Source organism: Variovorax atrisoli, from assembly GCF_014195185.1.
GTDB classification, from domain to species: Bacteria; Pseudomonadota; Gammaproteobacteria; order Burkholderiales; family Burkholderiaceae_C; genus Variovorax; species Variovorax atrisoli.
In genome coordinates, this window is sequence record NZ_JACIBG010000006.1 from 54428 (window position 1) to 109526 (window position 55099).

Below are 55099 nucleotides of genomic sequence, written 5' to 3' on the forward strand. Positions count from 1 at the left end.
CCGGCCGCGTCGAGGGCGCCGCAGAGAAGCTGCCTGAGCAGCGGCTGGGCCGCGCATTCGGTGTCCAGCGTGGCGGCGAAGCGGTCGTCGTAGTCGTGGCCCGGCAGCATCAGCGTATCGGGCCGCAGCGCCTGCTGCAGCTGCAGCAGCGAGGGGCCGTAGGCCAGCGGCTCGCTCTGTGCGAAGTCGCTGCGGCCGAGCGCGCCGGGCATCACGGTGTCGCCGACGAAGGCCAGGCGCAGGCCGCCGGCGTCGTGCAGCAGGTAGGCGGTGGAGTCGGCGGTGTGGCCGGGCAGCGCCAGCCGCGTGAGCCGCTGGCTGCCGAGCTCGATCTGCTGCGCGCCCTGCGGCCATCCGAGCGCGTCCACGGGGCCGGCCTCGCGTTGCGATGGGGGCACTGCGGCGAGCAGCTCGGGCCGCGACGAGGCATGGTCGCCGTGGCTGTGCGTGTTGAGCACGGCGGCCAGCGTGTAGCGGTGGCAGCCGAGCCATTGCGTGAGCTGGCCGGTGAGTTCGGGCAGCGGATCGACCACCACGCAGCGGCGGCTGGCGGCGTCGGCCAGCAGGTAGCAGCAGGCGCCGTCCACCACGAAGCGGGTCAGCCGGTCGGGCGGCAGCGCGTGGCTCTGCGGCGCGGTGCCCAGGCAGCTCTCGCGCAGCGATTCACCGCATGCCGCGATGCGGGCGCAGGCCTCGTCGATGAAGGCGTCGTCCGCGGCCGGGCCGAAGGAAAGCCGCACCGCCGAGGCGGTGCGCCACGCCGGCAGCCCCATGGCTTCCAGCACGTAGCTCGGCCGGGCCTTCGACGCGCCGCAGGCCGAGCCGCCGCTCATGCGCACGTCGGCGGCATCGAACAGGTCCAGCAGCAGCTTCGAGCTCAGTCCGGGCACCGAGAAGTTCAGGGTGGTCGGCAGGGCCAGCTCGGGCGGTGCGTTGAACACCAGCCCCGGAAACGCGTCCTGCAATGCGGCGGCAAGCCGGTCGCGATAGGAAGCGAGCGTGCAGTGGTCCTGGAAGGTCCGGCCCTCTTCGAGCGCCTCCAGCACGGCGCCCAGCGCCGCGATGCCCGACATGTTCTCGGTGCCCGAGCGCAGCGAGTCTTCCTGGCCGCCGCCGGCCATCAGCGGCGTGAAGGGAGCGCCCTGGCGCACGTACAGCATGCCGATGCCCTTGGGCGCGTAGAGCTTGTGGCCGGAGAAGGGCGCGTAGTCGATGGGCCGTTCGCCCAGCCACAGCGGCAGCTTGCCGAGGGCCTGGACGCTGTCGACCATCCACAGCGCCGGGCTGTTCGCCAGCGCAGCGGCGATGCCGTCGAGGTCGCTCACCACCCCGGTCTCGTTGTTGGCGGCCATCGTGCAGACCATGCCGGCGCGCGGCGCATGAGCGCGCAGCCAGCCCAGGTCGTGGCGGCCGTCGAGGGCCACGGGAATGGCCAGCACCTGCAGGTCCAGGCCCAGCAGCGTGTTCCAGTGCCTGAGCGCCTCGGGCACGGCCTTGTGCTCCGTCGCGCCGTACAGCAGCAGCTCGGCGGCCGCATCGCCGGCCTGGCGTCGGGCGCGCAGCGCGCTCAGGGCCGAGAGCACGGCGGTCTGGATGCCTTCGGTCGCGCCGCTGAGGAACAGCAGCTGCCCCGAGGGCGCGCCGATCGCCCGGCGGGCGCGGGCGCGCACGGCGTCCATCAGCGCCCGGGCCTTCAGGCCGGTGGTGTGGATGCTGCTCGGGTTGCCGAAGTCGCCGGCCATGGCGGCGAGCGCTGCGGCGCGTGCCTGGGGCAGAACGGGGGTGGTGGCGTTGGCGTCCAGATAGATTTCCATGACGACGATTCTGCAAACCATCGGCAGGAAAAGGCTTGCGTTCCAGGCTCCATATCTTCAGTATTTGAGAATCCTGTTCTCAAAAATATGAAGAAGATAAAAATTGATTCCATGGATCGAAAGATCCTCGAACTGCTGCAGCAGAACGCCGAATGGCAGGTCGCAGAACTGGCCGCACGGGTCGGCCTTTCGCAGACGCCATGCTGGCGGCGCATCCAGCGCCTGAAGGAGGCCGGCGTGATCACCCGCAGCGTGACGCTGGTCGACCCGCAGAAGGTGAACGTGGGCGTCACCGTCTTCGTCGCCGTGCGCACCCGCACGCATTCGCAGGCGTGGTTCGACCACTTCAAGGCGGTGGTCGACGTGATTCCCGAGGTGGTCGAGTTCTACCGGATGAGCGGCGACATCGACTACCTGCTGCGCGTGGTCGTGCCCGACATCGCCGCCTACGACAAGGTCTACAAGCGCCTGACCGCCGACACCGACCTGTCGGACGTGAGCTCCAGCTTCGCGATGGAGGAGATCAAGTTCACCACCGCGCTGCCGCTCTCGTACGTCGAGTGAGTGGGTTGCCGGGCCCGCGTGCGAACTTTCAGTCAACTTATCCGGAAGGAGGCTTACAGATACATTTTTGACATTCGTTGACATTTCGTCACCGACATTACCGGGGCCGTCGATGCACATCCTGCTTGTCGCGAGCGCGTTCAACAGCCTGACGCAACGGGTTCTGGCCGAACTGCAGGACCGCGGGCACACCGTCGGCGTGACGCTGGCCCTCGGCAACGACGGCGCACTGCGCGAGGCGGTGCGCGTGCATGCGCCGCAGCTCATCCTGGCGCCGATGCTGACCACCGCCATCCCCGAGGACATCTGGCGCGCCCACACCTGCCTGATCGTGCATCCCGGCCCGCCGGGCGACCGGGGGCCCTCGTCGCTCGACTGGACGCTGCAGGGCGGCGCCGAGAGCTGGGGCGTGACCGTGCTCGAGGCCGTGGCCGAGATGGACGCGGGCGATGTCTGGGCGTGGTCGCCGCTGAGGCTGCCGCCGCTGGCCGGCAAGAGCGATCTCTACCGCGGCGAGGTGGCCGACGCGGCACTCGACGCGGTGCTGCTCGCCGTCGAGCGCTTCGCCTCGGGCAGGCACAAGCCGCAGAGGCAGGAGGCCGAGGCGCTCGCCGCCGGCTGGCGGCCCTTCATGAAGCAGGAGCAGCGGCGCATCGACTGGGCCTGCGACACCACCGAGACGGTACTGCGCAAGCTTCGCGCGGCCGATTCGCAGCCCGGCGTGCTCGACGAACTGCTGGGCGCGCGCTGGTACCTGCACGGCGGCCATCCCGAGGACGAACTGCGCGGCCGGCCCGGCGAGCTGATCGCCACCCGCGCCGGCGCCATCTGCCGCGCGACCGTCGACGGGGCGGTGTGGATCCTGCAGCTGCGGCCCTGGCGCGAGACCGGCTCGCGCCTGCCGAGCTACAAGCTGCCGGCCGTCGAGGCGCTCGGCGATCTGCTGCCCTTCGAGGTGCCCGAGGTGCCGGCGCCGCTGCAGCTGCCGGCGGGGCGCCGCACCTGGGCCGACATCCGCTACGTGGAGCAGGGGGCGGTCGGCGTTCTGAACTTCAGCTTCCCGGGTGGCGCGATGAGCACCGCGCAGTGCCGGCGGCTGCTGGAGGCGTATCGCTTCGCCTGCACCCGGCCGACCTCGGTGCTGGTGCTGGGCGGCATGCGCGACTTCTTTTCCAACGGCATCCACCTCAACGTGATCGAGGCGGCCGAAGATCCGGCGGAGGAGTCGTGGGCCAACATCCATGCGATGAACGATCTCGTCGAGGCGGTGCTCACCACCACCGACCGGCTCACCGTGTCGGCGCTCGGCGGCAACGCCGCTGCCGGCGGCGTGATGCTCGCGCTGGCGGCCGACGAGGTCTGGTGCCGCGACGGCGCCGTGCTCAACCCGCACTACCGGCTGATGGGGCTGCACGGCTCGGAATACTGGACCTACATCCTCCCGCGCCGTGTGGGCGAGAGCGAGGCGCTGCGTCTCACGCAGTCGGCGCTGCCGGTGAGCGCCACGCGCGCCGTCGAGCTCGGCATGGCGGAGCGCGTGCTGCAGGCCGCGCCCGAGGAGCTGGGGGTCGAAGTGGCCCGGCTGGCGGCGGAACTGGCCGCATCGCCGGAGCTGGCCGATCGCATCGCGCGGAAGAAGGCGATGCGCGGGCAGGACGAGTCGATCAAGCCGCTGCAGCGCTACCGCGACGAGGAGCTCGTCCACATGCGCCGCAACTTCTTCGACGCGCGCGAGCCGCATGCAGGGCTCAGGTCGGCGTTCGTGCGAAAGGAGAAGGCGTCGAACACGCCGCCGCACATTGCCCGGCTGGGCCTGGCGGACTGAATCTACCGGGAGCCTTGCCGGCTCACTGGCTGTCGGGAATCACCGCATCGGCCGCGGCGCCGACGGCCTTGCCCGTGATGCGCGCGGTGCCGATCGCTGCATCCGCCGCGAGCCCGACCGCGCCGGCGCCGACGCTCACCGCCGTGCTGGCCACCGTCACCACCGCGCAGCCGCCCAGCAGGGCCGGTAGCGACGCAAGCAGGAGGAGGCGGCGCAGCAGTGGTCGGCGCAGCAGTGCGGTCATGGCGGTTCCTTTTTCCCGAATCCGCTCAGCGGACCCGCATGCCCGGCGTCGCGCCCGGCCAGGGTTCGAGCACGTGGATGCCCGGGTGTGCCTTCTCGTCGCCGTGGCTGGCGGCCAGCACCATGCCTTCGCTCACGCCGAACTTCATCTTGCGCGGCGCGAGGTTGGCGACCAGCACCGTGAGCTTGCCCACCAGCTGCTCGGGCTGGTAGGCCGAGGCGATGCCGCTGAACACGTTGCGGGTCTTGCCTTCACCCGCGTCCAGCGTCAGGCGCAGCAGCTTGGTGGAGCCTTCGACCTTCTCGCAGGCCACGATCTTCGCGATGCGCAGGTCGATCTTCGCGAAGTCGTCGATGGTGATGGTGGGCGCGATGGCCTCGCCGCCCGGCAGCTCCGCGGCCTCTGCCGCGGCAGGGGCTGCTGCGGCGGCGGGCTCGGGCGCGTCGAAGAGCTTGTCCACCAGCTTGGCGTCAGCGCGCTGCATCAGGTGCTTGTACTCGCCGATGGCGTGGCCCACGGGCAGCGGCTGCGCGGCGTCGGCCCACGACAGCGGCTGGATCTTCAGGAAGGCCTCGACGTTCACGGCCAGCGCCGGCAGCACCGGCTTCAGGTACAGCGTGAGCAGGCGGAAGGCCTCGATGCACACGGTGCACACGTCGTGCAGGCGCGCCTCGGCGCCTTCCTTCTTGGCCAGCTCCCAGGGCTTGTTCTGGTCGACGTATTCGTTGACCTTGTCGGCGAGCGCCATCACCTCGCGCAGCGCGCGCGCGTAGTCGCGGCCGTCGTAGAGCGAATGCAGCTGCGCCGCCGCGTCGCGCAGCGTGAACAGCAGCGCATCGCCGTCGGCCGAGACCTCGCCCAGCTTGCCGCCGAAGCGCTTGCCGATGAAGCCCGCGGCGCGGCTGGCGATGTTGATGTACTTGCCCACGAGGTCGCTGTTGACGCGCGCGACGAAGTCCTCGGGGTTGAAGTCGATGTCTTCATTGCGGCCGTTGAGCTTGGCGGCGATGTAGTAGCGCAGCCATTCGGGATCGAGCCCGATCGACAGGTACTTGAGCGGGTCGATGCCGGTGCCGCGGCTCTTGCTCATCTTCTCGCCGCTCACCGTGAGGTGGCCGTGCACGTACACCGCGTCGGGCGCCTTGCGGCCGCTGAAGTGCAGCATCGCGGGCCAGAACAGCGTGTGGAAGGTGATGATGTCCTTGCCGATGAAATGCACCTGCTCCAGGTCGGGGTCGGCCATGTACTCGGTGTACGAGATGCCGTCGCCGCCCAGCTCGATGCAGCGCTTGTCCAGCAGGTTCTTCAGCGAGGCCAGGTAGCCCACGGGGGCGTCGAGCCACACGTAGAAGTACTTGCCCGGCGCATCGGGGATCTCGATGCCGAAGTAGGGCGCGTCGCGGCTGATGTCCCAGTCGCCGAGGCCGCCCTTGCCCTCGTCGTCCTTGTAGAGCCACTCGCGGATCTTGTTCTGCACCTCGGGCTGCACGTGGCCGGGGGCGGCGGTCCATTCCTTCAGGTAGGCCTCGCAGCGCGGGTCCGACAGCTTGAAGAAGAAGTGCTCGGAGCTGCGCAGCTCTGGCTTGGCGCCCGAGAGGGCCGAGTAGGGGTTGATCAGCTCGGTGGGCGCGTACACGGCGCCGCACACCTCGCAGTTGTCGCCGTACTGGTCCTTCGAATGGCAGTTGGGGCACTCGCCCTTGATGAAGCGGTCGGCCAGGAACATGCCCTTTTCAGGGTCGTAGAACTGCTCGACGCTCTTGGTGCTGATGAGGCCGTTGGCGCGCAGGTCGCGGTAGATGTCCTGCGCGAGCTGGTGGTTCTCGGGCGCGTCGGTCGAGTGCCAGTTGTCGAAGGAGATGTAGTAGCCGTCGAGGTAGGGCTTGCGGCCCGCCGCGATCTCCGCCACGAAGGCCTGCGGCGTCACGCCGGCCTTGTCGGCCGCGATGGTGATGGCCGCGCCGTGGGCGTCGTCGGCGCACACGAAGTTGACGTCGGCACCGTTCATTCGCTGGTTCCGCACCCAGATGTCGGCCTGGATGTACTCCATCATGTGGCCGATGTGGAACTTGCCGTTGGCGTACGGCAGGGCGGTGGTGACGAAGAGCTTGCGCGGGGCGGACATCGGGGAGGGCGCTTTCGGGAGTGGCTGACGGGGGGAACCGGGCATTTTAGGTCGCGCGGCTTCCGGGTGCCTTCGGTGGCAGCATCGACCCCATGCCCCACGCCATCGACCTTGCCGACTACATCGCCGGATTCGCCGGCTCGCCCCTGGCGCCATGGCGCGCCTCGCTGCCCTGGGAACTGCCGCCGCGCGCCCCCGAGATCGTGCGGCGGCTGCTGGCCGGGCTGCCCGCCGGCGACTACGCCATCGAGGGCGAGATCGCCATCCACCGCGACGCCCGGGTCGAGCCGGGCGCGGTGCTCAAGGGGCCGCTGATCCTCGGCGCGGGCTGCTTCGTGGCGGCGGGCGCCTACCTGCGCGGCGGCAACTGGATCGACGCCCGCTGCAGCATCGGGCCTGGCGTGGAGCTGAAGTCGTCCTTCGTCTTCGCCGGCACCGCGCTCGCGCACTTCAACTTCGTCGGCGACTCGGTGGTGGGCGCGGGCGTGAACCTGGAAGCCGGCAGCATCGTCTGCAACCACCGCAACGAGCGGGCGGACAAGCAGTTCCTCGCTCGCAGCGGCGAGGGCGGGGCGCTGCAGGGCACGGGCTGCGAGAAGTTCGGTGCGCTGATCGGGGATGGGGCGCGCATCGGGGCCAATGCGGTGATCGCGCCCGGGGCGCTGCTGCGCCCCGCCACCGTGGTCGGTCGCGCTTCGCTGCTCGACCAGGAGGCGCCGGACGCCGCGCGCTGAGCAGACGAACCCGCCCGGCGTGCGTGGCATCATCCGCCCTCCAAAAACAGGGAGGAACCCATGCACAGCAGCAAGTCATTCGTTTTCAAGGCGATCGTGGGCGCGGCATTCGCTGCCGCAGCAAGCGGCAGTGCCTTGGCCGCAGCACCGTCTTTCGCCGATTGCTTCAGGCTCAAGCCCGGCGTGGCCTACACGCTGAGCGACCGCTCGAAGGTCCGGATCGTCAAGGGCCAGTTCGCGGGCAAGGCCGCGATCGGCGTGGTGAGCATCGACGAGGGCGTCAAGAGCGTGAAGTACTTCGACGAGACCGGCCGCCAGCGGCTGGGTTCAGAGCAGTACGGCATCGCGGGCCTGGGCGGCGACGCCAGCAAGGTCGTCATCAAGGAAGTCTTCGCCGGGCCGTTCCCCGAGGTCCCGGCCGATGCCAGGCCGGGCGGCACCTTCAAGCTGACGGGCAAGGGCACCAGGACGACGAAGGAGGGCAGCGAGGCCTTCGACTTCGGCAGGAGGTACCAGTCCGAGCATGTCTTCGTCGGCTTCGAGAACCTGGAACTGAAGCCGAACTACAACCCCCGCACCTTCGAGAACGTCTGCCACCTGAGCTCGCGCGGATCGGACAACTCGGTCGACTCCTGGTATGCGCCGGAGTACGGCGTCATCAAGATGCAGGTGAAGACCTCCAAGGGCGAGCCGCTCTTCAGCTACGAACTCGACGGCCTGGAAGAGCGTTGAGCCGCCGGCGGGAGGCCGACCGGGAATAAGGCCTTGGTTACGCCGCGGCGCCCCGCCGTGGGATGATTCCCGCCGGAGATCGCCCGGCGGGCGTGCCGCATCCGATGGCAAGCGATGTGCACGTGGCCGGGCGGCGGTTTCCGCAAGCATTCCTGCAATCGACCTGAGCGCCCAACCATGACCACTCCCATTCCCGCAACCCTGATCCCCGGCGACGGCATCGGCCCCGAGATCGTCGAAGCCACGCTGGCCGCGCTCGACGCATTGAAGGCGCCCTTCGCCTGGGACACGCAGATCGCCGGCCTGGGCGGCGTCAAGGCTTCGGGCGATCCGCTGCCGCAGGCCACGCTCGACAGCATCCGCAAGACCCGGCTGGCCCTTAAGGGGCCGCTGGAGACGCCCTCGGGCGGCGGCTACCGCTCGTCGAACGTGCGGCTGCGCGAGGAATTCCAGCTGTACGCGAACTTGCGACCCGCGCGCACCATCATCCCGGGCGGCCGCTTCGACAAGATCGACCTGACGGTGGTGCGCGAGAACCTCGAGGGCCTCTACATCGGCCACGAGCACTACGTGCCCATCGACGGCGACCCGCATGCCGTGGCCATGGCCACCGGCATCAACACCCGCCAGGGCAGCCGCCGGCTGCTCGATTACGCCTTCGAGACCGCCATCGCCACCGGCCGCAAAAAGGTCACGCTGGTGCACAAGGCCAACATCATGAAGGCGCTCACGGGCATCTTCCTGGAGACCGGCCTGGACCTCTACGAGAAGAAATACAAGGGCAGATTCGAGCTCGACACGGTCATCATCGACGCCTGCGCGATGAAGCTGGTGCTCAACCCCTGGCAGTTCGACATGCTGGTCACGACCAACCTGTTCGGCGACATCCTGTCCGACCTGGTGGCCGGCCTGGTCGGCGGCCTGGGCATGGCGCCCGGCGCCAACATCGGCACCGACGCGGCGATCTTCGAGGCCGTGCACGGCTCCGCGCCCGACATCGCCGGCAAGGGCATCGCCAACCCGACCGCCTTGCTGCTGGCCGCCGCGCTGATGCTCGACCACGTGAAGCTGCCCGAACTGGCCACACGCCTGCGCACCGCCATCGACGAGACCCTGAACATCGACAAGGTGCGCACCGGCGACCTGGGCGGCACGGCGGGCACCGAGGCGTTCACCAAGGCGCTGGTCAGCCGCATCAAGGGCGCCTGAGCCGCGCCGTCCTCGTCGTTCTTTCCGAGCTTCCATGTCATCGACAGCACTTCCAGTCCTTTCCCTGGTCGAAACCCGCGTGCTCGGCGTGCTCGCCGAAAAGCAGCGCACCGTGCCCGACAGCTATCCGCTCACGCTCAACTCGCTGGTGTCGGGCTGCAACCAGAAGACCAGCCGCAACCCGGTGCTCGAACTCACCGAGTCGCAGGTGCAGGCCGCCATCGACAGCCTGCGCGGTTACAGCCTCGTGGCCGAGACCAGCGGCGGGCGCGCCTTCCGCTACGAGCACAACATCGACCGCGTGCTGCGCATTCCGTCGCAGTCGGTGATCCTGCTCACCGTGCTGATGCTGCGCGGCCCGCAGACCGCAGGCGAACTGCGCATCGCCTGCGACCGCATGCACAACTTCGCCGACATCTCCTCGGTCGAGGGCTTCCTCGACGAACTCGCCGAGCGCCCGGCCGGCGCGCTGGTGGTGAAGCTGCCGCGCCTGCCCGGCGCGCGCGAGAGCCGCTGGGCGCATCTGCTGAGCGGCCCGCCGCCCGAGGAAAGCGTGCGAGGCGCCGGTGCGGCGCCGGATGCAGCCCAGGCGGCGCACGACGTGTCGCTGGGCGAGGTCGCGGCGCTCAAGGCCAACGTGGCGCGTCTCGAGGCGGAGGTGGCGTCGCTGAAGGCGCTGCTGGGGCGGGTGTGCGCGGAGCTGGGGATTTCGGAGGCGGGGTGAGCGTCCAGTGCATTCACCATTCGGCTGACGTCTTGCGTCGATGAAAATCCCGCTGCCCTTTCTGCTCAAGGCCGCGGCGCTATTGGTCGCGCTGGGTCTCGTGTTCACCGTGGTGCCTCTGTTCATCGCCGCAGTGCTTCCGCGAGGCAATCGCGTGGCAGATCGCCTTCGGTTGTTTTCCAGCTACGTGCCCGTAGCGGTGATGTTCTGCATCGCCCACTTCCAAATACTTCTGGCCATGGTCGTCATCGTCGTCGGCCTCGCCATCGCGCTGCTCCACGCGTGAAACACGTCTGCCCGCACTGCAAGGCTCCCGGCATCAAAAGTCTCGCCAAGCGCTGGTCCGGCCGTGCGACCCCGGCCGAATGCTCGGTCTGCGGCGGTCTTTCGCATGTGCTGGCAAGCACCAACGGCGGCATCTGGATAGCCGGTATCGTGATCTTCATGGGCTCGTTGATCGGCGCGCTGGTGCTGCATTCGGGGCTTCTGTTCGCGAGCGGGGTGGTGCTCGTGGCGGCCTTCAACGTGCTGGCCTGGAGGCGCGCGAAGCTGTATCCGATCTCCCGGGAAAGCGCGGGCAATGCGGCAAGGGCTGGCTGGTTCGTTGCCGGCGCCTGCGCGTTCATCGCGCTTTTCCGTTAGCACTGACGTCGGGAGAGATGGCAAGGCGGCGTTCGCGCACCAGCATCCTCTGCTCACCTCATTTCACACGGGCTTCACGCAGCCCGCACATCCGGTGCCTAACTTCGGCCTCCATTGCGAAAATCACTGGAGCCCCGAATGGACAACGGACACACCATCGCCTGGCGCGACCACACGCCCTTCGACGACATCACGCGCCGTGCGCTCGCATGGCTCGCCGCGCTGGCCGGCATTGCGAGCCTGTATGCCTTCTTCTGGTGGTCCGCTTCGGCCACCGGCTTCTTCCTCTTCGACGGCTGGCGCCACACCTGGCAGAGCCTGGGCACGGCGATCGTCTTCCGTGACCTCGATACCGTCTACTACCTGCTGAGCTGGGTCTTCTCCGTTCTGGGCGGCCTCTACGGCTGGATAGCGCTCGTCGGCTTTGCCTTCACGCATCGGCGCGGCTGGGAGGCTGTCGCACCCTGGATCAGTATCGGCTGCGCCGTCGGCGTGGCGGCAGGGCTGGCCTTCGAGCCCGGGCGCCTGCTCGCGCTGGCGCCGATCGTCTGCGCGGTGGCTCTGCTGTTGCGCTCGATGATGCCGGTGCCATCCGCGGGGGCAGAGCTCGGCTCCCGGACATCGGCACGTCCAGACTGATCTTCGGCGGGTCCATCGCGACCGGCGTGCGCAAGCGCCGGGCGTCGCACCTGCGGCTACGCCGCGTTCCAGCCGAAGAAGCGCAGCACCTCGTCGCGCTGCTTCATCGTGTCGGCGCGCCCCAGCGCCATCAGTTCGCTCGTGTAGCCCGATTCGAACAGCAGGTAGCTCGCGAGCGCGCCGCCCTTCACGTCGGCGGCGACCTTCGAACCGCCGAGCAGGTGCCGCACCGCGCCGGGCAGGGCGTCCACGTGGCGCGCCGCGATCACGTCGAGGCGCTCCGAGGGCGAGATCACCAGCAGGTCGAGCGGGCGCAGCGTACTCGCCGCGCGCGCCTCCTCTGGAATGAGCCCGAGCGTGTGGTTGATGCGGCGCAGGCGTTCGATGTCCACCGCCAGCGCGTCGAGGAAGATGCTGGACAGCGCATGGCCCGCGATCTGCGCCATGGTCGGATAGCCGCTGTGGGTGTTGGGCGCGGTGGCGTCGCGCGGCTCGTGCATGCGGCCCGCGCCGATCACCACGATGCGCTGTGCGCCGAGGTGGATGGCCGCCGCGATCGGCGCCGACTGCCGCATCGAGCCGTCGCCGAAGTACTCGGTGTGGCCCTGCATCGGCAGGGCCGTGGCCGGGAACACGAAGGGAATGGCCGACGAAGCCAGCAGGTGCGCATGCGTGATGCGGTCGCGCACCGACAGGCGCTGCGAACGCACCCACGGCTCCATGGGAACCGCCGCCTCGAAGAAGGTGACGTGCTCGCCCGAGCTGTAGCTCGACGCGGTCACGGCCAGGGCCTGCAGGTGACCTTCCTGCATGAGCTGCGGCAGGCGCTCGAGCAGCACCATGCGCTGCAGCAGTTCGGAAAGCGGCGTGTTGTCGAGCAGCGACTTCGGCTTGATGCGCATCCAGTTGGCCGCGAAGCGCCCGAAGCCCAGCAGCATGCGCCAGCGCGTGCCGCTGCCGATCACCGAGAGCGAATCGGCGCGGTACACCTGCTCGGCGCGAAACCGGCTCCAGACGTCGGCGATGTGGCCGACCACGTAGTCGAAGTCGTCGCAGCCGCAAGCCAGCGCCGCCGCGTTGATGGCACCGGCCGAGGTGCCGGTGATGACCTGAAAGGGGTTGGCGGTGCCGGTGATTGCCGTGCCGGCCGCTCGGCGGATCGCGGCGATGGCTTCCAGCACGCCGACCTGGTAGGCGGCCCGGGCGCCGCCCCCGGTGAGCAGAAGGCCGGTGACGGGGCTGGTGTCGGGCATTTTGTTCGTTGTCGGGCTATTGGAAGGGCTCGGGGTGCCGGCTTGGCGAGCGCCTTAGACTACCGGCCATTCAGGAGTTTGATCAATGGCACTCACCCCAGAAGGGCTCATGGAGGCGCTCAAGGCCGTCCAGGACCCTAACACCGGCAAGCCTTTCGCGGCGACCCGCTCGCTCAAGAACCTCCAGGTCTCGGAGGGCGACGTCTCGTTCGACCTCGAACTCGGCTACCCGGCCAAGAGCCAGCACGCGGCCATCCGCAGGGAGCTGGTGGCAGCCGCCAAGGCGCTGCCGGGCGTGGAGAACGTGTCGGTGAACATCGTCACCAAGGTCATCAGCCATGCCGTGCAGCGCGGCGTGCAGCTGATGCCCAACGTCAGGAACATCATCGCGGTGGCCTCGGGCAAGGGCGGCGTGGGCAAGAGCACCACTGCCGCCAACCTGGCGCTGGCGCTGGCCTCCGAGGGCGCCACCGTCGGCCTGCTCGACGCCGACATCTACGGTCCCAGTCAGCCCATGATGATGGGCATCGAAGGTCGCCCCGACAGCGCCGACGGCAAGACCATGGAGCCCATGGAACGCCACGGCGTGCAGGTCATGTCGATCGGCTTCCTGGTCGACCAGGACCAGGCCATGATCTGGCGCGGCCCCATGGCCACGCAGGCGCTGGAGCAGCTGCTGCGCCAGACCAACTGGAAGGACCTCGACTACCTCGTCGTCGACATGCCCCCGGGCACCGGCGACATCCAGCTCACGCTGAGCCAGCGCGTGCCGATGACGGGCGCGGTGATCGTCACCACGCCGCAGGACATCGCGCTGCTCGACGCGAAGAAGGGCATCAAGATGTTCGAGAAGGTCGGCGTGCCGATCCTTGGCATCGTCGAGAACATGGCTGTGCACGTGTGCTCGAACTGCGGCCATGCCGAGCACATCTTCGGCGCCGATGGCGGCAAGAAGATGGCGGCCGAATACCAGATGGACTACCTGGGCGCGCTGCCGCTGGACATCAACATCCGCCTGCAGGCCGACAGCGGCGCGCCCACCGTGGTGTCCTCCCCTGACAGCGAGGCCGCCGGCATCTACAAGGCGGTCGCACGCCGCGTGGCGGTGGGCATCGCCGAGAAGGCGAAGGACTTCTCCGCGAAGTTCCCGACGATCTCGATCAGCAAGAACACCTGAAGAACGGCCTTTCCCGATGAACCTGCTCGCCTCGATGCGCTACCTGGTGGCGCTGAACGAGCACAAGCACTTCGGCCGCGCGGCCCAGGCCTGCCACATCACGCAGCCGGCGCTGTCGAATGCGCTGCGCGCGCTGGAGACCGAGTTCGGCGTCGTCATCGTCAAGCGGGCCCGCGTGTACGTGGGCCTCACGCACGAGGGAGAGCGCGTGCTGGCCACGGCGCAGCGCATGCTGCGCGACAACGAGGTGCTGCTGCAGGAGCTGCGCAGCGACGCGGACAACCCGCACGGCAGCCTGCGCATGGCGGCCGTGCCCACCGCGATCCCGATGCTCTCGCGCTTCGCGGCCATGCTGCAGGAGCGGCACCCGGGCATCGTGCCGGCCGTGCTCTCGATGAGCTCGCAGGACCTGGAGACGGGCCTGGAGAACCTCTCCATCGACCTCGCGCTGGGCTACACCGAGCGCATGCATCTTCCGGGCATCAAGCTCGCCGCGTGGCCGCAGAGCGTGGAGCATTACTTCCTGCTGCGCCGCGCGAAGAAGCCTTCGTCCGACCAGCTGCGCATCGGCCAGCCGCTGTCGTGGGCCGAAGCGGGCAAGCTGCCGCTGTGCCTGCTGACCTCCGACATGCACAACCGCGCCATCGTCGACCAGGCGCTGCGCGAGGCGGGCGCGCCGGTGAATCCGGCCATCGAGACCAACTCGGTGCTCGCACTCGCACTCGCAGTGAGCGCGGGCAAGGTCTGCAGCGTGCTGCCCGGCGGCATGGTGGATGCCGTGCGCACCCACCGCGAATTGGAGGCGCTGCCGCTTGTGGGGCCGGACGTGCGCACGCCCATCGGCTTCATGACGCAGGACGGCGTTCGTGCCTCGCGGGCTCTCGAAGCTGCGCTGGCGTTCATGCAGGCGACCGAGTGGCAAGCGCATCTGCAGGCGCACGAGGGCGCGCTGGGCGATTGATCACGGCAGGGCCCCGAGGGCCAGCCAGGGCCCTTCTCATTTAGTTATTGAATCAGGCCATGCCCTGATCGAATTTGACGGCGCTTAAACCGTTCGCAGACACTCCGCGCCCCGGATTAGCAAAAACTTACACATCCGGCGAACAAGGAGAAATATGGCAGGTTCATCTGCAGGCGTTCTCGATGGAGAACGCGTGGTCGGAGGAGGGGCGCAGACGCAACCCGGCTTCCTCGAAAAAGAACGCATCATCGCGGGCCCCGGCTTCAACCGCTGGCTCGTTCCACCGGCCGCACTGGCCATCCACCTGTGCATCGGCATGGCCTACGGCTTCTCGGTGTTCTGGCTGCCGCTGTCGAAGGCGCTGGGCACCGCCGGCACCGGCGCCCAGGCCTGCGCCAAGGACATGAGCTTCTTCGCCGAGCTCTTCGCCACCACCTGCGACTGGCGCGTGGCCACCCTCGGCTGGATGTACACCCTGTTCTTCGTCTTCCTCGGCTGCTCGGCGGCCCTGTGGGGCGGCTGGCTCGAACGCGCGGGCCCGCGCAAGGCCGGCGTGGTGTCGGCGCTGTGCTGGTGCGGCGGCATGCTGCTGTCGGCACTGGGCATCCACCTGCACCAGTTCTGGCTGATGATCCTCGGCTCGGGCGTGATCGGCGGCATCGGCCTGGGCCTGGGCTACATCTCGCCGGTGAGCACGCTGATCAAGTGGTTCCCGGACCGCCGCGGCATGGCCACCGGCATGGCCATCATGGGCTTCGGCGGCGGCGCGATGATCGGCTCGCCGCTGGCGGTCGACCTGATGAAGCGCTTCTCCACCGCCACCGACGTGGGCGTGATGCAGACCTTCGTGGTCATGGCCATCGGCTACTTCGTCTTCATGATGGCCGGCGCGCTGGGCTACCGCGTGCCGCCATCGGGCTGGAAGCCCGAAGGCTGGACGCCGCCGCCGGCGCAGACGAGCAACGCCATGATCACGCAGCGCCACGTGCACGTGAAGAAGGTATGGGGCATTCCGCAGTTCTGGCTCGTGTGGCTGGTGCTGTGCATGAACGTGAGCGCGGGCATCGGCGTGATCGGCATGGCCTCGCCCATGCTGCAGGAAGTGTTCGGTGGCGCGCTGATCGACCTGCCGGCCAGGTACGGCGAGCTCGACAAGACCCAGCTCGCAGCCATCGCGGCGGTGGCGGGCGGCTTCACCGCGCTGCTGTCGCTCTTCAACATCGGCGGGCGCTTCGTGTGGGCGAGCATGTCGGACAAGCTGGGCCGCAAGCTCACCTACACGGTGTTCTTCGTGCTCGGCGGCATCCTGTACGCGAGCATTCCCTCTTCGGCCGGCGCGGGCAGCAAGCTGCTCTTCGTGGGCGCGTGCTGCGTGATCGTGTCGATGTACGGCGGCGGCTTCGCCACCGTGCCGGCCTATCTGGCCGATCTGTTCGGCACGCAGTTCGTGGGCGCCATCCATGGCCGCCTGCTGACGGCGTGGGCCACGGCCGGCATCCTCGGCCCGGTGGTGGTGAACTACATGCGCGAGTACCAGCTGGGCCTGGGCCTGCCGCGCGAGCAGGTCTACAACCAGACCATGTACATCCTCGTGGGCATGCTGGTGATCGGCTTCATCGCGAACCTGCTGGTGCGCCCGGTGGCCGACAAGCACTTCATGAGCGACGAGGAGCTGGCCGTCGAGAAGAAGCTGGCGCACGAGAAGGCCTCGGCCGCCGAAGTGGGCAGCGGCTCGGGCCGCGCCGACACAGTGAGCCCGGCGGTCATCGCGCTGGCCTGGCTGGCGGTGGGCATTCCGCTGGCCTGGGGCGTCTACAAGACGCTGGTGAGCGCCGCCAAGTTCTTCAACTGACGGCCGGCGGCGGCAGGCGGCGGCGCCAGCGGTGCGCCCCGACTGCAAGCCGCTGCAGGCGGACAATGGCGCCCAGCATTGGTTTACGCTTGGCGCCCACATGAAATCCAAAGTCCAGTTCCGCCTGCGCGTCTACCGGGACGACGCCATCGCCATCGGCCCCGGCAAGATCGCGGTGCTCGAAGCCGTGGCCGAGACCGGCTCGATCTCGGCGGCCGCCCGGCTGCTGGGCATGTCGTACCGCCGGGCCTGGATGCTGATCGACGAGATGAACCAGTCGCTGGCATCGCCGGCCGTGAACACGGCGGCAGGCGGCTCGCGCGGTGGCGGCACGGCGCTCACGCCAGTCGGCGAAGAGATCGTCAAGCACTACCGGGCCATCGAGAACGCCGCGCGCCTTGCCGCCGCGGCCGACATCCGGGCGCTGACGCGGCTGTTGGCGCCATGAACTCCGAAGCCCATGCCGACGTGGTCTGCCGCCCGGTCGGCATCGTGCGAAGCCGCTTCACCGAAGCCACCGGCATGCCGATCCAGACTGCCGGTGCGCCCGATGAAACGGGGCGCGTCGAGGTCTTTGCCGAATTCGCGCCGGGCCTGCGCGACATCGAGGGCTTCGACTACCTGATCCTGGTCACGCACCTGCACCAGTGCGTGCACGAGCGGCTCGAGGTGGTGCCCTTCCTGGAGCAGGGCAATGCGTCGCACGGCGTCTTCGCCACCCGCGCGCCGGCCCGGCCGAACCGGCTGGGCCTGTCGATCGTTCGGCTCACGTCGGTGCAAGGCACGACGCTGCACTTCAGCGGCAACGACATGATGGACGGTACGCCCGTGCTCGACATCAAGCCCTACGTGCCGAAGTTCGACGCGAGGGAGACCACGCGCGTCGGCTGGTTCGGCGACAGGCTCGATCAGCTGCCGCGCACCCGCTCCGACGGCAGGATGGGCTGAGCGCCCGGATCTTCGTCGTTGTCCGGGCCCGGTGGCCGCTCGTGCCAGCCTTGCCAGCATGACCACACGCTCTGCGACAGCACCTCGCGCGCCTCTGGCGGCGCCTCTCGGATGCTGCCCACGCTGATGAAGCCTGCCAGGTACTCGCCCGGCAGCACGCCCACCTGACGCGCCAGCGTCTCGTCGAAGCAGCGCTCACCGCTCAGGACGATGGCGCCGTAACCCAGCTGGTGCGCGGCGCTCAGCAGGTTTCCCAGTGCGGCGCCTGCACCCAGCCATTGCTCGCGCGCCGGGATCTTGCTGCGCTCTTGCGGCGACACGACGAAGCCCAGCAACAACGGTGGTCGCGTGGCGTGCTCGCGCGCGCGCCGGAGGTCGGCTGGGCTGGCCAGCGGATCGCGCCGGAGCTTTTCCTGCTCGAAGCACCATGCCAGAGCCTCCCGGTTCTGGTGGCGGAACTCGATGACGCGCCACGGATGCAGGCCGCCGTGGTCGGGCGCACGCAGGCCGGCCTGGATGATCGCGTCGAGTTCGTCCGGATTCGGGCCGGGCTGCTCCAGCCGGCGCGGCGATACAGACCTGCGCGTCAGCAGGACCTCGAGAATGCGCTCCGCGCCTGTCATGTGCCGCCACATGGTGTCATTGCTCCTTGATGGCCGGTGCGCCGGCGTCGGCCCATGCCGCTTCGCGGCGCAGCACCTCGCCGATGTCGCCCGCATCGGTGGCGCCCACGAAGAACGACTGGCTCGCGCCGTCCGCGCCCGTGATGGACAGCACGAAGCCGGCGGCGTCCATGGTGCGTTCGATGCGCCATTCCCGTACCTGTGTCACGCGATGGCGAAGCTCCAGCCGGCCCGAGATCGAACGGACGACGGCGTCGTGGGCGGAAGTGCGCATGGGCTGTGGTCTCCTACGCTGTATCCCGCAGTATATGAAGACTCATCGGATTACGCATCCTCGTGGTAACCTGAGGCGTCTCCGTGTAACAATCGCGCCGTATTTCCATGAACACGACGAATTCGCTCATCGCCTCGACCGACTGGTTCCCGCTGGTGCTGTCGCTCAAGGTCGCCGCCGTGGCGACCGTGCTGGCGCTGATCGTGGGCGTGGCGCTGGGCTGGGTGTTCGCGCGCAAGAAATTCTTCGGCAGCAACGTCCTCGAAGCCGTATTCATGCTGCCGCTGGTGCTGCCGCCCACGGTGATCGGCTACGCCATCCTCGTTGCGGCCGGCCGCCGCAGCCCGCTGGGCGCCTGGCTGCGCGAGCACTTCGACTACACCATCATCTTCAGCTGGCATGGCGCCGTGGTCGCCTCGGCCGTGGTGGCGCTGCCGCTGGTGCTCAAGTCGGCCAGCGCGGCCTTCGCGGGCGTGGACCGCTCGCTCGAAGCCGCGGCCAGCACGCTGCGGCAGTCGCCGTTCTCGGTGTTCCTGCGCGTCACGCTGCCGCTAGCATGGCCCGGCATCCTGGCCGGCACGCTGCTCGCCTTCGCACGCGCCATGGGCGAGTTCGGCGCCTCGCTGATGGTGGCCGGCTCCATTCCGAAGCAGACCCAGACGCTGTCGATGGCCATCTACGACGCGGTGCAGGCCGGGCACGACGACCTCGCGCTGCTGCTGGTCGTCGTGACCTCGTTGCTGTCGATCACCGTGCTGGTGCTGTCGAACCGCTTCTTTTCGCTGAAATGAGCACACCCCCAGGCTTCGCGCACTTCGTGTCGCTACGCCAACCCCCTTGCAGGGGGCAACACCTGCGGCCTGGCAGAGCCGGTTCCGCGGTGTTGCCCGAAGGGGAAGGGGTCTCTTTTCAATCCTCGGCTCTCTATCAATTCCTGGAGATCATCATGCGTCCGTTGCGTCTTTTGTCCTTCGTCGTTGCCTTGGGCTTGCCGCTGGCTGTCGCCGCGCAGCAGATCACCGTGTCCGCCGCCGCGAGCCTGACCGACGCGTTCAAGGAGATCGGACCGAAGTTCGAGGCCGCCAAGGCGGGCGCGTCGGTGCGCTTCAACTTCGCGGCCTCGGGCGTGCTGCTGCAGCAGATCGGGCAGGGCGCGCCGGTGGACGTGTTCGCCAGCGCCGACCAGGAAACGATGAACCGCGGCGTCGAGCAGAAGGCCATCGATGCCGCCACGCGCAAGGACTTCGTGACCAACAGCCTGGTGCTCATCGAGCCCGCCAGGGAAGGCGTGGGCCTGAAATCGCTGCAGGACCTGAGCGGTGCCAATGTCAAGAAGATCGCCGTCGGCAAGGTCGCGACCGTGCCGGTCGGCCGCTACACCAGGCAGGTGCTCGACGGCGCCAACCTCTGGACCACGCTCGAGCCCAAGTTCGTGCAGGCCGACAGCGTGCGTCAGGTGCTCGACTACGTGAGCCGCGGCGAGGCCGAGGCCGGCTTCGTCTATCGCACTGACGCGGCCATCGCCGGCGACAAGGTCAGGATCGCTTTCACGCCCACCGGCCACACGCCCGTGACCTATCCGATCGCCGTGGTCGCCGAGAGCAGGCAGAAGGCGCTGGCCGGCGACTTCATCGCCTTCCTGGCGACGCCCGCCGCGCAGGAAGTGCTCGCGCGCTACGGATTCGGCAAGCCATGATCGACGTCGATCTGAAGCTCACGGTGGCCGACGGCCGCCGGCGCTTCGATCTCGCGGTGCGTTTCGCGACGGACGTGCCCTTCGCCGCGCTCTACGGCCCGTCGGGCGCGGGCAAGTCGCTCACCCTGCAGGCCATCGCCGGCCTGCTGCATCCCAGTTCGGGCCACGTGAGGCTCGACGGCCGCACGCTGTACGACTCGGCGCAGGGCATCGACGTGCCCGCGCCGGCGCGGCGCATCGGCTACCTCTTCCAGGACTACGCGCTGTTCCCGCACCTGAGCGTGCGCGAGAACGTGGCTTTCGGCCTGACCGCATGGCACCGCCCCAAGCCCGCCGCGAAGGATGCCGAGCGCGTCCACGCACTGCTCGAGAACTTCGGCCTCGCCGCCCTGGCCGAGAGCCGTCCGCAGACCCTCTCGGGCGGCCAGCGGCAGCGCGTGGCGCTCGCCCGCGCCCTGGCCTGCGAACCCCAGGTGCTGCTGCTCGACGAGCCCTTCGCCGCCCTCAACCCCATGCTGCGCGCCGAACTGCGCGAGGAACTCGCCCAGGTGCGCAGGCAGTGGGGCATTCCGGTGCTGATGATCACGCACGACATCGAGGACGTCCTCGCGCTGGCCGACGTGGCCTTCGTCTACAGCGAAGGCCGGGTGGTGCGCGAGATCGACCTGCACAACGCCGAGAGCCGCGATTTCGCGCTGCACGAGGCGGCCGGTGCCCGCCTCGTGGAAGACACGCCGCTGCGGCGCAAGTTGAGGGGGCTGCTGATGCGGGACACGCGGGGAGCCTGAGGCGGCCCGTTCATTTCCTTTTTGAATCGCCGCATGTCCCGATTCAATTTGACGCTCCGCCGGCCCGCGGCGAACACTCGCTCGCATGAGCAGCGAGCAGAAGATCGAGTTTTACAAGGGCCCGGCGGGCGGCTGGGGCGCATTGCGCAGCGTGACGAACGCGCTGCTGCGGCAGGACATTCCGATCAAGGGCGCGAAGACGCTGCTGTCGGCCAACCAGCCTGACGGTTTCGACTGCCCGGGCTGCGCCTGGCCCGACCGCAACCATGCCTCCACCTTCGAGTTCTGCGAGAACGGCGTGAAGGCCGTGGCCGCCGAGGCCACTGCGCGCCGCGCCGGCCCGGAGCTGTTCGCGAAGCACACGGTGGCCGAGCTGGCCGAGCAGAGCGACTTCTGGCTCGAGGACCAGGGCCGGCTCACCCACCCCATGGCCTACGACGCGGCGAGCGACAAGTACGTGCCGATCGAGTGGGACGACGCCTTCGCGCGCATCGCCCGCCACCTGAACGCGCTGCCCGACCCCGACCGGGCCATCTTCTACACCTCGGGCCGGGCCAGCAACGAAGCAGCCTTCCTGTACCAGCTCTTCGTGCGCGAGTACGGCACCAACAATTTTCCCGACTGCTCCAACATGTGCCACGAGCCCAGCGGCAGCGGCATGCGCCCGCAGCTCGGCGTGGGCAAGGGCACGGTCACCCTCGACGACTTCGAGAAGGCCGATGCGATCTTCATCTTCGGCCAGAACCCCGGCACCAACCACCCGCGCATGCTCGGCGAGCTGCGCGCGGCATCGAAGCGCGGTGCGCGCATCGTGAGCTTCAACCCGCTGCGCGAGCGCGGCCTGGAGCGCTTCGCCGACCCGCAGGACAAGCTGGAGATGGCGACCCTGGGCTCCACGCCCATCAGCACGCACTACTTCCAGCTGCGCGTGGGCGGCGACTTCGCCGCCCTCAAGGGGATGATGAAGCACGTCCTCGAGCGCGAGGACGAGGCCGTGGCGCGCGGCGAGCCCTCGGTGCTCGACCATGCATTCATCGCCGAGCACACCACCGGCTTCGAGGCGCTGGCGGCCGACCTGCGCGCCGAGCAGTGGGACGTGCTGGTGCGCGAATCGGGCCTGAGCGAGGAACAGATCCGCGCCGCGGCCGACGTGTACCTGGGCGCGAAGAGCGTCATCGCCTGCTGGGGCATGGGCATCACCCAGCACCAGCATTCGGTGGCCACGATCCAGATGATCGGCAACCTGCTGATGATGCGCGGCAACATGGGCCGCGAAGGCGCGGGCGCCTGCCCGGTGCGCGGCCACAGCAACGTGCAGGGCGACCGCACCATGGGCATCTGGGAGAAGCCGCCCGCCGCGCTGCTCGACCGCCTGCAGCAGGTGTTCGGATTCGAGCCGCCGCGACGCAACGGCGTCGACACGGTCGAGGCCATCCAGTCGATGCTCGACGGCAAGGGCAAGGTGTTCTTCGCGCTCGGCGGCAACTTCGCTGCCGCCACGCCCGACACCTACCAGACCTGGAAGGCGCTGAAGCAGTGCGAGCTCACGGTGCACGTGACCACCAAGCTCAACCGCAGCCATGTGATCCACGGGCGCGAGGCGCTGATCCTGCCGTGCCTGGGCCGCACCGAGATCGACATGCAGGCCGGCGGCCAGCAGGGCGTGACGGTGGAAGACTCGATGAGCATGGTGCACATCTCGATGGGCATCAACCCGCCCGCGTCGGAGCACCTGCTGTCCGAGCCGGCCATCGTGGCGCGGCTCGCGGCGGCCACGCTGGGCGCGCGCAGCAAGACGCCGTGGCTCTGGCTCATCGAGGACTATTCGCGCATCCGCGACAAGATCGAAGCCGTGTTCGACGACTTCAAGGACTTCAACGTCCGCGTGGCGCACCCCGGCGGCTTCCGCCTGCGCAACACCGCGAGCGAGCGGGTGTGGAACACCGCCTCGAGGAAGGCCGTGTTCTTCACGCACGCTGTGCCGCTGGACACGCCTTCGCACCGCGCCCGCGCCCGCTTCGCCAAGAACGGCGCCAAGAAGGGCGACACCATCGTCTTCACGCTGCTGACCACGCGTTCGCACGACCAGTACAACACCACCATCTACGGCATGGACGACCGCTACCGCGGCGTCTTCGGCCAGCGCCGCGTGGTCTTCATCCACAAGGAAGACATCCGCGCCCTGGGCATGAAGGACGGCGACTGGGTCGACATCCAGACCGTGTGGAACGACGGCCAGGAGCGCCGTGCCGACCGCTTCAAGCTGGTGGCTTACGACATCCCGCGCGGCAACCTCGCGGCCTACTACCCCGAGACCAATCCGCTGGTGCCGTTGTCTGCCGTGGCGGAAAACGCTGGCACGCCGACTTCCAAGTCCATTCCCGTGGTGCTGGTGCCGCACGAGCTGCCGATCCAGAAGCTGGCGGAGGACGAGGCCGGCGGCGTGGTGGCCGCGTGAGCCCCTGCACGGCCGCTTCGAAGAGGGCTCGCATCGCAGCACGCCGGGGCGGAGGCACGCCGTGAGCGCCCTGCTGCAGGACAGCCTGTCGGTCGCCATCCTGCGCATGCTCGCGCAGGAGCCCGAAGGCACCGGCGTCTCGCTGCCGCGGCTGGGCAAGCGGCTCGGCCAGGGTGCCAGCGTGCTGATGCGCCGGCTCACGATGATGGGCGATGCCGCCATCGGCGGCGTGCGCGGCCCGGGCTGGGTGCGGGTGGTGCAGCACGACGACCGCTGGGTCGCGCACCTGCTCGAAGCCGGGCGGGCGCAGGTGAGAACACTGCCTCCCGAAGACGAAAACCGCGACTGAGCCGACAATGGCTCGCCCAGCCGGAGCCCACATGTCGAAGCCAGATCACGACGATTCCGAAGACACCCTGCCGCCGCTGTCGCGGCACGCCGTGCGCGTGTTCGGCGAACGCGGCGTCGCGCCGGAAGGCGAACTGCGCGACGACACGCTCGCGGCCGAGGTGCCGGTGGCGCTCGTGTTCAACGGTGTCTCGCACGCGGTGATGATGGCCACCCCGCAGGACATGGAAGCCTTCGCGCTCGGCTTCGCGCTGAGCGAGGGCATCCTCGACACCGCCGCCGACTGCCGCGGCATCGACGTGCGCACCGTCGATGCGACCGAAGCCGGCCTGCCCGAAGGCATGCCCGGCATCGAGGTGCAGCTCGAGATCTCCACGCGCAGCTTCGAGCGCCTGAAGGACCGCCGCCGCAGCCTCGCGGGCCGCACCGGCTGCGGCGTGTGCGGCGTCGAGAGCTTCGCGGGGCTCGACCTCTCTCCGCAGCCCGTGCCCCGGCGCGACTGGATCGAACGCATCGACCTCGCGACCGTGCTGCGCGCCTTCGCCGCCATGCCGCCGCGCCAGGTCTTCAACGCCGAGGCCGGTGCGATCCATGCAGCCGCATGGGCCACCGTCGACGGCGAACTCACCGATCTCATGGAAGACGTCGGCCGTCACAACGCGCTCGACAAGCTCATCGGCAGCCTCGCGCAGGCGGGCCGCCTGCAGGAGCCGGGCTTCGTGCTGATGTCCAGCCGCGGCAGCCACGAACTCGTGCGCAAGTGCGCGCGCGTGGGCATCGCGGCGATGGCGACCATCTCCGCGCCCACTGCCATGGGCGTGCGCATGGCCGAGTTGTGCGGCCTGCGGTTCTGGGGGCTGTGCCGCGCGCCGCGGGGCGTGCTCTATGCCGACGGGCTCGGCGGCGCGGCTCTTTCGAGCGCCAGCACCGCATCGGCCACGGCCTCGATGCCCTGATCCGAGAGATCGCCCGCCGTCACGCTCTGACGTTGCGCCCAGGCGCGGAAATGCAGCTCCTGCGACTTCTGGTAATGCGGGTCGTAGTGCAGCGACATCAGCTCCGAGAACAGATGCGGCAGGTCGGCCTCGTGCGCCCACTGCTGCCAGCGAGAGACGGTCTCCTTGCCCTGCAATTCCTTGAGCGCGCCGAGCCTGTCGGCCAGCGCGTCGCGGTCGTCGCCAAGGTAGGCGTAGTCGCGCAGCAGATAGGCCAGCCGTGCCTCGGGCGTAGCCGACACCTCGATGCACGGCGCGGCGCGCATCCGTGCCACCAGCGGCAATGGCAGCGACAGGCGGCCGATGCGGATGCTCTCGCCCTCCACGTACAGCGGACGCGAGAGGTCGAGGGTTTCGAGCACCGCCGCGATGCGCGTCTCGAAGTGCTTCTGCGAGGGCTGCGCCACGCCCGGCAGCGAACCGAGCAGCGATCCCTTGTGGCAGGCGAAATCTTCCAGGTCGAGCACCTGAGCACCGCGCGCGGCCAGCGCGTGCAGCACGCGCGTCTTGGCGCTGCCGGTGGCGCCGCAGATCACGCGCAGGTCGAGCCTGGGCGTCAGCATGTCGATCTGCGAGATCACGTGCCGGCGGAAGCTCTTGTAGCCGCCCGCGAGCTGCTGCGCGTCCCAGCCGACCAGGCGCAGCCAGGTGACCATCGAGCCGCTGCGCATGCCGCCGCGCCAGCAGTAGACCAGCGGCTTCCAGTTCTCGGGCCGGTCGGCCAGCGTCTCGCGCAGGTGCCGCGCGATGTTGGCGGCCACCATCGCACCGCCGATGCGCCGCGCCTCGAATGCTCCCGTCTGCACGTAGACGGTGCCGACGATGTGGCGCTCCTCGTCGTTCAGCACCGGGCAGTTGATGGCGCCGGGAATGTGGTCGAGCGCGAACTCGGCCGGCGAGCGGGCGTCGATCAGCGTGTCGAAGGCGTGGCGGTCGGCCACCCGCACGGGCTGGCGATGACTCATGGCAGAAGGAACCTCATGCCCCCGATTGTCGGCGACCGGGGCGCTCAGGCGTAGGCCGGCCCGAGTCCCTTGCGCAAGCGAGCGCTCGCAAAGTCGACGAGCGTGACCAGCACGAACATCGCGATCAGCACCGTCATCGCCTGCTGCTGCTGGAAGATCGACAGGTGGAAGTACAGCAGTTGCCCCAGTCCGCCGCCGCCCACGAAGCCCAGCACGGCCGCCATTCGGATGTTCATTTCCCAGCGGTAGAGCGTGTAGGCCACCCACTGCGGCAGCACGATGGGCAGGCTGGCGTAGCTGAAGGCGGCGACGGGGCCGGCGCCCGAGAGCGTCAGCGCGTGCTCGGGCTCCCGCGGGGCGTTCTCGAGCGCCTCGGCGAACAGGCGCCCCAGCACGCCCGTGGTGTGCAGCGACAGCGCCAGCGCGCCCGCGAACGGCCCGATGCCGGCGGCCAGCACCATCAGCGCGGCCCAGACCAGTTCGGGCACGCTGCGCAGGAAGTTGAGGGCAAATCGCGCCACATGGCGAGGCATCCAGCCGGCGCGACCGGAGGCAGGCAAGGCCAGCACCGCGCCCGCAAGCGCCGCCAGCACGGTACCGAGGGCCGACACCGCCAGCGTCTGCAATGCCCCATGCCCGACCTTGGCGAGAAAGTCCGGCGACATGTCGGGCGGGAAGAACTCGGCGACGAACCTGCCCATGAGCTTGAGCGATTCCGCCGAGCCCAGCGCCCGGTAGTCGATGCCGAGGTAGACGAAGCTCGCCACCACGGCCGCGCCGATCAGCAGCAGCGCGATGCGGCATCGCCAGCACGGCGGCGGGCGCGGAGGCAGCGTCTTCGTCGTCATGCCAGCAGCCTCCGCAGCGCGCTGCTCAGCAGATCGGCCAGCAGCACCAGCGCCAGGAACACCAGCAGGATGCTGCTGGCCTCGCCGCCATTGAGCATCTTCATCGACTGGTCCATCAACTGCCCCAGTCCGCCCGCGCCGACGAAGCCCATCACTACCGACGCGCGCACCGCGCATTCCCAGCGGTAGACGGTGTAGGAGGCCAGCTCCTGCGCCGTGTTCGGCAGCAGGCCGTAGCACAGCGCAGCCAGCCGCCCGCTGCCGCCTTCGAGCAGCGCGCGGGCCGGGCGCGTGTCGGCCGATTCGAGGATCTCCGCGTAGACCTTGCCCAGCATGCCGCCGTAGGTGATGGCCAGCGCCAGCACGCCCGAGGCCGGGCCGAGCCCCAGTGCGCGCACGAACAGCAGCGCCCAGACGATCTCCGGAATCGCCCGCAGCACCATCAGCAGCCAGCGCGCCGCCTGCCGCACGATGCCGGCCTGCACCCGGCCCGGCCCCGGCCCGATGCGCGAGATGGACAGCGCGCGGGTCGTCACGAAGCCCAGCGGAGCGCCGATCAGCAACGCGAGCGCGGTGCCGGCCGTGGCCATGGCCAGCGTCTCCAGCGTGGCCTTGAGCAGCAGCGCGAGAAAGGCCGGCGAGCCGTCGGGCGGGAAGAAACCCGCCAGGAAGCCGCCGATGACCGCCAGATTGCCGTCGGTGAAGAGCGCCCATGGCTTGAATTCGGACAGCGCCAGCATCGGCCACGCGATGACGAGCGCGGCGGCGCAGGCGGCCAGCCGCCGCGCGGCGTGCGGGTCGCGCATGGACGGGGAAGCGATGTTCGTGCTCAAGGGCAGTCGGGCCGATGGAAGGCCGCCTCCACCGCCGCCGCTGTCGTCGCACCCGCCGGCAGCGGCCGTTGCGTCGCGATGCCGCCTTCGCTCGCGTAGAGCGCATCGAGCATCTCTGGCGTGACCTGCGATGCCGGCAGGTCGAACATCACCGTCCCGGCGCGCATGCCGACGATGCGCGGAAACCAGCGCAGCGCGAGGTCCACCGCATGCAGCGATGCCATCAGCGTCGCGCCGGTCGATTCGCTCTGCGCGACGAGCTGGCCGATGGCCGCGTCGGCCAGCGTGGGGTCGAGTGCGGACACCGGCTCGTCGGCCAGCAGCAGGGCTGGGCGCTGGTAGAGCACGCGTGCGATGCCCACGCGCTGCAGCTGGCCGCCGGAGAGCCGGTCGCAGCGCTCGAACAGGCGGTCTTCCAGCGCAAGGCGCGAGAGCACCTCGTGCGCACCGGCGATGTCCGAGGGATGCAGCAGCGAGCCCAGCGCGCGCAGCATCGACCATTCGCCGAGCCGCCCTGCGAGCACGGCAGTGACCACGCGCAGCCTCGGCGCGATGGGCGGCGACTGGTGCACGGTGCCGATGCGGGCGCGCAGCTTCTTCAGCGCCGCCGCGGGCAGCTGCCACGGCCTGGCGCCGAGCGCCTGCACCTCGCCTTCGCCGGGCCGCAGCGACGCGCCGAGCACGCGCAGCAGCGTGGTCTTGCCTGCCCCCGAAGGGCCGATGACGGCGATGCGTTCGCCATCGCGCGCAGACAGCGTCACGCCGGCCAGCGCACGCTGGCCGTTGGGATGGACGACGCCCGCGCCTTCCAGCGAAAAACTCATCCGCGCAGGCTCACTTGATCAGGCCAGCCGACTTGCCCGCCGTCTCGATCCCGTCGTAGTTCGACGACTTGGTCGGGATGAACTTGCTCGCGCGCTGCAGCGCCATGATTTCCTTGTGCGCCGGATTGGCCGGGTCGAGCTTGAGGAAGGCGTCGGTCAGCTTCTTCGTGACCGCGGGATCGAGGCCGGGGCGCACGGTCCAGTTGTAGTCGTAGTAGGTCGGCGTGGTGGCCAGCACGCGCACCTTGGCGGCGTTGGGGTTCTTGGCCTCGACCAGCTTGTCCCACACCGAGGCGTTGAGCACGCCGGCCTCGGCGCGCGAGGCGGCCACGAAGGCCACGGTGGCGTCGTGCGCGCCCGAGAACGCGACGGTCTTGAAGTCCTTCTCGGGGTTGATGCCCGCCTGCAGCAGGAAGTAGCGCGGCATCAGGCTGCCCGAGGTGGAGGAGGGCGCGCCGAACGCGAAGGTCTTGCCCTTCAGGTCGGCCAGCGTCTTGGCGGTGCTGTCCACCGGCACGATGAACTTGCTGGTGAACACCTCGTCCTCCGCGCGCTGCACGATGGGCACCGCGCCGCCGTTGGTGCGGATGCGCGCCTGCACGTAGGTGAAGCCGCCGAGCCAGGCCAGGTCGATCTTGTTGGTGGCCAGGCCCTCGACCACGGCGGCGTAGTCGGTCACGGGCGTGAACTGCACGTCCATGCCGGTTTCCTTCTTGAGGTAGTCGCCCAGCGGCGTGAACTTGCGCTGCAGCTCGGTGGGCGCCTCGTCGGGAATGGCCGACACGCGCAGCACGCCCTGCGCGAAGGCGCCGAGGCTCGCGGCGGAGAAGGTCAGGCCAAGGGCCAGTCGGGTGAGAGTCTTTTTCATGGATGCGCCTCTGGGACGTGCGGGATAGGAAGGGACGGGATTGTAGAAAGCGGGCCCGATTCGATAATCGCGACATGAACCCGACTCTCATGAACCCGCTCGCGCCGCTGCGCCTCACGAGTTTTTCGCATGGAGGCGGCTGCGGCTGCAAGATCGCGCCCGGCGTGCTGTCGCAGATCCTGAAGAACCAGGCCGGCGGGCTGATCCCGCCCGAGCTCATGGTGGGCATCGAGACCGCCGACGACGCAGCCGTCTACCGGCTCAACGACCAGCAGGCGCTGATCGCGACCACCGACTTCTTCATGCCCATCGTCGACGACCCGTACGAGTTCGGCCGCATCGCCGCGACCAACGCGATCAGCGACGTGTACGCGATGGGCGGGCGCCCGATCATGGCGCTGGCGCTCGTCGCCATGCCCATAAATCAGCTGCCCGTGGAAGTCGTCGCCGAGATCGTGCGCGGCGGACAGGACGTGTGCCGCGCGGCCGGCATCCCCATTGCGGGCGGCCATACCATCGATTCGGTCGAGCCCATCTACGGCCTCGTCGCCATGGGCCTGGTGCACCCCGAGCGCGTACGCCGCAACGCCGACGCGAAGGCCGGCGACGTGCTCGTGCTGGGCAAGCCGCTGGGCGTGGGCGTGCTCTCCGCCGCGCTCAAGAAGGAACAGCTCTCCGAGACCGGCTACCGCCAGCTCATCGAGAACACGACGAAGCTCAACACCCCCGGCATCGCGCTGTCGGCTCTCGACGGCGTGCATGCGCTCACGGACGTCACCGGCTTCGGCCTGGCCGGCCACGCGCTCGAGCTGGCGCGCGGCGCAAAGCTCAGGGCCGTCATCGAGTGGTCGAGGGTGCCGCTGCTCGAGAACGTGGTGGTGATGGCCGCCGAAGGCATGGTCACCGGCGCATCCGGCCGCAACTGGGCCGGATACGGCGCCGACGTGAAACTCGTCCCCGGCCTGCACGCCACCACGCAGAACCTGCTGAGCGATCCGCAGACCTCGGGCGGCCTGCTCGTGAGCTGCGCGCCCGATGCGGTCGATGCGGTGCTGAAGGTGTTCCGCGACGAGGGCTTCGCGCGCGCCGCCGTCATCGGCCGCGTGGAAGCCGGCGAGCCGTCGCTGCACGTGGTGCCCTGAAGAAGCAGTTCTACGCCGACTCGTCGAGTGGGCAGTCGCCGTCGCGAGCGGTCCGAGCTTGCGCCGAGAAGCGCAGACGTACATGGGTACGTCGAGCATCGCAGGTGCAAGATCGGATCGCGCAGCAGGCGAATGCCCGCTCGACGGCGGAGGGAGGAAGGAGTCGAACCTTCCCGGCGACGGCTGGCGCCACCAACCGGGTTTGAAGCCCGGCCGCCCCACCAGGGGCGATCTCCCTCCATGATCCGGTTCGTCGTTCAAGGCCTTGCCCCGAACAACGACGTATCCGGCCGCAGCAGATGCGTGTCTTTCACGCGCCGCGTGTAGCCCACACGATCGAAGAATTCCAGCAGCTGGATCGCGCGCTTGCGCCCCAGCCCGGTTGCGTCCCTGAAGCTCGCGGCCTCAAGGCCCGCGGGCCCGTCGAGGCAATCGCGCGCGATCGCCGCAAGGCGCTCCACGGTCGCCAATGGATAGTACAGGTCCTTCACCACCTGGAAGGTCTCGCCGCGGCGCGCGAGGCTCGCGAGCGTCTGCCGCACCATCGCTTCGCTCGCCGCGCAGTCCTTGGCCAGGTCGCGCACCCACGGCGGGTCGAAGCCGCCGTCGGCCAGCCTGGGCAGCAGCTTCTGCGCGAGCTTCTGCTCGGCCTCGTTGAGGCGCGCGGCATGGTCGGGCAGATGCAGCCAGGTGCCGCTGCGCACCAGCGTGCCGTGCGCGACCAGCTCGTCGAGCGCATGGCGCCAGAGCGCGTCGTCCGTGCGCGGGCCGGCAAGGCGCTTGAGGCGGCGCGCATCGGGGCCGACTTCGTCCGGCGCGGTGCGATGGAAATCCGCGAGGCGCTCGGCGATCTGTTCCTCGAGCACGCCCAGGTGCGACCGAGCGATGGCCGTGTGGCCGATGCGCACCGCGTCGGCCGGCAGCGGAAGAGCCTCTTCGTCGGCCAGTGAGAGCGCACGCGCCGCCTGTGCGGTGTCGATGCCCAGCGGCGCGTTGTGCAGCAGCGCGGCCACGCGGGCAGCCCGTTCGTCGATGGCCCACGCCGCCAGCGTGCGCAGCCGCTCGGGCGTGCGGCGATAGCGCACCGGCGCGAACGGATCTAGCACGCGCACGCCCGCCACCGTGCGCGTAGCCGAGGCATCGCGCAGCACGCCGCGGTCGCCATGCCATGCGCCTGCAGGCTCGCGCAGCACCAACTGGGCAAGGGCGGTCTCTCCGGGCGCGAGGGCATCGCGGTCGAGCAGCGCGACCGACGCCATCACGTCGCTCGCACCCAGGTGCGCATGCACCGTCGCGCCCGAGCGCAGCGGCTTCGCCTCGTCGGGCCACAGCGTGAGCAGGATGTCGATGCGCGCGGAGGCGAGCGCAACCGACGGCGTGCAGACCCACTCGCCGCGATGCACCTCGTCCTTGCCGACGCCGGCCAGTGCGAGCGCACAGCGCTGCCCCGCGTGCGCCGACTCGGCCTGCTGGTTCTGCGCATGGATGCCGCGCACGCGCACCGTGCGGCTGCCCGGCGCGATGCGCAGCTCGTCGCCGATGCGCACCGTGCCGCTGAAGACCGTGCCGGTGACGACGGTGCCCACGCCGGAGAGGCTGAACGACCGGTCCACCGCGAGGCGGAAGGCCAGGCCTTCCTCGCGTGAATGTTCCTGACGGGCGACCTCCAGCAACCGCTCGCGCAGCGCGTCGATGCCTTCGCCCGTGGTGGCCGACACCGCCAGCATGGGCGCCCCGGCCAGCGGAGTGGGCGCGAGCAGGGCGGAGATGCCGGCCCGCACCTCGGCCAGACGCGATTCGCGAACGGACTCGTCGATGCGGTCGATCTTGGTGATGGCCACCGTCGCCTCGCGCACGCCGAGCAGCGCCACCACCGCGAAGTGCTCGCGTGTCTGCGGCATCACGCCGTCATCGGCCGCCACCACCAGCAGCGCGTGGTCGATGCCGGTCGCGCCGGCGAGCATGGTATGCAGCAGCCGCTCGTGGCCCGGCACGTCGACGAAGCCCAGCGACACCCCGTCGGGCGAGTGCAGGTACGCATAGCCGAGCTCGATGGAAATGCCGCGCCGTTTTTCCTCGGGCAGCCGGTCGGTGTCGACGCCGGTGAGCGCGCGAACCAGCGTGGTCTTGCCGTGGTCGATGTGGCCTGCGGTGCCGATGATCATCGTGGGTATGCCGTCACATGAAGTTGCGGGTATGCAGCTCGGCGAGGCGCTGCGCCTCGTCGTGCCCGAAGCCCAGCCGCGAGAGCCGCGCCCGGCGCCCGGCCGCCATGTCGCGCTGCAGCTGCTGCACGGCCGCGTGCCCGCGCGCAATGGAAGCGGGCGAGAGTTCGCCGGCCGCCAGCAGCACCAGTGAGTCGAACACCTCCTCGTTGAGGCCCGCCGTGCCGGCCAGCGTGTCGTAGCGCAGCTCGATGGCGTTGCGCAGCCGCACCTGGTAGTCGGGCTGCACCGAGAGCCGGTATTCCAGGTGCGCCATGCCGAAGGCGACATGGCGCGCCTCGTCGCGCGCCGCGAGCCGCGCGATCTGCCGGGTCACCGGGTCGGGCGCGTGCGCATGCAGGAAATTGAGCAGGTTCACGAAGCTGCCTTCGCCGAGCACCGCCAGCAGGAAGGTGGCAATGGAGAAATCGGGCGCATCGAACAGCGTGCGCAGCGAGGCCTGCCCGCCCGCCGTCGACAGCGCAGGCCGGTGGCCGCGCAGCGTGGCGCGGCGCGTGAACACCTCCACGTGCCGCGCCTCGTCCGCGCACTGCAGCGCCAGCAGCTGCAGCACCTCGCGGAAGTGCGGGTGGATCTGCCCGAGGTGGCGCGCCGGCACCAGCAGCGCGGCGTTCTCGTTCTCGATCAGGTAGGTCATCACCTGCACCACGGCGGCTTCGACGGCGTCCGGCAGCTCGAAGGGTGCGTCCCAGTCGATGGCGGTGGCCGGGTCCCACTGGGCCGCGGCCGCCTGCCGATAGAGCTCGCCGGCCGTGGCGGCCCAGAGCTCGTCGCGGCGGTGCAGCGCGAAGAAGAAGGGCGGGCTGCCGGCTTCCACCGTGGCGCCGCGCGCGGCCAGGCCCCAGCCGGGCGGGGCGTCCGGGGCCGGGGCATCGCCGGCGTCGCCTGTCGATTGAGCGCCCAGCCAGCGGCCCTCGGCATGCGGGCCGCGCGTGATGGCCGCTTCATCCTGCCCGGCATCGAAGCGCAGCGCATGACCCTGGCTGCGGCACCAGGCCTCCAGGTGCATGCGCCAGTCCGGCGAGCGCCCGCGCACGCGCAGCTCGCCGCCCACTGGCCGTTCGGCCAGCGCGCGGCGAATGAGCAGCAGGGCGCCCTGGTCGAGGCCCAGCGACTCAATATCGATAGTCGGGGTTGGTGATGCGGCCATCGCCGTCGTAGAAGGCTTCGTCGTCCACCGCGCGTTCGAGCAGCGCATAGCCGCTGGTGCGGCCGGCGCGCCATTCGCGCAATCCTTCGAGTTCGAGCAGCGGGCGCACCTGCGGGTCGTCCCAGCGCATCGCCATCAGCAGCGAGACGAAGCGGTCGACCAGCCCGGCCGGTGCGCCGGGGCTGGTGGTGAAGTTGCAGTGGTCGTAGGCGCCGGTGCGCGCCAACACGCGCGTGGCGCCCGGCGGCAGCGTGCCGTCGAGGCCGAAGGCCAGGTGGTTGCCGTCGATCAGGCAGCAGGCGTCGATCTCGCCGGCCATCAGCGCGAGCGCCGCATCGCGCTCGCCGCCGATGTGGTCGCCGTGCTTGCCGCCGAGCACGTCGAAGTAGCGCGCCTGGAAGTCGCGCTGCTTCACCAGGCCTTCGCTGCGCAGGTGGTCGAGCGGAATCAGCGTGGCCTGCGGCGAATCGAGCGCGCCGAACCCGATGGTCCTGCCGCGCAGGTCGACCAGCGACTGCACCTGGCTGTCGGCGCGCACGACGATGGCGGAGCGCAGGTCGCAATCGGTGTCGCGCATGGCCACGGCTTGCACCTTCAGGCCCCGGCTGCGCGCGATGCGCTCGGCACGTACCCAGGCCAGCGGCGAGTTCCAGGCGAGGTGCAGCGTGCCGTCGAACTGCGCCTCGACCTGGCTTTCGTAGTTCGAATACAGCACGTAGTCGAAGGCCAAGCCGTTCTTCGCGAAGAAGGCCTTGAAGCCCTCCCAGATGGTGACGACCTTGGGCGCGTAAGCCACCGCGCCCATGATCAGTTTGGGTTCAGGCATGGAATCGATCCTTCCTCAGAACAGCGGCAGGCCGATGACGGCCTTGCCGATGAAGTCGTAGAGCACGTCGGAGGTCGGCGCCATCACGCTCGACGCGCGGGCGTCGCGGAACAGCCGCTCGATGCCCGCCTCCTTGCGGAAGGCCGCGCCGCCGCACACGCGCATCGCGATGTCGGTGACTTCGAGTGCGGTCTCGGCGGCGGCCGCCTTCACTTCGAGCACGCGCAGCATGGTGTCGGCGCGGCCCGCGCCGATGGCTTCGATGGTGTCGGCCAGCAGCGCCTGTGCCATGTCGGCCTTGATGCGCCCCTTCGCAAGGTAGGCGCGGATGGTGGGCAGGTCGGCCAGCGATGAGCCGAGGTGCACGTGACGCGTCTGGCCCACGTGGCCGATGGCGCCTTGCAGCGCACCTTCCATCAGGCCGGTCGAGCAGGCCGCGCTGAGCACCGAGAACCACGGCAGCACCACGCCCATCATGGTGTCGAAGCCCTTGCCGTCCTCGCCGAGCCTGGCGCTCGCGGGAACGCGCACGTTGCTCGCGGTGATCGGCGTGGAGGCGTTGCCGCGCAGCCCCAGCCCGTCGAAGCGGCCGGGCTGGCTCAGCCCGTCGGATTTCGCGTCGACCAGCCACAGCGTGCTGGCGCCCTCGGCCGCGAGCGGCTTGCTCGACCACACGTAGCTGTCGGCCTCGAAGGCGGAGGTGACCCAGCTCTTGCGGGCGTCGAGCACCACGCCGCTGCCGTCCGCGCGCGCGGTGCCGGTGGGCGCCCAGAAGTGGCTGCGCGAATCGGCCTCGGAAAAGGCCAGCGTGCTCAGGTGCGTGCCCCTGGCGACGGCGCGGCGCGTGTCCTCGGGGCCGAACTGTTCGAGCACGGCCGTGGCGCAGTAGTGCATGCACACGATCATCGCGGTGGAGGGGCAGGTCTGCGCGATGCGCGAGACCACCTGCGCGGCCTCCTTCAGGCCCAGGCCCTGTCCGCCGACCGACGCGGCCGAGACCAGCCCGAGCAGGCCGGACTCGCCCAGCGCCGAGATCGTCTCTCGTGGAAAGCGTCCCTCGGCGTCGGTGCGCTGGGCCAGGGGCTTCAGCGTTTGCGTTTCGATTCCGGCGAGCACTTCGAGGGGACTCATCGCTTTCTCCAGACAGGTGGTTGAGGGAAAGGGGGCGCTACAGCAGCCGCTCGCGCAGGGTGGCGAGCTGGCCGGTGAAGGGCATGCTGTCTTCCAGGCAGCGCAGATCGAGCAGCAGGCGGTCTTCGGCGATGCGTCCGATCACCGGCAGCGGCAGGCCGCGCAGCGCGGTGGCGAGGGCGTCCAGCGCGGTGCCGATGCCCTTCTTCGAGGTGCCGGCCGGCGCGAGCGCGAGGCCCGCCGAGGGCAGGCGCTCCACCGGCAGCGAGCCGGAGCCGATCTGCCCGAGCAGCGGCACCACCTCGACCGTGAAGCGCGGTGCCACGGCCGCCTGCACAGGCTCGCGCAACGCCTCGGCCATCTCGCGGATCGCATCGGCGGGCCGGGTGAGCAGCCGCAGCGTCGGCAGGTCCTGCGCGAGGCGCTCGGGCCGCAGGTAGAGCGACAGCGTCGCCTCGAGCGCGGCCAGCGGCAGCTTGCTCATGCGCAGCGCGCGCTTCATCGGGAACTTGCGGATGCGGCCCACGGCTTCCTTGCTGCCCACGATGAGGCCGGCCTGCGGTCCGCCCAGCAGCTTGTCGCCCGAGAAGGTGACCACGTCGCAGCCGGCCGCGAGCATCTCCTGCGGCAGCGGCTCGCGCGGCAGGCCGTAGCGCGCGAGGTCGACCAGCGAGCCGCTGCCCAGGTCGGTGGCCAGCGGCACGCCGCGCGCATGCGCGATGCCGGCGAGCGTGGCCTCGTCGACGGCCGAGGTGAAGCCCTGCACCGCGTAGTTGCTGGTGTGCACCTTCATCACGAGCGCGGTGCGCTCGTTGATGGCGCGCTCGTAGTCCTGCGGATGCGTGCGGTTGGTGGTGCCGACCTCGACCATGCGAGCGCCCGCGCTGGCCATCACGTCGGGCATGCGGAAGGCGCCGCCGATCTCCACCAGTTCCCCGCGCGAGACGATCACCTCGCGTTCGCGCGCCAGCGCCGCGATGGTGAGCAGCACCGCGGCGGCGTTGTTGTTGACCACCGTGGCGGCCTCGGCGCCGGTGATGGTGCACAGCAGCTCTTCGACCAGCGAGTCGCGGTCGCCTCGGCTGCCGGTGGCGAGGTCGTACTCGAGGTTGTTGGGCGACGTCATCACCGCCAGCAGCCGCTGCAGCGCCGCATCGGCCAGCAAGGCGCGGCCCAGGTTGGTGTGGATGACGGTGCCCGTGAGGTTCAGCACCGCCTTCATGCGCGGCGCGAGGCGCGACTGGATGCGCGCGGCGAGCGAGTCGCCGAGCGCATCGGGCCGCACGTCGGCAGCGGCGAGCTTGCCTGCGACGGCTTGTGCGCGAAGCCCTTCGAGCAGCGCGCGCGCCTCTTTCACCACGAGCGTGTGGCCGTGCTCGGCCAGCAATGCGCCCGGCACGGCGAGGCGCAGCAATTGATCGACAGAAGGCAGATCCTGGGGCCTTGCCGTCGAGCCGTGGACCACGGACTCTTCGGGCATCGCCATCAGCCGCCTCCGCCGTCGTCTGGTATTTCGGGGTCGCTGAACAGCAGCATCAGGTTGTGGCCGCTGCGCTGGTGGCCGCCTTCGGACACGAGCAGATCCAGCGTGACGCTCGCCAGGTCGTCTGCGACGGGTTCGACCTCGGGGTCCTTCTCCATCACGACCTGCTTGAGGTAGTGGCCGCAGCTGTCGCAGCACTCGGCCTTCACCGCGCCTTCGCGCGCGCCGGTGGCGGGAAGTTCCACGCCGGGCTGCGGCGCCAGCGACTCGAAGTGGATGCCCTTGGTGCTCTCGCAGTGCGTGCACTTGATGCGCACGTAGTGCCACTCGGTGCCGCACAGCGAGCAGTGCAGGTAGCGAAAGCCCGCCTCGTCGGCGCCGATGCGCGTGATGCTCGCTGTGGGTGCGCTGCCGCAGCAGGGGCATTCGTTGCCGGGGTCGGTGCGGCCGTAGATGTTCTCGCCTGCGCTCTCGGCCACCTGCAGCACCAGGTGCGTCCAGTAGGCCTGCAGCCCGGCGGCGATCAGCGGCGCCGCGGCGAGGTCGAGTCCGAACATGATGCGGCGCGAGAGCCGGTCGGCCTGCGCGTCGATCCATGCGTCGTCGGCGGCCGCCACGCGGTCGAGCGTGTCGCGTGCGGGGCCTTCGGGCAGCCTTGCGCGAAAGAGTGCGAGCAGCCGGCGCAGTTCATTCAGCCAGACCGGATCGCGCGTCCAGCCGAAGGCGGGCATCGGCGGCTTGAGCACCTTCGCGGCGGCCTCGAGCGCTTCGGATCCGGGCAGCTCGACAGGCGCGTAGCCCTGCAGCACCTGGTGCTGCGCCTGGGCGAGGTCGGCGATGAAGATCAGGTACTCGCGCATCGGATGCGATGCCGCGAGCTGCCGCAGCCTGAGCTGGCGGTCGGAGAAGGCGAGGGAGCGCACCGGCAGGCGCAGGAACGGCATCTGCCGCCCGGCCTGCATGGCGATCTGCTCCGGCTCGAGGACGCGGGTGGTCCGGATCGGCGGTGGATTGCCGTTGGAACTGCTCATCCGGACGACTCTACAGCCATTCGCACGATTTGCGATACGCGATCGCCCCGAGTCCCCGCAGGGCGGCCCGGGTTTGTTCGCAGGATGCCGCGGAACCGCCGTTGCCGAGCCGGAGGTATCGCCCCCGGAAGGGGGGAAGGCGGGCGCCACACGAAGTGCGCGCAGCCTGGAGAGAACCAGTTCATTCCCCCCGGGTCATCTTGCGGTGCCACAGCGGATGGTTGAGCTTGGCCCAGCCTTCGGTGACCGTGCCGCGCGTCATCGCGCGCAGCGTGCCCTTGACCCAGATGGCCGCGTAGATGTGCGTGATGACCGAGAGGATCAGCACCACGGCCGAGGCCGCGTGCACCACCACCGCGATGCGCCGCAGGAGGATCGGGAAGAAGCCCACGAACCACGGACTCCAGAACATGAAGCCCGTCACCAGCAACAGCAGCAGGCTGATGCCGAAGGCCCAGAACACCAGCTTCTGGCCGGCGTTGTACTTGCCCACCGGCGGCATGCTCGACTTGTCGCCCTTGAGCATCTTCGGCGCATTGGCGATCCAATCGCGGTCGCCCTTGTCGAGGATGTTCTCGCGCCACATCGTGAAGAACAGGAACACGAAGCCCAGCACCATCAGCAGCCCCATGAAGGGATGCAGGATGCGCGTCCAGGGCCCGCCGCCGAAGAGCGCGCTCAGGAAGAACAGGCTCGGATGGAAGAAGGCCAGGCCCGAGAGCGCCGCGGCGAAGAACATGATCGCGACGAACCAGTGGTTCATGCGCGTGGCGTCGCGGTAGCGGCGAAGGTAGTAGCGTGTCATCGCGTTCTTCTCCTCAGGCGCGGGGTGCGGTGGGCGGCGTCGAAGAGGCCGAGGCCGGCGGCTGCTCGATCACCACCACGTCGTCGGGCCTGCCGTCGCGGTCGGCGTCGGGATGGTCGTCCTTGGGCTCGATGGGGCCGGTCTTCATGTAGTGGAAGAAGCTGCCCACCACGGCGCCGATCATGGCGACCACGGCGAGCGGCTTGGCGACGCCCTTCCACAGCGACACCAGCGGGCTGATGTGCGGGTCCTTCGGAAGGTCGGCGTACAGCTGCGGCCGGTCGGCGTGCTGCAGCACGTACATCACGTGAGTGCCGCCCACGCCCGCCGGGTCGTAGACGCCGGCGTTGGCAAAGCCGCGCTCCTTCAGGTCGACGATGCGCTCCGAGGCGTACTCGTGCATGTCCTCCTTGGTGCCGAAGTGCAGCGCGCCGGTGGGGCAGGCCTTCACGCAGGCCGGCTCCAGGCCCACGCCCACGCGGTCGGAGCACAGCGAGCACTTGTAGGCCTTGTTGTCGACCTTGCTGATGCGCGGCACGTCGAAGGGACAGCCGGTGACGCAGTTGCCGCAGCCCACGCAATGCTCGCTGATGAAGTCGACGATGCCGTTGGCGTACTTGACGATGGCACCCGGCGAGGGGCACGACTTCAGGCAGCCGGGGTCTTCGCAGTGCATGCAGCCGTCCTTGCGGATCAGCCATTCGAGCTTACCGGCTTCGGGCTCGACCTCGGAGAACTTCATCACCGTCCAGGAGGCGGGCGTGAGGTCGACCGGGTTGTCGTAGGTGCCGTGCGTGGTGCCGACTTCGTCGCGCAGGTCGTTCCACTGCATGCATGCGACCTGGCAGGCCTTGCAGCCGATGCAGGCCGACACGTCGATCAGCTTCGCGACCGGCTGGATCTGCGGCCGATGGCGGATCTCGGGCGACGGCGTGGTCGTGGCCGAGCGGGCGGCGATGTCTAGGGTTTGAAGAGATGACATCGTTCAGGCCTTCTCGATGTTTACGGTGAAGGACTTGTACTCCGGCGTCTGCGTGTTCGCGTCGCCCACGAACGGCGTCAGCGTGTTCACCAGATAGCCGGGCTTGGCGATGCCCACGAAGCCCCAGTGGTTCGGCAGCCCCACGGTATGGACCGTGCGCCCGTCCACCTGCAGTCCCACGATGCGCTTGGTGACCACGGCCACGGCCTTGATGTAGCCGCGCTTGCTCGACACCTTGACCATGTCGCCGTGGCCGATGCCTTTCTCCTTCGCGAGCTCTTCGCCGATCTCGACGAACTGCTGCGGCTGGATGATGGCCGAGGTACGCACGTTCTTGGTCCAGTAGTGGAAGTGCTCGGTGAGCCGGTAGCTGGTCGCCACGTACGGGAAGTCCTTCGGCACGCCGAGCCTCTCGAGGTCGCCCTTGAAGATGCGTGCCGCGGGGTTGGCGCGCGCCTTCTCGTTGTTCGGGTGCATCAGGTTGTTGACCAGCGGCGACTCGAACGGCTCGTAGTGCTCGGGCAGCGGTCCTTCGGCCATGCCGGTGGGCGCGAACAGGCGCGCCACGCCCTCGGCGGTCATGATGAAGGGGCGCACCGCGTCGGCTTCCGTCGGGTTGGCGTCGGGCCGGATGTCGGGAATGTCCGAACCTGCCCACTGCTTGCCGTTCCACGCGATCAGGCCGCGCCTGGCGATCCATGGCTTGCCGGTGGCGGGGTCGGTGGACGCGCCGTTGTAGAGGATGCGCCGGTTCGCCGGCCAGGCCCACGCCCAGTTCTGCACCATGCCGATGCCGTACGGGTCGGCGTTGTCGCGCCGCGCCATCTGGTTGCCGGCCTGCGTCCATGCGCCCGAGTAGATCCAGCAGCCGCTGGCGGTGCTGCCGTCGTCGCGCAGCAGGCCGAAGCCCGAGAGCTGTTCGCCGGCCTTGGCCAGCGGCGGCTTGGTCGGGTCCTTCGGATCGGTCAGGTCGGCGAGCGCGCGGCCGTTGTATTCCATCGCCAGTTCCTGCGCGGAGGGCGAGTGCGGAATCTTGTAGGGCCAGGTGAGCTTGACGATCGGATCGGGGAAGGCGCCGCCGTCCTTCGCGTAGGCGGCGCGCAGCCGGTTGAAGATGCCGGCGACGATCTCGATGTCGCCCTTGGCCTCGCCCGGCGGCTCCGCGCCCTTCCAGTGCCACTGCAGCCAGCGGCTGGAGTTGGTGAGCGAGCCGTCCTCCTCCGCGAAGCAGGTGGAAGGCAGTCGGAACACCGTGGTCTGGATGTCGGCGGTCTTGACGTCGTTGAACTCGCCGAAGTTGCGCCAGAACTCGCTGGTCTCGGTCTGCAACGGATCGATGGTGACCAGGAACTTGAGCTTCGAGAGCCCGTCGACGATCTTCTTCTTGTCGGGGAAGGAGCCCACCGGGTTGAAGCCCTGGCAGATGTAGCCGTTGAGCTTGCCCTGGTTCATGAGCTCGAAGGCCTGCAGCACGTCGTAGAGCCTGTCGATCTTAGGCAGGTAGTGGAAGGCCCACTCGTTCTCCGCCGTGGCCGCGTCGCCCCACCACGACTTCTGCATGCTGACGAAGAACTTCGGGTAGTTCTGCCAGTAGCTCATCTGGTTGGGCCGCAGGGGCTTGAGCGCGCGGGTCTTGTAGTAGTCCTCCAGCGTCTGCTCGCTGTCACGCGCCAGCGACATGTAGCCCGGCAGGGAGTTCGACAGCAGCCCCAGGTCGGTCAGGCCCTGGATGTTGCTGTGGCCGCGCAGCGCGTTCATGCCGCCGCCCGGCACGCCGATGTTGCCCAGCAGCAGCTGCACGATGGCGCCGGTGCGGATCATCTGCGAGCCCTGGCTGTGCTGCGTCCAGCCCAGCGCGTACATGATGGTCATGGTGCGCTGGGAGGTGCTGGTGCTCGCGATGTACTCGCACACCTTCAGGAACTTGTCCTTCGGCGTGCCGGTGATGCGGCTCACCATGTCGGGCGTGTAGCGCGAATAGTGCCGCTTCATCACCTGAAGCACGCAGTTCGGGTCCTGCATGCTCATGTCGACCTTGGCCATGCCCTGCTCGTCGAGTGCGTAGCCCCACGACTTGGGGTCGTAGTTGCGCTTCTCGGCGTTGTAGCCGCTGAACAGGCCGTCCTCGAACTTGTAGTCGGGGCCGACGATGAAGGTCGCGTTGGTGTAGTTGCGGACGTACTCGGTCTGGATCCTGTCGTTGCTCAGCAGGTAGTTGATGACCCCCGCCAGGAAGGCGATGTCCGACCCCGCGCGGATCGGCGCGTAGTAGTCGGCCATGGCGGCCGAGCGCGTGAAGCGCGGGTCGACCACCACCAGGCGAGCCTTGTTCTGTTTCTTGGCTTCGATGACCCACTTGAAGCCGCACGGATGCGCCTCCGCGGCGTTGCCGCCCATGATCAGCACGACATCCGCGTTCTGGATGTCCTGCCAGTGGTTGGTCATCGCGCCTCTGCCGAACGTCGGGGCCAGACTGGCCACCGTAGGTCCGTGTCAGACGCGTGCCTGGTTGTCGAACACCAGCATTCCGGTCGAGCGGAATGCCTTGTGCGTGATGTATCCGGTTTCGTTGGACGAGGCCGAGGCGCAGAGCATGCCGGAGCTGGTCCAGCGGTTCACGGTCTTGCCGTCGGCGTTGGTGGTCTGGAAGTTGGCGTCGCGGTCGGCCTTCAGCAGCTTGGCGATGCGGTCGAGCGCCTCGTCCCAGCCGATGCGCTTCCACTCCGTGGCGCCGGGTTCGCGCACCTCGGGGTACTTCAGGCGCATGGGGCTGTGCACGAAGTCGAGCAGGCCGGCGCCCTTGGGGCACAGCGTGCCGCGGTTGACGGGGTGGTCGGCATCGCCCTCGATGTGGAGGATGTCGGACACCACGTTCTTTGCCTTGTCGCCCAGGCTGTACATGATGAGGCCGCAGCCCACCGAGCAGTACGGGCAGGTGTTGCGTGTCTCGGTGGTGCGCGCGAGCTTGAAGTTGCGGGCCTCGGCCAGCGCGGCGGTCGGCGAGAAGCCGAGCGCGGCGATGCTGGAGCCGACCAGCCCCGCGCTGCTGACGCGGAAGAATTGCCGGCGGTTCATGTCCATGACGGAACCTCCTGCGGCGGTGAAGTGGGGGGGCGTTTCATCGTGGTCTTCTCTTCTTCTTACGGGTAACTCGAACGAAAGCTGGCAAGCCGCGCTACTTCGGCGCCGAACCGTCGCCAGCGCTGGGCGCGGGCGCCGCGCCGCCGGACGAGCCGGCGCCGCCCGGGCCGCTCATGCCGCCGACGGCTGCGCCGCCTTCGGACGGCCCGTTGTGGGACGTGGTGGACTCGACCTTGTCGCCGGACTCGGCAGGCGTGATGCCGGTGGGGCTGGCGCCGGTCGTGCCGGCGCTGGCCTTGGGTGCGGGGGGTTTGGGATCGCAGGCGCTCAAGAGCACGCCGAGGGCCAGGCACAGACCCAGGGTTCGCAGGCGCTGAGATTGCAACATCGACACTCCTTCGGGGAAAGGATCGCCAGATAGTGGAATGTTTTTATTTGCCCCGCCGCCGCCGCCAAAGAATGTCTGATCGGAGCGAAGGGGTGTTTGAGTCGCATCATGCGGCAGGGCCGGTGTGCGGGCAAGTAGGCCAAAACCGGCAATAACCCTCGAATCCGGCTGCGAGCGAGCCTCTCGGCTATCGTCGCGGCCATGAATGCCTCCCTTCGCCTGGGTTGGCGCACGCTCTGGCGCGACCTGCGTGCCGGCGAGCTGCGCCTGTTGATCGTCGCCGTGCTCCTGGCCGTGGCCGCGCTCACGGCCGTCGGCTTCTTCGCCGACCGGCTGCAGGGCGGGCTCAAGCGCGACGCGCGGCAGCTGCTGGGCGGCGACGCGGTGATCGTCAGCGACAACCCGACGCCCGAGGCCTTCGTGGCGCAGGCCAAGTCGCTGGGGCTGCAGGGCTCCTCCACCTACGGCTTCCCGACCATGGCCCGCGCCGAGGACGCGCAGGGCGGCGCCAGCAAGCTGGTGGCGCTGAAGGCGGTGACCACGGGCTACCCGCTGCGCGGCAGCCTGCAGACCTCCACCACCATCGATGGCGCGGGTGCCGTCACGCGCGACATCCCGCCGCCGGGCGAGACCTGGGTCGATGCCTCGCTGCTCGACTCGCTGGGCCTGAAGGTCGGCGACACGTTGCTGCTGGGCGACACCGGCCTGCGCGTGGGCCGCGTCATCACGCTGGAGCCCGATCGCGGCGCCGGCTTCATGAGCTTCTCGCCGCGCGTGATGCTCAACCAGGCCGACGTGGCCCGCACCGGGCTCGTGCAGCCGGCCAGCCGCGTGGGCTACCGATATGCCGTGGCCGGCAGCGACGCCGCGGTCAAGCGCTTCACCGACTGGGCCGACGCCACCATCAAGAAGGGCGAACTTCGCGGCGTTCGGCTCGATTCCTTCGAAAGCGGCCGGCCCGAGATGCGCCAGACGCTCGATCGCGCCGAGAAATTCCTGAGCCTCGTCGCGCTGCTGGCTGCGCTGCTGTCGGCGGTGGCGGTGGCGCTGGCCGCGCGCGGCTTCGCGGCCAGCCACCTCGACGACTGCGCGATGCTGCGCGTGCTCGGCCAGAGCCAGCGCACCATCGCGGTGGCCTATGCCTTCGAGTTCGCGGTGATCGGCATCGTGGCCAGCGCACTGGGCGTGGCCATCGGCTTCGCGGTGCACTACGTGTTCGTGCTGCTGCTGGCGGGGCTGGTCGAGACCGCGCTGCCCGCGGCCACCCTGTGGCCCGTGGCCTTCGGGCTCGGCATGGGGCTCACGCTGCTCTTCGCCTTCGGCCTGCCGCCGGTGTTGCAGCTGGCGCGCGTCCCGCCGCTTCGCGTGATCCGGCGCGACGTGGGCGGGCTCAAGCCCGCGTCGCTCGCGGTGCTGGGCGTCGGCGTCGCGGGCTTCGCGGCCCTGCTGATGGCGGCCAGCAGCGACATCAAGCTGGGGCTCATCGCCGTCGGCGGCTTCGCGGGGGCAGTGGCGGTGTTCGCGCTCTTGAGCTGGCTGGCAGTGAAGGTGCTGCGCCGCAGCGTCAACGAAACGACCGCGCCGCGCTGGCTGGTGCTGGCGACGCGGCAGATCTCGGCGCGGCCGGCCTATGCGGTGGTACAGGTCAGCGCGCTCTCGGTGGGGCTGCTGGCGCTGGTGCTGCTGGTGCTGCTTCGCACCGACCTCGTCGCGAGCTGGCGCCAGGCCACGCCGCCCGACGCGCCGAACCGCTTCGTCATCAACGTCATGCCCGACCAGAGCGAGGCTTTCCAGAAGTCGCTGCGCGATGCAGGCGTGAGCAAGTTCGACTGGTACCCGATGATCCGCGGCCGGCTCGTGGCCATCAACGACAAGCCGGTCTCGCCCGACGACTACACCGAGGACCGTGCCAAGCGACTGGTCGACCGCGAATTCAACCTCAGCAACAGCCTGAAGGCGCCGCCGCACAACAGCATCACCTCCGGCAAGTGGACACCCGGCGCGTCCGGCGAGGTGAGCGTGGAAGAGGGCCTGGCCGAGACGCTGGGCCTGAAGATGGGCGACGTGCTGCGCTTCGACATCGGCGGCATGCAGAACGATGCGCGCATCACCTCGCTGCGCAAGGTCGACTGGGGCTCGATGCACGCCAACTTCTTCGTGATGTACACGGTGGCCTCGCTCGCCGACGTGCCCACCACCTACATGGGCGCCTTCCGCGCGCCCGAGACGCGCGGCTTCGACAACGCGCTGGTGCGCAGCTATCCGAACGTGACCAACGTCGACATGAGCGCCACCATCAACCAGGTGCAGCGCGTGCTCGACCAGGTGATCCGCGCGGTCGAGTTCCTGTTCGGCTTCACGCTCGCGGCCGGTCTCGTGGTGCTCTTTGCCGCGGTGACGGCCACCCGCGAGGAACGCGCGCGCGAGTTCGCGGTGATGCGCGCGGTGGGCGCGCGTGCCAGCCTGCTGCGGCAGGTTCAGCGCGCCGAGCTCGCGGGCGTGGGCCTGCTCGCGGGTTTCCTCGCGAGCATCGTGGCCGCGCTCATCGGCTGGGGGCTCGCGCGCTTCGTGTTCGAGTTCACCTGGACCGCCTCGCCGCTGGTGCCGGTCGCCGGCGCGCTGGCCGGGGCGGTGCTGGCGCTCGGCGCCGGATGGTGGGGCCTGCGCGAGGTGCTGCGCCGGCCGGTGGTCGACACCTTGCGGCGCGCGGCCGAGTAATTTTTTTCTTTTCTTCGTGGCGATGCGAAGCAAGACAGGGCCGGGGATGCAATACATTCCCCGGCCCCGTATCCATTTCAAGAAGAGAGAAATTCCCGCATGCGCCTGGCGTCATTCCAGATCACCAACTTTCGCTCGATCAACGACAGCGGCCTCATCGACTCCACGCAGATCACCACGATCCTCGGCCGGAATGACAGCGGCAAATCGAACCTGCTGCGCGCGCTGCACAGCCTGAACCCTGCCGAAGGCATCGCCGAACTCAGCCCCATCAAGGACTTCCCGCGCCATCGCCGCCTGGAAGAGTGCACGGGCGACACGCCCGTCGTGTTCACGCGCTGGAGCCTCGACGAGAGCGAGCAGGCCGAGCTGGCCGCGATCCTGCCGCGCGCGGCCGGCGTGCGCCACGTCACCGCGAGCCGCGGCTATGCCGCCGTCCGCACGGCCGGGTTCGAAGGACTCGGTGCCCTGTCGCTGGACGTGAGCGAGATCAAGGGCAAGGTCCGCAAGATCGTGCCGGCAGTCAAGGCCGCGGCCGAGAAGGTCGCAGACGAGGCGAAGGCCGCGCTGGACCAGGAAGCCGACCTCTTCGACGCCGCGATGATCATGAGCCCCGACTACATCAGGTGGTCGGCCGGCGCGGTCAAGGCGGCGCAGGCCCTGCGCAAGGCGCTGGCCGTGGCCGGCGCCGAGCTCAGCGACAAGCAGGAGCAGATGCTCGGCGAGCTGGAAGACATGGCGCTGGCGATCGCCAACGACGCGCCCGCGCTGGAGCGCGCGCGGGAATGGGTCGTCGGCAAGCTGCCGCGCTTCGTCTACGTCGACGAATACCCGGCGCTGCCCGGGCGCCAGAACATCGCCGAATACCTGGGGCGCGAGGGCTGGGGCCAGCTCACGCCCGAGCAGCAGAGCTTCGGCAGGCTGTGCAAGGTCGCGGGGCTCGACCTGCGGCAGCTGCAGGCCCTGCTCGAGAAGAACGACCAGGCCACGCGCAACCAGCTCGTCAACCGCGCCGGCTCGGTGGTGACCGCCGAGATCCGCCGCCTCTGGAAGGACCGTGCGCTGAAGGTGCGCTTCAACCTCGACGGCCAGTACCTCGACACGCTGGTGTCCGACCCGAACGCCGCCTACGAAGTCGAGGTGAACCTGCAGGAGCGCAGCCGCGGCTTCCAGTGGTTCTTCTCGTTCTACGTCGCCTTCTTCGCCGACACCCGCGGCGGCCGGGCCGAGGACGCCGTGCTGCTGCTGGACGAACCCGGGCTGCACCTGCACCCCCATTCGCAGGCCGACCTGCTGGCGCACCTCGAAAAGGACTTCGCCGGCAACCAGGTCATCTACACCACGCATTCGCCGTTCATGGTGCCCGCCCACCGCCTCGACGCCGTGCGCACCGCGAGCCTGAGCGAAACGGCGGGCACCACGGTGAGCAACACCGCGGAGGGCGACGAGCGCACGCTGTTCCCGCTGAAGGCCGCGCTGGCGCTGAGCCGGATGGCGAGCGAGCCGGTGACGCAGGACGCTGCGAAGCCGCTGGCGGCGGTGCAGGAACCGGTGAAGCCCGCGCCCGCCAGGCCTGCGAAGTCGGCAAAGTCCGCCGAGACGGCCAAGCCGGAGCCTGTGAAGTCAGAACTCGCCAAGCCCGTTGTCGTGGAAAGCGCGAAGCCGGTGGAAGCGGCACTTGTCGCGGTGGCCGCGCCTACGCCCGCGATGGCTGAGGCGGCGAAGGCTGCCGCTCCCGCGAAGATCGATGCAGCCAAGCCCGAAGCGGTAGAGCCGGTCGTCGTGGAAAGCGCCAAGCCGGCACAAGCAGCACCTGTCGCAGTCGCTGCGCCGGCCGTTACGCCTGCGACGCCCGAATCGACGAAGCCGCCGGTCGTCGAGAGCACCAAGCCAGTCGAGCCCGTCGCGGCGGCGCCGGTCGCCGTGGCTGCCATGTCCGCGGAGACCCCCGTGGCGCAAAGCGTCGAGGAGCCGGTCGCCGCCATCGGTCAGCAAGCGGAGCAGCCGGCAGAAGTCGCCTGACGGGCAGGCCTTTCAACTAATGCGGCGCCAACCATGCGCCGCATGTGCAGGCTTTTCCTCGGTTCATGGCGCCATCGCTTCCTCCCTGAACATGTGCTCCCCCGCGAAGTCCACGAACGCCCGCACCTTCGGCGACAGCTGACGGCTCGACGGCCACAGCGCCGTGAACTGGCCCTGGCGCACGAGGTGCGTGGCCAGCACGCGCTGCAGTTCGCCGCGGCACAGCGAGTCGCGCGCGAGGAAGTCGGGCATGTAGGCCACGCCGAGGCCGGCGACTGCCGCGCCGAGCATGGCTTCCATGTTGTTGCACAGCAGGCCGGGCGGCAGCTGCGCGGGCAGGCCGGGCAGGTCCCAGTCCTCGATCTTTCCGCCGGTGGCGAACTTGTAGCGAAGGCAGGCGTGCCGCGCGAGGTCGGCCGGCGTCTGCGGCACGCCGTGGCGCTCGAGGTAGGCCGGCGAGGCGACGAGCACGAAGCGGAACGGGCCGAGCCGGCGCGCCACCAGTTGCGAGTCGACCAGCTCGCCGCTGCGGATCGCCACGTCGACGCCCTCGGCGATCACGTCGACCAGCCGGTCGTTGAAGTCGAGGTCGAGCTCGATCTCGGGGTAGCGCAGCCTGAAGGCAGGCAGCATCGGCAGCAGGAAGCGGTAGCCGATGGTCGGCAGGCTCACGCGCAGGCGGCCGCGCGGCGCGGCCACGGCGTCCTGCATCATGGACCGCGCGTCGTCCAGTTCGTCGAGGATGCGGCGGCAGCGCTCGTGGAAGAGGGCGCCTTCCTGCGTCAGCCGCATGTGGCGCGTGGTGCGGTTGAAAAGGCGCACGCCGAGCTGCTCCTCGAGCCGCGCGACGTTCTTGCCCACGGCCGAGGCCGAGATGCCCAGGAGCCGGCCGGCCCTGGCAAAGCTCGACAGGTCGGCCGCCCGCACGAAGGATTCGAGTCCGCTGAAGCTGTCCATGGATTGGCAACCTTTGGTTGGGAGTGTGTGGAGCAATGAGGCGATTCTCAGTGCATTGATTCCTTTCTATCTTCGTGCCTTCCTTTTCACCTTCCGCGAAAGCACGTTCCGATGTCCGCTTCTTCTTCCTCCAGGAACTGGCTCCTGGCCGCCGTCTGCCTCGCGGCGCTGGGCATGCCGCTGAGCTTCACAGGCCCGGCGGTGGTGCTGCCCGCCGTGCGCGATGCGCTGGGCGGCAGCCCGGTGCAGCTCAACTGGGTGACCAACGCCTTCATGCTGAGCTTCGGCGCCACGCTGATGGCTGCCGGGGCGCTGGCCGATGCATACGGGCGCAAGCGCGTCTTCCTGCTGGGGCTCGCGGTGGTGGCGCTCAGCGCCTCGCTGCTGACCCTGGCGCCGGGCATCGTGGCCTTCGACCTGGCGCGCGCGCTGCAGGGGCTGGGCTCGGCCGCAGCCTTCGCGGCAGGCACGGCCGCGCTGGCACAGGTGTTCGACGGCGCGGCGCGCACGCGGGCCTTCAGCCTGATCGGCACCTCGTTCGGCGTGGGGCTGTCCTGCGGCTCCATCGTGTCGGGCTGGCTCGCGGAGCACTTCGGGTGGCAGGCGGTGATGCTGAGCCCCGGCGCGGTGAGCCTCGCGGCGCTGTGCATTGCTTCGCTGGCGATGCGCGAATCGCGCAACCCGCAGGCGATGGGGCTCGACGTGCCGGGCACGCTGAGCTTCACCGCCGCGCTGAGTCTGCTGACGCTGGGCGTGCTGCAGGCGCCCGACAGCGGCTGGGGCAGCCCCTGGGTGCTCGGTGCACTGGCGGGCGCTGCGGCGATGGGCGCGGTCTTCGTCGCCATCGAAAGGCGCGTGCCGCATCCGATGCTCGACTTGTCGCTGTTCCGCTTTCCGCGCTTCGTCGGGGTGCAGCTGCTGGCGGCCGCGCCGGCCTACGGCTTCGTCGTGCTGCTGGTGCTGCTGCCGATCCGCTTCGTGGGACTCGAAGGGCGCAGCGCGATCGAGGCGGGCGCCTTCATGTTCGCGCTCTCGGGGCCGATCCTCGTGGTTCCGACGCTGGCGGCGTCGCTGGCGCACCGATTCTCGGCCGGCGCGATCTCTGCCGTGGGCCTGCTGGTGTGCGCTGCAGGCCTCTTCTGGCTCAGCCGCTGCGCGCCGGGCACGCCGCTCGCCGGGATGGCGTGGCCGCTGCTGCTGATCGGCGCCGGCATCGGGCTGCCCTGGGGCCTGATGGACGGGCTGGCCGTGAGCGTGGTGCCGCGCGAGCGCGCAGGCATGGCCTCGGGCATCTTCAACACGGTGCGGGTGGCGGGGGAGGGCATCGCGCTGGCACTCGTCGGAGCGGGCCTGACCGCGCTGGTGACGGCGCATCTGGGGCAAGTCGCCGGCGCATCGCAGGCGGCGCAGCGCGTGACCACCGGCAACCTCGCGCAGGCGCTGGCGCTGCTGCCCGGCATGGACCGCGCGGCCTTGCTGCACGCGTATGGCGCGGCGTTCGGCACGCTGCTGTGCGTGCTGGCGGGGGTGACGGTGCTGACGGCGCTCGTCGTGTTCGCTTTCCTGCGCGGCGAGACGCACGCCGAGGCCGGCGCCGTGGCGCTGGAGTCGACGGCCTGCTGAATCAGGCTGCTTCGGCGGCCTCGAAGATGTCGCGCAGCCACTGCGTGAACACGCGCACGCGCGAGGACAGCTGCCGGTTCTGCGCGTAGAGCACCGAGACGGGCATCGGCGGCGGCGCGAACTCGGGCAACAGCACCTTCAGCCGCCCCTGCGCCAGTTCGCCCGCCACGCGGTAGCGCGGCACCTGCACCAGGCCCAGCCCCGCGACGGCCGAGCCGGTGTACAGGTCGGCACCGGTCACCGAGACGATACCGCCGAGCTGCACGCTCGTCACCCGCCCGTCGACGGTGAATTCGAGCGGGAGGGCCTTGCCCGTGGCGCTGGAAACGTAGTGGATGGCGCGGTGCGAGGCCAGCTCCTCCAGGCTGCGGGGCTCGCCATGCGCCTCCAGATAGGCGGGGCTCGCGACCGTGACCTGCGGCAGCAGCGCCACGCGCCGCCCGATCATCGAGGAGTCCTGCAGCGTGCCGGCGCGCAGCACGCAATCGACGCCTTCGCGCACCAGGTCGACGAGGCGGTCGTCCTCGCCGATGTGCAGCTCGAGCTCGGGGTAGCGCGCCAGGAAGCCCGGCAGCGCCGGCACCACGAAATGCCGCGCCAGCGTGCCCTGCAGGTTCACGCGCAGCAGCCCCTTGGGCGCGGCGTCGCGGAACAGGCCCTCGGCTTCCTCCACGTCGGCCAGCAGCCGCACGCAGCGGCGGTAGTAGGCCTCGCCGTCCTGCGTGAGGCGCACGGTGCGGGTGGTGCGCTCCAGCAGCCGGGTGCCGATGCGCTGCTCCACGCGCTTGATCAGGTTGGTGACGGTCGCACGGGGAATCCGCAGGTCTTCGGACGCCTGCGTGAAGCTCTGGCGCTCGGCGATGCGCACGAAGGCCTGCATTTCCTGGAAGCGGTCCATGGGCGGCTTGCCGGTCTATTGTTGAAGTAGATGGAATATTAATGGCAATCAGGTGCTGATTATCTTTTGGTTGGAACGATCGAAGATTCGCCTCACCAACCAACCTCCACCGCAAAGGACACCAGCCATGGCCCGCTCTTCCACCCCCAAGGTCGCCATCGTCACCGGCGCATCGCGCGGCATCGGCGCCGCTGTCGCGCAGCGCCTCGCCAGGGACGGCTTCGCCGTCGCCGTCAACTACGCATCGAGCCCTGCGCAGGCCGACGCCCTCGTCGCCGAGCTGACGGCCGCTGGCGGCAGAGCCATTGCCGTCAAGGCCGACGTGGCCCGCGCCGACGAAGTGCGCGCCATGTTCGACGCGGTCGAGGCGCAACTCGGCAAGGTCGACGTGCTGGTCAACAACGCCGGCGTGCTCAAGACCCTGCCGCTGGCCGAGCACAGCGACGCGCAGTACGACCAGACCTTCGACATCAACGTGCGCGGCACCTTCAACACGCTGCGCGAGGCCGCCGCCCGCCTGAACGAGGGCGGGCGCATCGTCAACTTCTCCAGCACCACGCTCGCGCTGAACATGCCCGGCTACGCGATCTACAACGCCACCAAGGCGGCGGTCGAGGCCTTCACGCACGTGTTCGCCAAGGAACTGCGCGGCCGCAGCATCACGGTGAACGCCGTGGCGCCGGGCCCGATCGCCACCTCGCTCTTCCTCGACGGCAAGACCGAGGAGCAGGTCCAGGCCTTCGCAAAGATGCCGCCGCTGCAGCGCCTGGGCCAGCCCGAGGACATCGCATCGGTGGTGTCCTTCCTTGCCGGGCCCGACGCGGGCTGGGTCAACGGACAGATCCTGCGCGCCAACGGCGGACTCGCCTGAGCGGCGGGCTCCAAGCGAAACAAGCCGAAGGAGAAACACGCCATGAAGAAGCAGATCGTCCTCGTCACCGGTGCCGGCAGCGGGATCGGAAAGCTCACAGCACTGTCGCTCGCGGAGGCGGGCCACGTCGTCTACGCATCGATGCGCGACATCGCCGGACGCAACAACGCCCGCGCCGCCGAACTGCGCGCGCTGGCCGCGCAGAAGAAGCTGCAGCTGCACCCGCTCGAACTCGACGTGCTCTCGCAGGAGTCGGCCGATGCCGCCGCAGCGACCATCGTGCGCGAGCAGGGCCATCTCGACGTGGTGATGCAGAACGCCGGCCATCTCGTGGTCGGGCCCACGGAGGCCTTCACGCCGCAAGAGATCGCGAAGGTGTTCGACACCAACGTGCTCGGCGCGCAGCGCGTGAACCGTGCGGTGCTGCCGTATCTGCGGGCGCAGGAATCGGGCCTGATGCTGTGGATCAGCAGCACGACCACCAAGGGCGGCTTTCCGCCGTTCATGGGGCCGTACGGCGCGGCGAAGGCTGCGATGGATTCGCTGGCCGTCACGCTGGCCTACGAGATCGCACGCTTCGGCATCGAGACTTCCATCGTCGTGCCGGGCGCTTTCACCAAGGGCACCGACCACTTCCCGAGCGCGGGCAGGCCAGCAGATGCCGCCATCGCCGCAGCCTATGCCCGCTACGACGGACTCATGGACCAGATCGGCGCGCGCCTCTCGGCGCTGACGCCCGACGGCGCCGACCCGCAGGCCGTGGCCGACGAGATCGTGCGCATCGTGGGCATGCCCGTCGGCACGCGGCCGATGCGGTCGGTGGTCGACTTCGTCGGCGACGGTGCGGCGGAGGTCTTCGAGGTGTCGGAGCGCGTGCGCATCGAGTTCGCCAAGCGCATCGGCATGGCGGACCTGCTGGAGGCCAAGGTGCGCCGCTGAAAAAGGCGTAACGAAGAGCAGGGCGGTCTTCCTGTCCAATAGCGGCATGGAAAACCCGTCCCACGACCTCATTGCCGAACGCGTGACCGAACTCGAGATCAAGTCGAGCTACGCCGAAGACCTGCTCGACCAGCTCAACATGACGATCTACCGCCAACAGCAGCAGATCGACCGGCTGATCCTGCAGGTCACTCAACTGAAGGAGCAGATGCAGAGCTCAGGCCAGGACGGCGCCGCGCGCAACCCGCGGGACGAACTCCCACCGCACTATTGACACTCCCCCAGGCTTCGCCCACTTCGTGTCGCTGCGCCAACCCCCTCGCCGGGGGCAACACCGATGGCCCGGCAAAGCCGGTTCCATGGTGTTCCTGGAATCAGCGGTCAGCCATGCGCATGCCAGAGCACGGCGAAGAAGTGGCAGGTGCTGCCGGCAAGCACGAACAGGTGCCACACCGAATGGGCAAAGCGCACCTTGTTGTCGAACAGGAACACCACCGCACCGGCCGTGTAGAAGAGCCCGCCGGCCACCAGCCAGCCCAGGCCTGCGGCCGACATGCGCTCGTACAGCGGCACGGCGGCCATCAGAGCCATCCAGCCCATCGCCACGTACAGGCCGGTGGACCACAGCGGATGCTTCAGCCGGTTGAACAGCTTGGCGCCCACGCCCAGCGCCGCCGCCGCGCAGATCGCGCCGAACAGCGTCCAGCCCAGCGGGCCGCGCAGCACGCCGAACAGGAAGGGCATGTAGCTGCCCGCGATGAAGAGGTAGATGGCCGCGTGGTCCAGCCGGTTGAACCAGGCCTTGGCACGGCCGATCGGCAGCGCGTGGTAGAGCGTTGAGATCAGGTACAGCACGATGGCCGTGCCCGCGAAGAGGCTGGCACCGACCACGGCCGCGGCCTGGCCCTTCTGTGCGGCGCTGTAGACCAGGATCGGCAGCGAGGCGATCGCGAGCGCAAGGCCCAGGCCATGGCTCAGGGCGTTGAAGAGCTCCTCCATCGCCGTCTGGTCGCGTGCGGCGAGGACGGCGGTCTTGCTGCGTTGCGGGGGCGGGGGAGAGGGTGTCGAAAAGGTCATCGTCTGTCCGTGCGCAATGAGTGTGTCGGGGCGGGAGCCCAGAGTGCCTGCCTACTTGACCTGCTGCTTGCCCAGCTTGCGCGCCAGCGTGCGCCGGTGCATGCCGAGCCTGCGCGCGGTCTCCGAGATGTTGAAGCCGGTCTCGGCCAGCGTCTCGTGGATGCGCTCCCATTCGAGCGTCTTGATCGAGGTGGAGCGGTTGGTCAGCTCCACCTCGGTGGTGCCGACGGCGCGGCCGAAGGCGGCCTCGATGTCGTCGGTGTTCGAGGGCTTGGCCAGGTAGTGGCAGGCGCCGAGCTTGATGGCTTCCACCGCGGTGGCGATGCTCGCGAAGCCCGTGAGCACCACGATCAGCATCTTCGGGTTGTGCCGGTGCAGCATCTGCACGCAGGCCAGGCCCGAGGCCTCGCCGTTGAGCTTGAGGTCGACCACCGCGTAGCCAGGAGTGGCGGTGGCCAGCAGCGCCTCGACCTCGGCCAGGTTGCTCGCGTGCGCCACCGCATAGCCGCGGCGCTCGAACGAGCGCCCGAGCGCGCGCGCGAAGGCGCCGTCGTCCTCGACGATCAGCAGCTGGCGCTGCGCTTCAGCTCCGGTTTCGCTCATTGCCTTCCATTCCGATGGTCCTGCCGGCGGCCGCGAGGGCTTCCTCGTCGTCCGCGTCGTCGTCCACTTCCGTCTCTTCTTCCTCGAGCACGATGGCCGCGAGCGGCAGCGTGATCTTCACGACGGCGCCGCCCTCGGGCCGGTTGGCCGCCGCGACGCGGCCGCCCACGGTGCGCGCCACGTT

53 protein-coding genes and 1 tRNA gene (2 of these 54 cut by a window edge) are annotated in these 55099 nt (G+C 69.4%); 27 read left to right on the forward strand and 27 right to left on the reverse strand.

Annotated features, from left to right (window positions below; all coding sequences use genetic code 11):
* A protein-coding gene (locus FHY06_RS20780; protein ID WP_184606207.1) for an aminotransferase class V-fold PLP-dependent enzyme crosses the window boundary here: on the reverse strand, positions 1 to 1814 show its 5' portion. Its footprint begins 457 nt before the window's first position; 1814 of the gene's 2271 nt are visible here — the first part of the coding sequence; it begins with the start codon at positions 1812 to 1814; the stop codon falls past the left edge of the window.
* Positions 1815 to 1916: 102 nt separating this feature from the next.
* Between FHY06_RS20780 and FHY06_RS20785 the strand changes: the two genes are divergently transcribed.
* The gene (locus FHY06_RS20785; protein ID WP_126024803.1) at positions 1917 to 2378 is read left to right on the forward strand and encodes an Lrp/AsnC family transcriptional regulator; all 462 of its coding nucleotides are present in this window, start codon (positions 1917 to 1919) and stop codon (positions 2376 to 2378) included.
* 112 nt (positions 2379 to 2490) lie between these two features.
* Positions 2491 to 4203, forward strand: a complete 1713-nt coding sequence (locus tag FHY06_RS20790) for an enoyl-CoA hydratase-related protein (protein WP_184606209.1) — start codon at positions 2491 to 2493, stop codon at positions 4201 to 4203.
* 22 nt (positions 4204 to 4225) lie between these two features.
* On the opposite strand, the gene FHY06_RS20795 is transcribed toward FHY06_RS20790, so the two are convergent.
* Complete coding sequence (locus FHY06_RS20795; protein ID WP_019656618.1) at positions 4226 to 4447, reverse strand: hypothetical protein; 222 nt, start codon at positions 4445 to 4447, stop codon at positions 4226 to 4228.
* 25 nt (positions 4448 to 4472) lie between these two features.
* Positions 4473 to 6572, reverse strand: coding sequence for a methionine--tRNA ligase (gene metG / locus FHY06_RS20800; protein ID WP_184606210.1), 2100 nt, complete (start codon positions 6570 to 6572; stop codon positions 4473 to 4475).
* Between the two features lie 92 nt (positions 6573 to 6664).
* Between metG and FHY06_RS20805 the strand changes: the two genes are divergently transcribed.
* From FHY06_RS20805 to FHY06_RS20835, 7 genes are all read left to right on the forward strand, one after another.
* Complete coding sequence (locus FHY06_RS20805; RefSeq protein WP_184606211.1) at positions 6665 to 7306, forward strand: LbetaH domain-containing protein; 642 nt, start codon at positions 6665 to 6667, stop codon at positions 7304 to 7306.
* Between the two features lie 60 nt (positions 7307 to 7366).
* Positions 7367 to 8038 (forward strand): hypothetical protein, encoded by a 672-nt coding sequence (locus FHY06_RS20810; protein WP_184606212.1) that lies wholly within the window; start codon positions 7367 to 7369, stop codon positions 8036 to 8038.
* A gap of 177 nt (positions 8039 to 8215) precedes the next feature.
* Positions 8216 to 9247: an isocitrate/isopropylmalate dehydrogenase family protein gene (locus tag FHY06_RS20815; RefSeq protein ID WP_184606213.1), complete on the forward strand. Its 1032-nt coding sequence runs from the start codon at positions 8216 to 8218 to the stop codon at positions 9245 to 9247.
* Between the two features lie 34 nt (positions 9248 to 9281).
* Positions 9282 to 9971, forward strand: coding sequence for a YceH family protein (locus FHY06_RS20820; RefSeq protein ID WP_126183086.1), 690 nt, complete (start codon positions 9282 to 9284; stop codon positions 9969 to 9971).
* Between the two features lie 40 nt (positions 9972 to 10011).
* On the forward strand, positions 10012 to 10257 hold the full coding sequence (locus FHY06_RS20825) for a hypothetical protein (protein WP_184606214.1): 246 nt from the start codon (positions 10012 to 10014) through the stop codon (positions 10255 to 10257).
* Positions 10254 to 10613, forward strand: a complete 360-nt coding sequence (locus FHY06_RS20830) for a hypothetical protein (protein WP_221404331.1) — start codon at positions 10254 to 10256, stop codon at positions 10611 to 10613. Before FHY06_RS20825 ends, FHY06_RS20830 begins: the two co-directional genes overlap by 4 nt.
* Positions 10614 to 10751: 138 nt before the next feature.
* Complete coding sequence (locus FHY06_RS20835; protein ID WP_184606216.1) at positions 10752 to 11252, forward strand: hypothetical protein; 501 nt, start codon at positions 10752 to 10754, stop codon at positions 11250 to 11252.
* 56 nt (positions 11253 to 11308) lie between these two features.
* Here FHY06_RS20835 and FHY06_RS20840 read toward each other — a convergent pair whose 3' ends face one another.
* Positions 11309 to 12505 carry a patatin-like phospholipase family protein gene (locus FHY06_RS20840; protein WP_145760896.1) on the reverse strand — a complete coding sequence of 399 codons (1197 nt, stop codon included), beginning with the start codon at positions 12503 to 12505 and terminating at the stop codon, positions 11309 to 11311.
* Positions 12506 to 12590: 85 nt separating this feature from the next.
* Here FHY06_RS20840 and apbC point away from each other — a divergent pair, with 85 nt between their 5' ends.
* The 5 genes from apbC (at position 12591) to tsaA (ending at position 17443) form a co-directional block, all read left to right on the forward strand.
* Positions 12591 to 13682, forward strand: a complete 1092-nt coding sequence (apbC, locus tag FHY06_RS20845) for an iron-sulfur cluster carrier protein ApbC (RefSeq protein WP_126183091.1) — start codon at positions 12591 to 12593, stop codon at positions 13680 to 13682.
* Between the two features lie 16 nt (positions 13683 to 13698).
* Positions 13699 to 14643, forward strand: coding sequence for a LysR family transcriptional regulator (locus tag FHY06_RS20850; RefSeq protein ID WP_184606217.1), 945 nt, complete (start codon positions 13699 to 13701; stop codon positions 14641 to 14643).
* Between the two features lie 154 nt (positions 14644 to 14797).
* A complete protein-coding gene (locus FHY06_RS20855; protein ID WP_184606218.1) occupies positions 14798 to 16495 on the forward strand; it encodes an OFA family MFS transporter in 1698 nt (565 codons plus the stop codon).
* 100 nt (positions 16496 to 16595) lie between these two features.
* Complete coding sequence (locus FHY06_RS20860) at positions 16596 to 16943, forward strand: winged helix-turn-helix domain-containing protein (protein WP_019656631.1); 348 nt, start codon at positions 16596 to 16598, stop codon at positions 16941 to 16943.
* Positions 16940 to 17443, forward strand: a complete 504-nt coding sequence (gene tsaA / locus FHY06_RS20865) for a tRNA (N6-threonylcarbamoyladenosine(37)-N6)-methyltransferase TrmO (protein ID WP_184606219.1) — start codon at positions 16940 to 16942, stop codon at positions 17441 to 17443. Before FHY06_RS20860 ends, tsaA begins: the two co-directional genes overlap by 4 nt.
* On the opposite strand, the gene FHY06_RS20870 is transcribed toward tsaA, so the two are convergent.
* Both FHY06_RS20870 and FHY06_RS20875 read right to left on the reverse strand, forming a co-directional pair.
* Positions 17404 to 18078 carry a nitroreductase family protein gene (locus FHY06_RS20870; protein ID WP_019656633.1) on the reverse strand — a complete coding sequence of 225 codons (675 nt, stop codon included), beginning with the start codon at positions 18076 to 18078 and terminating at the stop codon, positions 17404 to 17406. The genes tsaA and FHY06_RS20870 overlap by 40 nt on opposite strands.
* Before the next feature lie 4 nt (positions 18079 to 18082).
* Complete coding sequence (locus tag FHY06_RS20875) at positions 18083 to 18340, reverse strand: hypothetical protein (protein ID WP_019656634.1); 258 nt, start codon at positions 18338 to 18340, stop codon at positions 18083 to 18085.
* Between the two features lie 107 nt (positions 18341 to 18447).
* On the opposite strand from FHY06_RS20875, the gene modB reads away from it, so the two are divergent.
* The 6 genes from modB (at position 18448) to fdhD (ending at position 24586) form a co-directional block, all read left to right on the forward strand.
* On the forward strand, positions 18448 to 19131 hold the full coding sequence (gene modB / locus FHY06_RS20880) for a molybdate ABC transporter permease subunit (RefSeq protein ID WP_019656635.1): 684 nt from the start codon (positions 18448 to 18450) through the stop codon (positions 19129 to 19131).
* A 155-nt stretch (positions 19132 to 19286) separates the two neighbouring features.
* Positions 19287 to 20036, forward strand: coding sequence for a molybdate ABC transporter substrate-binding protein (gene modA / locus FHY06_RS20885; RefSeq protein WP_019656636.1), 750 nt, complete (start codon positions 19287 to 19289; stop codon positions 20034 to 20036).
* Complete coding sequence (locus FHY06_RS20890) at positions 20033 to 20824, forward strand: ABC transporter ATP-binding protein (RefSeq protein ID WP_019656637.1); 792 nt, start codon at positions 20033 to 20035, stop codon at positions 20822 to 20824. The genes modA and FHY06_RS20890 overlap by 4 nt, the downstream gene beginning before the upstream one ends.
* 85 nt (positions 20825 to 20909) lie before the next feature.
* Entirely contained in the window at positions 20910 to 23282 is a 2373-nt protein-coding gene (locus FHY06_RS20895) for an FdhF/YdeP family oxidoreductase (RefSeq protein ID WP_184606220.1), read from the forward strand.
* A gap of 61 nt (positions 23283 to 23343) precedes the next feature.
* A complete protein-coding gene (locus FHY06_RS20900; protein WP_184606221.1) occupies positions 23344 to 23631 on the forward strand; it encodes a hypothetical protein in 288 nt (95 codons plus the stop codon).
* A gap of 31 nt (positions 23632 to 23662) precedes the next feature.
* Entirely contained in the window at positions 23663 to 24586 is a 924-nt protein-coding gene (gene fdhD, locus FHY06_RS20905) for a formate dehydrogenase accessory sulfurtransferase FdhD (RefSeq protein WP_132799360.1), read from the forward strand.
* On the opposite strand, the gene mnmH is transcribed toward fdhD, so the two are convergent.
* The 5 genes from mnmH to FHY06_RS20930 are packed head-to-tail and all read right to left on the reverse strand — an operon-like array spanning position 24514 to position 28963.
* On the reverse strand, positions 24514 to 25590 hold the full coding sequence (mnmH, locus tag FHY06_RS20910; RefSeq protein WP_184606222.1) for a tRNA 2-selenouridine(34) synthase MnmH: 1077 nt from the start codon (positions 25588 to 25590) through the stop codon (positions 24514 to 24516). The two genes, fdhD and mnmH, sit on opposite strands and share 73 nt — an antisense overlap.
* Positions 25591 to 25634: 44 nt before the next feature.
* Positions 25635 to 26438: a phosphonate ABC transporter, permease protein PhnE gene (gene phnE / locus FHY06_RS20915; protein ID WP_126183098.1), complete on the reverse strand. Its 804-nt coding sequence runs from the start codon at positions 26436 to 26438 to the stop codon at positions 25635 to 25637.
* The gene (locus tag FHY06_RS20920) at positions 26435 to 27244 is read right to left on the reverse strand and encodes a PhnE/PtxC family ABC transporter permease (RefSeq protein ID WP_184606388.1); all 810 of its coding nucleotides are present in this window, start codon (positions 27242 to 27244) and stop codon (positions 26435 to 26437) included. The genes phnE and FHY06_RS20920 overlap by 4 nt, the downstream gene beginning before the upstream one ends.
* Before the next feature lie 23 nt (positions 27245 to 27267).
* Entirely contained in the window at positions 27268 to 28095 is an 828-nt protein-coding gene (locus tag FHY06_RS20925) for a phosphonate ABC transporter ATP-binding protein (protein WP_132753923.1), read from the reverse strand.
* Positions 28096 to 28105: 10 nt separating this feature from the next.
* Positions 28106 to 28963, reverse strand: a complete 858-nt coding sequence (locus tag FHY06_RS20930; RefSeq protein WP_019656645.1) for a putative selenate ABC transporter substrate-binding protein — start codon at positions 28961 to 28963, stop codon at positions 28106 to 28108.
* Positions 28964 to 29037: 74 nt separating this feature from the next.
* Between FHY06_RS20930 and selD the strand changes: the two genes are divergently transcribed.
* A complete protein-coding gene (gene selD, locus FHY06_RS20935) occupies positions 29038 to 30105 on the forward strand; it encodes a selenide, water dikinase SelD (RefSeq protein ID WP_260310557.1) in 1068 nt (355 codons plus the stop codon).
* A 147-nt stretch (positions 30106 to 30252) separates the two neighbouring features.
* Here selD and FHY06_RS20940 read toward each other — a convergent pair.
* From FHY06_RS20940 to FHY06_RS20990, 11 genes are all read right to left on the reverse strand, one after another.
* A tRNA-Sec gene (locus FHY06_RS20940) sits at positions 30253 to 30345 on the reverse strand.
* 17 nt (positions 30346 to 30362) lie between these two features.
* Positions 30363 to 32270 carry a selenocysteine-specific translation elongation factor gene (selB, locus tag FHY06_RS20945; protein ID WP_184606223.1) on the reverse strand — a complete coding sequence of 636 codons (1908 nt, stop codon included), beginning with the start codon at positions 32268 to 32270 and terminating at the stop codon, positions 30363 to 30365.
* Between the two features lie 13 nt (positions 32271 to 32283).
* Complete coding sequence (locus FHY06_RS20950; RefSeq protein WP_184606224.1) at positions 32284 to 33480, reverse strand: diiron oxygenase; 1197 nt, start codon at positions 33478 to 33480, stop codon at positions 32284 to 32286.
* Positions 33446 to 34306 (reverse strand): phosphate/phosphite/phosphonate ABC transporter substrate-binding protein, encoded by an 861-nt coding sequence (locus FHY06_RS20955; RefSeq protein ID WP_184606225.1) that lies wholly within the window; start codon positions 34304 to 34306, stop codon positions 33446 to 33448. Before FHY06_RS20955 ends, FHY06_RS20950 begins: the two co-directional genes overlap by 35 nt.
* 15 nt (positions 34307 to 34321) lie before the next feature.
* On the reverse strand, positions 34322 to 35437 hold the full coding sequence (locus FHY06_RS20960) for an acyl-CoA dehydrogenase family protein (protein WP_184606226.1): 1116 nt from the start codon (positions 35435 to 35437) through the stop codon (positions 34322 to 34324).
* Positions 35438 to 35474: 37 nt separating this feature from the next.
* Entirely contained in the window at positions 35475 to 36923 is a 1449-nt protein-coding gene (gene selA, locus FHY06_RS20965; RefSeq protein ID WP_184606227.1) for an L-seryl-tRNA(Sec) selenium transferase, read from the reverse strand.
* Entirely contained in the window at positions 36923 to 37951 is a 1029-nt protein-coding gene (gene fdhE, locus FHY06_RS20970) for a formate dehydrogenase accessory protein FdhE (RefSeq protein ID WP_184606228.1), read from the reverse strand. The genes selA and fdhE overlap by 1 nt, the downstream gene beginning before the upstream one ends.
* A 181-nt stretch (positions 37952 to 38132) precedes the next feature.
* Positions 38133 to 38756, reverse strand: a complete 624-nt coding sequence (locus FHY06_RS20975) for a formate dehydrogenase subunit gamma (RefSeq protein WP_019656653.1) — start codon at positions 38754 to 38756, stop codon at positions 38133 to 38135.
* Between the two features lie 13 nt (positions 38757 to 38769).
* Positions 38770 to 39738, reverse strand: a complete 969-nt coding sequence (gene fdxH, locus FHY06_RS20980; RefSeq protein ID WP_019656654.1) for a formate dehydrogenase subunit beta — start codon at positions 39736 to 39738, stop codon at positions 38770 to 38772.
* Positions 39739 to 39741: 3 nt separating this feature from the next.
* The gene (gene fdnG, locus FHY06_RS20985; RefSeq protein ID WP_184606229.1) at positions 39742 to 42819 is read right to left on the reverse strand and encodes a formate dehydrogenase-N subunit alpha; all 3078 of its coding nucleotides are present in this window, start codon (positions 42817 to 42819) and stop codon (positions 39742 to 39744) included.
* Between the two features lie 94 nt (positions 42820 to 42913).
* A complete protein-coding gene (locus tag FHY06_RS20990; RefSeq protein WP_019656657.1) occupies positions 42914 to 43207 on the reverse strand; it encodes a hypothetical protein in 294 nt (97 codons plus the stop codon).
* 201 nt (positions 43208 to 43408) lie between these two features.
* Between FHY06_RS20990 and FHY06_RS20995 the strand changes: the two genes are divergently transcribed.
* Both FHY06_RS20995 and FHY06_RS35060 read left to right on the forward strand, forming a co-directional pair.
* Positions 43409 to 45925, forward strand: coding sequence for an ABC transporter permease (locus FHY06_RS20995; RefSeq protein WP_184606230.1), 2517 nt, complete (start codon positions 43409 to 43411; stop codon positions 45923 to 45925).
* A 99-nt stretch (positions 45926 to 46024) separates the two neighbouring features.
* Entirely contained in the window at positions 46025 to 47947 is a 1923-nt protein-coding gene (locus tag FHY06_RS35060) for an AAA family ATPase (protein ID WP_311733712.1), read from the forward strand.
* Between the two features lie 63 nt (positions 47948 to 48010).
* Here the strand turns inward: FHY06_RS35060 and FHY06_RS21005 are convergent, their stop codons facing one another.
* Positions 48011 to 48904, reverse strand: coding sequence for a LysR family transcriptional regulator (locus FHY06_RS21005; RefSeq protein ID WP_184606231.1), 894 nt, complete (start codon positions 48902 to 48904; stop codon positions 48011 to 48013).
* 111 nt (positions 48905 to 49015) lie between these two features.
* On the opposite strand from FHY06_RS21005, the gene FHY06_RS21010 reads away from it, so the two are divergent.
* On the forward strand, positions 49016 to 50527 hold the full coding sequence (locus FHY06_RS21010; RefSeq protein WP_184606232.1) for an MFS transporter: 1512 nt from the start codon (positions 49016 to 49018) through the stop codon (positions 50525 to 50527).
* Between the two features lies 1 nt (position 50528).
* Here the strand turns inward: FHY06_RS21010 and FHY06_RS21015 are convergent, their stop codons facing one another.
* On the reverse strand, positions 50529 to 51425 hold the full coding sequence (locus tag FHY06_RS21015; RefSeq protein WP_184606233.1) for a LysR family transcriptional regulator: 897 nt from the start codon (positions 51423 to 51425) through the stop codon (positions 50529 to 50531).
* Between the two features lie 127 nt (positions 51426 to 51552).
* Between FHY06_RS21015 and FHY06_RS21020 the strand changes: the two genes are divergently transcribed.
* From FHY06_RS21020 to FHY06_RS21030, 3 genes are read left to right on the forward strand one after another with little or no spacing between them, the layout of a single operon-like run.
* Complete coding sequence (locus FHY06_RS21020) at positions 51553 to 52296, forward strand: SDR family oxidoreductase (RefSeq protein WP_184606234.1); 744 nt, start codon at positions 51553 to 51555, stop codon at positions 52294 to 52296.
* Positions 52297 to 52338: 42 nt separating this feature from the next.
* Positions 52339 to 53235 carry an SDR family oxidoreductase gene (locus FHY06_RS21025; RefSeq protein WP_132753897.1) on the forward strand — a complete coding sequence of 299 codons (897 nt, stop codon included), beginning with the start codon at positions 52339 to 52341 and terminating at the stop codon, positions 53233 to 53235.
* A 46-nt stretch (positions 53236 to 53281) separates the two neighbouring features.
* Positions 53282 to 53509, forward strand: a complete 228-nt coding sequence (locus FHY06_RS21030) for a SlyX family protein (protein WP_019656666.1) — start codon at positions 53282 to 53284, stop codon at positions 53507 to 53509.
* Between the two features lie 107 nt (positions 53510 to 53616).
* Here the strand turns inward: FHY06_RS21030 and trhA are convergent, their stop codons facing one another.
* The 3 genes in view from trhA to FHY06_RS21045 are tightly spaced (at most 51 nt apart) and all read right to left on the reverse strand, a layout consistent with a single transcriptional unit that may run on beyond the window.
* Positions 53617 to 54312, reverse strand: coding sequence for a PAQR family membrane homeostasis protein TrhA (gene trhA / locus FHY06_RS21035; protein WP_409327462.1), 696 nt, complete (start codon positions 54310 to 54312; stop codon positions 53617 to 53619).
* A gap of 51 nt (positions 54313 to 54363) precedes the next feature.
* Entirely contained in the window at positions 54364 to 54915 is a 552-nt protein-coding gene (locus FHY06_RS21040; protein WP_019656668.1) for a response regulator transcription factor, read from the reverse strand.
* A protein-coding gene (locus FHY06_RS21045) for an ATP-binding protein (protein ID WP_019656669.1) crosses the window boundary here: on the reverse strand, positions 54896 to 55099 show its final stretch. The gene runs 1254 nt beyond the window's last position; 204 of the gene's 1458 nt are visible here — the last part of the coding sequence; its start codon lies off the right edge, out of view; it ends in the stop codon at positions 54896 to 54898. Before FHY06_RS21045 ends, FHY06_RS21040 begins: the two co-directional genes overlap by 20 nt.

Coding starts and splice junctions, on each gene's coding strand:
- fdhD (WP_132799360.1), top strand. CDS start 23,663: ATGTCGAAGCCAGATCACGACGATTCCGAAGACACCCTGCCGCCGCTG.
- FHY06_RS20930 (WP_019656645.1), bottom strand. CDS start 28,963: ATGAAAAAGACTCTCACCCGACTGGCCCTTGGCCTGACCTTCTCCGCC.
- FHY06_RS20805 (WP_184606211.1), top strand. CDS start 6,665: ATGCCCCACGCCATCGACCTTGCCGACTACATCGCCGGATTCGCCGGC.
- mnmH (WP_184606222.1), bottom strand. CDS start 25,590: ATGAGTCATCGCCAGCCCGTGCGGGTGGCCGACCGCCACGCCTTCGAC.
- FHY06_RS20990 (WP_019656657.1), bottom strand. CDS start 43,207: ATGTTGCAATCTCAGCGCCTGCGAACCCTGGGTCTGTGCCTGGCCCTC.
- FHY06_RS20895 (WP_184606220.1), top strand. CDS start 20,910: ATGAGCAGCGAGCAGAAGATCGAGTTTTACAAGGGCCCGGCGGGCGGC.
- FHY06_RS20950 (WP_184606224.1), bottom strand. CDS start 33,480: ATGGCCGCATCACCAACCCCGACTATCGATATTGAGTCGCTGGGCCTC.
- fdxH (WP_019656654.1), bottom strand. CDS start 39,738: ATGTCATCTCTTCAAACCCTAGACATCGCCGCCCGCTCGGCCACGACC.
- FHY06_RS21030 (WP_019656666.1), top strand. CDS start 53,282: ATGGAAAACCCGTCCCACGACCTCATTGCCGAACGCGTGACCGAACTC.
- FHY06_RS20850 (WP_184606217.1), top strand. CDS start 13,699: ATGAACCTGCTCGCCTCGATGCGCTACCTGGTGGCGCTGAACGAGCAC.
- fdhE (WP_184606228.1), bottom strand. CDS start 37,951: ATGAGCAGTTCCAACGGCAATCCACCGCCGATCCGGACCACCCGCGTC.
- tsaA (WP_184606219.1), top strand. CDS start 16,940: ATGAACTCCGAAGCCCATGCCGACGTGGTCTGCCGCCCGGTCGGCATC.
- FHY06_RS21025 (WP_132753897.1), top strand. CDS start 52,339: ATGAAGAAGCAGATCGTCCTCGTCACCGGTGCCGGCAGCGGGATCGGA.
- FHY06_RS20995 (WP_184606230.1), top strand. CDS start 43,409: ATGAATGCCTCCCTTCGCCTGGGTTGGCGCACGCTCTGGCGCGACCTG.
- FHY06_RS20870 (WP_019656633.1), bottom strand. CDS start 18,078: ATGTGGCGGCACATGACAGGCGCGGAGCGCATTCTCGAGGTCCTGCTG.
- FHY06_RS20875 (WP_019656634.1), bottom strand. CDS start 18,340: ATGCGCACTTCCGCCCACGACGCCGTCGTCCGTTCGATCTCGGGCCGG.
- FHY06_RS20835 (WP_184606216.1), top strand. CDS start 10,752: ATGGACAACGGACACACCATCGCCTGGCGCGACCACACGCCCTTCGAC.
- FHY06_RS20860 (WP_019656631.1), top strand. CDS start 16,596: ATGAAATCCAAAGTCCAGTTCCGCCTGCGCGTCTACCGGGACGACGCC.
- FHY06_RS20840 (WP_145760896.1), bottom strand. CDS start 12,505: ATGCCCGACACCAGCCCCGTCACCGGCCTTCTGCTCACCGGGGGCGGC.
- selA (WP_184606227.1), bottom strand. CDS start 36,923: ATGGCGATGCCCGAAGAGTCCGTGGTCCACGGCTCGACGGCAAGGCCC.
- FHY06_RS20820 (WP_126183086.1), top strand. CDS start 9,282: ATGTCATCGACAGCACTTCCAGTCCTTTCCCTGGTCGAAACCCGCGTG.
- FHY06_RS20810 (WP_184606212.1), top strand. CDS start 7,367: ATGCACAGCAGCAAGTCATTCGTTTTCAAGGCGATCGTGGGCGCGGCA.
- FHY06_RS20920 (WP_184606388.1), bottom strand. CDS start 27,244: ATGCGCGACCCGCACGCCGCGCGGCGGCTGGCCGCCTGCGCCGCCGCG.
- FHY06_RS21040 (WP_019656668.1), bottom strand. CDS start 54,915: ATGAGCGAAACCGGAGCTGAAGCGCAGCGCCAGCTGCTGATCGTCGAG.
- FHY06_RS20855 (WP_184606218.1), top strand. CDS start 14,798: ATGGCAGGTTCATCTGCAGGCGTTCTCGATGGAGAACGCGTGGTCGGA.
- FHY06_RS20815 (WP_184606213.1), top strand. CDS start 8,216: ATGACCACTCCCATTCCCGCAACCCTGATCCCCGGCGACGGCATCGGC.
- FHY06_RS21005 (WP_184606231.1), bottom strand. CDS start 48,904: ATGGACAGCTTCAGCGGACTCGAATCCTTCGTGCGGGCGGCCGACCTG.
- modA (WP_019656636.1), top strand. CDS start 19,287: ATGCGTCCGTTGCGTCTTTTGTCCTTCGTCGTTGCCTTGGGCTTGCCG.
- modB (WP_019656635.1), top strand. CDS start 18,448: ATGAACACGACGAATTCGCTCATCGCCTCGACCGACTGGTTCCCGCTG.
- FHY06_RS35060 (WP_311733712.1), top strand. CDS start 46,025: ATGCGCCTGGCGTCATTCCAGATCACCAACTTTCGCTCGATCAACGAC.
- FHY06_RS20960 (WP_184606226.1), bottom strand. CDS start 35,437: ATGAGTCCCCTCGAAGTGCTCGCCGGAATCGAAACGCAAACGCTGAAG.
- FHY06_RS21020 (WP_184606234.1), top strand. CDS start 51,553: ATGGCCCGCTCTTCCACCCCCAAGGTCGCCATCGTCACCGGCGCATCG.
- trhA (WP_409327462.1), bottom strand. CDS start 54,312: ATGACCTTTTCGACACCCTCTCCCCCGCCCCCGCAACGCAGCAAGACC.
- FHY06_RS20790 (WP_184606209.1), top strand. CDS start 2,491: ATGCACATCCTGCTTGTCGCGAGCGCGTTCAACAGCCTGACGCAACGG.
- apbC (WP_126183091.1), top strand. CDS start 12,591: ATGGCACTCACCCCAGAAGGGCTCATGGAGGCGCTCAAGGCCGTCCAG.
- selD (WP_260310557.1), top strand. CDS start 29,038: ATGAACCCGACTCTCATGAACCCGCTCGCGCCGCTGCGCCTCACGAGT.
- FHY06_RS20925 (WP_132753923.1), bottom strand. CDS start 28,095: ATGAGTTTTTCGCTGGAAGGCGCGGGCGTCGTCCATCCCAACGGCCAG.
- FHY06_RS20825 (WP_184606214.1), top strand. CDS start 10,012: ATGAAAATCCCGCTGCCCTTTCTGCTCAAGGCCGCGGCGCTATTGGTC.
- FHY06_RS21015 (WP_184606233.1), bottom strand. CDS start 51,425: ATGGACCGCTTCCAGGAAATGCAGGCCTTCGTGCGCATCGCCGAGCGC.
- FHY06_RS20890 (WP_019656637.1), top strand. CDS start 20,033: ATGATCGACGTCGATCTGAAGCTCACGGTGGCCGACGGCCGCCGGCGC.
- metG (WP_184606210.1), bottom strand. CDS start 6,572: ATGTCCGCCCCGCGCAAGCTCTTCGTCACCACCGCCCTGCCGTACGCC.
- FHY06_RS20955 (WP_184606225.1), bottom strand. CDS start 34,306: ATGCCTGAACCCAAACTGATCATGGGCGCGGTGGCTTACGCGCCCAAG.
- FHY06_RS20975 (WP_019656653.1), bottom strand. CDS start 38,756: ATGACACGCTACTACCTTCGCCGCTACCGCGACGCCACGCGCATGAAC.
- phnE (WP_126183098.1), bottom strand. CDS start 26,438: ATGACGACGAAGACGCTGCCTCCGCGCCCGCCGCCGTGCTGGCGATGC.
- selB (WP_184606223.1), bottom strand. CDS start 32,270: ATGATCATCGGCACCGCAGGCCACATCGACCACGGCAAGACCACGCTG.
- FHY06_RS20795 (WP_019656618.1), bottom strand. CDS start 4,447: ATGACCGCACTGCTGCGCCGACCACTGCTGCGCCGCCTCCTCCTGCTT.
- FHY06_RS21010 (WP_184606232.1), top strand. CDS start 49,016: ATGTCCGCTTCTTCTTCCTCCAGGAACTGGCTCCTGGCCGCCGTCTGC.